The following is a 57671-nucleotide window of genomic DNA, read 5'->3' on the forward strand; positions in this document are numbered from 1 at the left end:
AGGATTCCTACAGCATAAAATTAGGAGACGCTATAGTGGAACAAATTCAGGAAAAATACCCCGACAGTACTATTGAAGAGTTAAACCTGGTAGAGAGCAAATTGCCTCATCTTACCCCGGAGGTGTTAAGTACATTCTTTATCCCTGCAGGGCAAATGACCGAAAAAGACTGGCAATCTATTCATCTTTCCAACCAACTCGTTGAGCAGTTAATGAGAGCTGATATTATCGTAATAGGCGCCCCGCTTATCAATTTTACAATTCACTCCTCACTAAAAGCATGGATTGACCATATCACCCGGGCTGGGGTCACTTTCGGATATGGGGAAGATGGCCGTCCTGTCGGAAAGGTTACAGACAAAAAAGTATATGTAGCCATGGCATCCGGTGGTATTTATTCAGAAGGGCCAGGCAAAGCCAACGATTTTGTTGCCCCTTACCTGAGAGCCTTTCTTGGTTTTCTAGGTATGACCGACCTCACAGTATTCCGGGCCGAAGGGCTGAAAGTACCCGGCGTCAAAGAAACGGCTATGGAAAAAGCGATAGCGGGTATTGTAATTGAATAGTTGTTTTATCTGGCATTGTATGGCAAAATGAACGCCTTTGGGTAACCAAAGGCTTTTGTGCTTTTTTATAAATTCTGATGAAGTGCAGGGAAATAAAAAAACCTGCAAAATCATTGATTTTGCAGGTTTTTTGTAAATTTTAAGCCTTTTTGTGGGGAGAGCAGGATTCGAACCTGCGAAGACATAGTCAGCAGATTTACAGTCTGCCCTCGTTGGCCGCTTGAGTATCTCCCCAAATTTCCATTTGCAATATCACAAAAACTGTATTGTTAATTGCGGTTGCAAATATAGTGTTGTTTTTTTATTAAACAAATATAAATTTCTCTATTTCTGTAAGTATTATATAAACTATTGTAGGTTAAATAAATAAAAAATCTCCATAGGAGATTTTTTATTTATTACTGTATATTAAAAGAGGGGTTATTCGCCCAAAAGCTCTTTTACTTTAGCTTTTAGCTCTTCTCCTCTAAGGTTTTTAGCAACTATTTTTCCTTTGGCATCCAAGATAAAAGTAGCCGGTATCGACTGTACGCCATATTGTTTTGCAATAGGGTCTTCCCAAAACTTTAGGTTAGAGATATGGCTCCAGGTAAGGCTATCTTCGGCAATTGCTTTTTTCCATGCTTCGCCATCTTTATCTAAAGATACTCCTATGATGTTAAGCCCTTTGTCATGCAATTCATTATACATGGCTACAACATTAGGGTTTTCCATTCGGCAAGGTTTGCACCAAGAAGCCCAAAAATCGATAATGGTAACTTTGCCCATAGCATTTTTTAATGATACAGTGTTGCCTTCGGGATTAGGAGCGGAAAAATCGGGAGCTGTACTGCCTATGCTTGTGGTAAACAGATTTCCTATTTCTTTACCTTCTTTTGTGTTTTTTACTTCAGTATCAAGACCGTCATATAATGCTTTAATCTCAGATTCTTCCAACTGTCTTGACCTCATTAATTGGTCAATTATGAAAACATTTATATATGCTTTTGGGTTTTCCTTTACAAACTTAGTGTTAGATGCAACTATGTCCTCCAGGCTTGAGTTTTTCTTCTGATGATCTTTCATCAACTCAGAGTAGTTGTAAAACTGCTCATTATTGAATGTTCCGCCTATTTTTGAACTACGCAGCGTATCTTTATTTATGGCTATGGTAATATTTCCTTTCTCCAGTATAAAAGTTGCTTTTTGTGTAGGTATTCCTTCAATAGAAAGAAATGATAACGATGGCGCAGATACGGTATCTTTAAATACAAACTTTCCGTTTTCTATTTTTACGGTATCCACAGGCATAATACCCATATAGCCTCCTTGTTTTTCAAGGATTATATTTTTGCCGTCCATAGAGGCATCTGCTACAGTACCTGTAATTTCATATTCATTTTCGGCTAACTTATTACAAGATATAAAAGCTGCTGAAAAAGCAAGGAGTAAAAGAATTTTTTTCATAATTATTATTGTGGTTTTAATGCTGCAAAAGTATTTAAAATTCGGTTTGTTACAGCTTTCCCCCGAAAGTTAATTTTAATGCTCACTGTTTATGCAGGCTCTGCAGTATTGAGCGTTGTTTTTACAGCAGTATTTTTAATACCGCCAAACCCTTTTTCTATATTAATCATATTGTGGTAGCCTCTTGCTTTTAATATAGAAGCCATTATTACAGAGCGGTATCCTCCGGCGCAATGCAGGTAAAAATCTTCCTCTTTAGGCACTGCTGCCAGTTGCTCGTTTACAAAGTCCAGAGGTATGTTTACAGCATCCGGTATATGGCCATTGTCATACTCACTTGGTTTGCGCGAATCTACTACTATTTTCTTATGCTGTGCATAAGCTTCGGCAAATGTTTCGGGAGTTACCGAACGGACACTATCTGTTTCATAACCTGCCGATACCCATGCTTTCATACCCCCACTAAGATAGCCAAGCGTGTTATCAAAACCTACCCTTGCCAGTCGGGTAATAGCTTCGGTTTCTTTACCTTCGGGTGTTACCAATAGTAAAGGCTGTTTAACATCGCGTATTAAAGCACCTACCCATGGGGCAAAACCGCCGTTAAGTCCTATAAATATACTGCCCGGTATATGTTGGTCTGCAAAATCAATTTCGTTTCTTACATCAAGTATTATAGCTTCTGATGTTTCTGCTGAGGCTTTAAATTCTTGTGGTGTAAATGCCTTGAGTCCTTTGCTTATTACGGTATCAAGACTGTCATATCCCTGTATATTGAGCATTACATTTTGAGGGAAGTAGGCGGGTGGGGCGCCCAGCCCGTCAAGAAGCTCTTTTATAAACTCCTCTTTAGTCATATCGGCACGCAGTGCGTAATTTGTCTTTTTTTGGTTACCCAGCGTGTCAGTAGTTTCTTTACTCATGTTTTTACCGCACGCGCTTCCTGCACCATGGCTTGGATATACTGTAATATCATCCGGCAGGGGCATGATTTTATTCCGCAATGAGTCATATAAGTGCGATGCCAGCACATCCTGCGTAAGTTCCTCCGTGAGGGCTTGCGCCAAATCAGGACGACCTACATCGCCAATAAAAAGTGTATCGCCTGTTATTATACCCTGCATTTTGTTGTTCTCATCAATAAGCAGGTAGCAAGTACTCTCTAATGTATGACCGGGCGTGTGTATCGCTTTTATAGTATAGTTACCAACTTTAAACTCCTGTCCGTCAATAGCGATAAGCGCTTCAAAATTAGGCTCTGCTGTTGGTCCATATACAATCTGCCCGCCTGTTTTATCAGCCAAATCAATATGCCCTGATACAAAATCAGCATGAAAATGTGTTTCAAATATATATTTTATGGTAGCATTGTCTTTGGCAGCCCTTTCAATATAAGGTTGTACTTCTCTAAGCGGGTCAAATATAGCAGCCTCTCCATTACTCTCTAAGTAATATGCAGCTTGGGCTATACAGCCTGTATAAATTTGTTCGAGTTTCATTTTAACTAAAAAATTGTATAACCACAAATATACCAAAATCTGTTTTGGCAAAAGACTAAATATAGCTATCCTTGCTATATTATGTTATATTTAACTAAAACCAATATTTTGACTCATTATAACCTTATTTATTTACAGTATTGTATATAATGTATTTTCCTGAGGTTTATAATTGTTAAAATTGATGCAATGATAATTTTAACGAGGTGTTTTTAAAAAATTATCAACACAGCCTATTAGGTTATCATAAACTTGCTATATATTTGTATGCTTTTTTAAAAGCTAAAAACTAACAGTATATCAACATAAGGTTGTAACTTAATAATATATGGCAACAGCAGTAAAGCCCAGAGTGGGCATGTATGAGAATGTTAAAAACCAGTTTGAAAAAGCTGCGGAGGTTATGAAACTGGATGAAAGTGTAAAGAAAATCCTATCCATAACCAACAACGAAATAGTTGTACATTTTCCTGTAAAAATGGATAATGGAACAGTAGAAGTATTTACAGGATACCGTGTGCAGCATAACAATGCCTTAGGTCCTTATAAGGGAGGATTGAGGTATCACCCAACGGTAGATATTGATGCTGCAAGGGCACTGGCTACCTGGATGACATGGAAAACATCTTTAGCAGGGCTTCCTTACGGCGGGGGCAAAGGAGGGATACAAATAGACCCAAAACAATATTCGCAAGCCGAACTGGAAAGAATAACCAGAAGGTTTACTTATGCTCTTGGCGATAATATAGGGCCGGAACACGATATACCCGCACCGGATGTTAATACCAACGCACAAATGATGGCTTGGATAGCCGATACTTATATGTCAACCAAATCGCCATCGGAGCGTTCTAAAAACCAACACGTTGTTACGGGTAAACCTGTAGGATCGGGCGGATTGGAAGGTCGAGACAGGGCTACGGGCTTTGGTGTAGTGGTAACATTAGAATCTTGGGCTAAAGTGAAAGGGACAAGTCTTGAAGGTAAAAAATATATAGTACAGGGCTTTGGTAACGTAGGCTATTGGGCTGCTCACTTTATGCACAAAAATGGTGCTATATTAGTTGGAGTACAGGATGCCACCGGAACAATATATAACCCCGAAGGGATAGACCCTGAATCGTTATTCCGTTACCAAACGGAAAATGCTACTATAACCGGATATACCGGTAGTCAGGATTACAAAACAGAAGATTTTTTTGGTATTGAGTGCGATATTATTATTCCTGCTGCATTGGGTAACCAAATAACGGCAGAGAATGCAGCAAGCATTAAAGCACAGGTTGTTGCCGAAGGCGCCAATGGTCCTGTTGATACTGATGGTGAAATAATATTACTTGAAAAAGGAATAGACATGATACCGGATATTCTTTGTAATTCAGGTGGCGTTATCGGTAGTTATTTTGAATGGCTTCAAAACCGTAATGGTGAGATATGGACTATGGATGATGTGATTGTAAAGCTGAGAAAAAAACTCGAAGATGCTTTTAATAAAGTTATCACTACATCAGTACAATATCAAACCGATTGGAGAACGGCAGCTTACATACAGGCTTTAACCCGTATAGAAATGGCATACAAACAAAGAGGTATATTTCCTTAATGTATATTACTTTATAATAAAAAAGGGTATCCGTTTTAGGATACCCTTTTTTATTATACTAATTTGTATATTTCTATTTTCCTCCCATAAAATCGTCACCACCTTCTCCTTGCTGTTCGCCACGTTGCTCACGTTGTTGTTTGTCATTTTTACCGGTGTTAAAGCGATAGGTAAATGACAGGGTTACTTGTCTTTCCCTCCATTGCATTTCGGTATAAGAATCTACCTGGGGAAGGCTGGTACTAAGCTTTCTTTTTCTGGAGTTAAATATATCGCTCACATTAAGGCTCACAGTAGCTCGCTCTTTAAAGATATCTTTACTTATGGCGGTATTTGCTGAAAAGATGCCCTTGTAATCGCTTTGTGCATTTTTACTGGGACCTCTGTAGTCAGCATTAAGTTGCCAGTCTATTTTTAACGGCAGATTTACTTTTGAGTTTATACGGGTAAACCAGCTATAGTTTGTGTTATCAAAGTTTTGAGTTACTATTTCGCCCTGAAAATCGGTATAGGTATAATCGCCATCTATTTCGTTTCTGAAAAAGTTGAAGTTAGTATTTAATCTCCACCATCTGTATGGCGTGTAGTTAATGTTAAATTCAAAACCGAAACGATACTCTTTGGCAAGGTTAATAGGTGTGGTTAATATAACCGGTGTTCTGATATCCGCGCCATCAATAATTTCGACAACCTCATTATTTTCGTCAACAATATCAGCTCCGCCTACTGTTTGAGTTACAAAGTCGCCCGATTCTCTGCGTACAAACTGGAAAGAGTCGTCAGTAACGTTGATATATGCCGAAGTACCAAATGTAATTTTATCCCATTTTTTAAGGAAGCCCAAATCAAATGCATTCGTCATAGATGGATTAAGATCGGGGTTACCCGTAAAGATATTAATGTTACTGGCAAGGCTTGAAAACGGGTTGATGAAACGCCCTCTGGGTCTGTTTATACGACGGCTGTAACTAAGGCTTACGCTTGTACCTTCGGTAAACTCATAGGTAAGAAAAGCACTCGGAAAAAAGTTATTATACTTTTTGTTATTATAATCATCATTACTAAGCAGGTTTACTTCTATATCAGAGTCTTCCCAGCGTAATCCTAATAAGTACGAGAATTTACCAAACTTAGAGCCATACTGCATATATACAGCATTTACATATTCTTTATATTCCAGCAGGCTGGTGTAGTTAGGATCTGTAACCCAAACACCACTTTCCAGCGACTCCGTTTTAGCATTTGTGGTGAAATCAACAAAACTACCGCGATATCCTGCTTCAAACTGGCTTCCTTCGTTAAAAGGCAATACATAGTCGGCTTGTATCAGGCTTCGTTTTTCGTCTTCATCATTAAGGGTTCTTTGGTAGGTATTATCAACATCGGGGGTAGTAGTACCCAGTACCACATCATCTATTTGTGCGGTTTCATAATCTGTATTTTTTGCATATGATCCGTTTATGGTAAGCTCATGTCCGTCCTCATTAAATTTCTTTAAAAGATTGGTAGAAAACTGAATGTTGTCATCTTCTTCATCCTCAAGATTATAACGGTAACGGGTTTTATCATAGGTACCATCAGCAGTATAATAATCATAATAAGTATCAGTTGGGTTATCGCCATCACTGCTTCTTAGGTTAACAGAGTTTGTCCATGTAGTGCTTTTATCAAGAAATAAATCGATACCAAAACTGGCATTATACCCTTTTTGCTTTCTTTCGTTATCTCTTTTTTCATTTACAAAGCTGGTGGTGTTACCCTCCTCATCAAAATATTCAGCATCGGTAAAATAATTTCCGGGGCTGTTTCTGTAATTGTACCCTAAATTGGAGAACAGGTTATAGTTGTCGCTCCTGTAGTTAAGGTTAGCACTGATACCGTGATTATCAGGATAACCGGTATTTGCGACTATAGATCCGTTAAAGCCATTCGCCTTTCCTTTTCGTAATACAATATTTATGATACCACCGCCACCTTCGGCATCATAACGTGCAGAAGGGTTGGTTATAACCTCAACCTTTTCCACAGAGTCCGCAGGAAGCACCCGTAACACTTCAGCAATATTACTACCGGCAAGATTCGACGGTCTTCCGTCTATCAGTATCGTTACACTCTCATTACCTCTCAGGCTTACATTACCCTCTACATCTACTGATACCGAAGGTACATTGTCCAGTACATCACTTACGGTTCCGCCTTTTACAATCATATCCTGACCTACATTATATACCCTTTTATCGAGTTTAATATCAACGGTAGAACGCTCGGCAACAATTTCTATTTCGTTTAGCAGTGTGGCATCAGGCGCCATAGCCGTAGTGCCAAGATTTACATCAGCATTTATAGCTTTATTGTTGATAACAGTTGATTTGAATGAAATAAAATCGAATTTTATATTGTATGTACCGGGCGGAACTTCTATGCTATATCCACCGTTTACATCGGTAAGACCGCCGTTTACGGTTATATTATCTGTTGTTTGTATGGTTACTGTTGCAAATTCGAGTGGTTGTTTATTCTCCTGTTCTATAACTTTCCCTGTTATTTTTACTTTTTGCTGTGCAAATGTAAATGCAGACGACAGTACAAGAAACAGTACAAGTGCAGTATGTAATTTTTTCATGAAGTATATATCTATATAAATGTATAAATTTAGTAGCCTGTAAGACCTCAAAAACTATGACAGGTTTAAAGGTTTAATATTAAAACTTTGTTAAAGTATTGATTTGATATTTTCGGCAGGGCGTGCTATTACTGCTTTATTACCATTTACTACTATGGGGCGTTCTATAAGGTTGGGGTGTTGCACCATTGCCTCAATAACAGCATCATCGGTAAGTTCTTTACCTTTGTATTGCTCTTTCCAAATGGTTTCTTGTTGCCGAACAAGCGCTATGGGGCTGATGCCCAGTTTTTTGATAAGCTCTGTAAGTTCTTGTTTGTTTAATGGCTCGTTCAAGTATTTTATAACAGTAAAAGGTTTATCTTGTAGCCCCAGTAATTGCAGCCCTTCACGCGATTTGCTGCATCTTGGGTTATGGTATATTGTTAGCATAAATTCTTTTTTGCAAAGAAAACTATTAATAATCAAAATAGAAGTATATTAGTCCAATTCTAAGATTTAATTAACGAATGTTTATAAAAAAGGCGTACTCTAAGGATTTTGACTTTGTAAAATACCTGCCCATACCTTTAGTTTTCTTGGGGCTTATTGTATTAAACTATGTAGTTATTGCGGTGCTTAATATAGATGTAGAGCAGCTATTGCGCGAAGAGATTGCTAAAAAAGGAGCGAACAGGGTATTTATAGAAGCTTTGCTACCTATGGCTGTGCTTTTAGGAATACTGTTACTATGGGTAAAGTATGTGCAAAAGCAGCGTATAACGAGTCTTACTACCGCGCGGGAAGATGTGGACTGGAAACGTATTTGGTTTTCCTTTGGGCTGTGGGGCGGAATTACAGTATTGCTTACAGGTATTGCTTATGTAACCGGACCTGAAAATTTTGAATTCAACTTTAAACCCATACCTTTTGCCATACTCGCCGTTACCGCTATACTGATGGTACCCCTCCAGACCAGTTTTGAAGAATATCTTTTCAGGGGATATTTAATGCAGGGCATTGGCATAGCTACCAGAAGCAGATTGATACCGCTTGTGGTTACTTCAGTATGTTTCGGACTTATGCATATAGCCAATCCCGAAGTAGGCAAACTGGGGTATATACTGTTACTCTATTATGTAGGTACGGGTTTTTTCTTAGGGATTATAACACTAATGGACGATGGTATAGAACTTGCCCTCGGTTTTCATGCAGCAAATAATCTTATTTCGGCACTACTGGTAACTTCTGACTGGACTGCTTTTCAAACAGATTCTATACTGAAAGATATGTCCGAACCATCGGCAGGATTTGATATATTCATACCGCTTGTTATATTATATCCAATTCTTTTAGTTATCTTTAGTAGAAAATATGGCTGGAGTAACTGGAAAGAAAAGCTTACAGGACGTATTCAACTAACCCAAGATTAACTAAAGCGATATAACTATGAAAGAGCCGGATTATCATTTTGTACACAACAGTTTTAAACTGAATGGCTTTCATCTTACTGAAGATGATTTGTGCCGAATAGCCTATAGTTTTATTAAAGAAGGAGAACCTTATGAAAGGGCTGTGGGCGATTTTATACTCGACTGGTTTGATAATAAAGACTATATAACCATGCAAACTTCCGGCACAACGGGTTTGCCTAAAATGATAGATGTAGATAAACAGGCAATGGTAAACTCGGCATTGGCTACAGGACGATTTTTTGACCTCGATCCTAAAATACAAGTGTTACATTGTTTGCCCACGCAGTATGTAGCCGGAAAGATGATGCTGGTAAGAGCCTTTATACTGGGGTGGGAGCTTGACCTGGTAGAACCTGTAGCAAACCCTTTAGAGCGCGGCGATACAGTATATCATTTTGCTGCAATGGTACCTTTGCAGGCACAACACTCGTTAAATCAATTACACAGGGTAAAAAAACTGATACTGGGCGGAGCTAAAGTAAGCCAGGCATTATCTGAGCAGTTGAAGGAAGTTTCTACTGAAATATATGAAACTTATGGCATGACCGAAACCATAACGCATATAGCGGCAAAAAGGGTAGGAGAAGAGGCTTTTACGGTATTGCCTAATGTGAGAATAAGTCAGGATGAAAGGCAGTGCCTTGTGATTGACCCTTATATGATATGTGACGAGCCTGTAGTAACCAATGATATAGTTAAGATAGTTAATGACCAACAGTTTATATGGCTGGGCAGGTATGATAACGTTATTAATAGCGGAGGGGTAAAACTTTTCCCCGAACAGATAGAGGAAAAACTTTCCGGACGTATACAAGGGCGTTACTTTGTAAAGGGTGTACCCGATGAAAAACTGGGCGAAAAACTTGTACTGGTTGTAGAAGGCAGTCCGTATGAAATAGATAAAAAAGTATTTTCGAAACTAAACAAGTTCGAAAAGCCGAAAGAGATATTATTTATAGAAAAATTTGCCGAAACTGCTTCGGGTAAAATAATACGCGATAAAAGTATGGCAACTGCCTAAAGCTTTTGCACTTTTATATAAAACTTATTTGCGAGGACCTCTACATCATCGAGGTCTTCAACTTTATCTATAAACTTATCATCCCATGTAGTAGTAGGTTGTAAGCGTATTTCATTATCATTTACAACAATATCTACAGGCATGGCAAAATCCTTTTCATCGGTTTTCCAACGGTAGCACAGTAATCCTTTATGCATTTTAAACTCAAGCACCGGTATAGTTGTATGTTTAAGATATTGGTTAAAAACAGGGGTAAGGTTTATACCGCTTTCGGTATTAAAAAAGTTTATTACCGTTTCGCTATCAATAATTTGTTTACGATACGTGTTGGCATATTTCAACAACATTGCCCACCATTTATCATCGTCATTAACAATATGGCGCAGGGTATTCAGCATCAATGAACCTTTAAAATACATATCGCCCGATCCCTCCTTATTAACCCCAAAAATCCCGATTATGGGTTTGTCATTTTGCACATTCATACGCTGTCCGTTAATGTACTTCATGGCTTTTTCATACCCATAACGGCACTCTACAAATACCGTTTCCGAATAGGTCGTAAAGCTTTCATGTATCCACATATCGGCAATATCGTTACTGGTAATACTGTTGCCAAACCATTCATGTCCGCTTTCATGAATAGTAATATAGTCAAACAGCATCCCCACACCGGAATAGGACATATCCATACCCCGGTAGCCTTTTTTGTAATTATTACCATAGGCAACTGCGCTCTGGTGTTCCATACCCAAGTAGGGCGTTTCTACCAGTTTATAACCATCTTCATAAAAAGGATATTTCCCGAATTTTGATTCAAAACATTCTATCATTGGTTTTACTTCTTCAAAATGCTTACGGGCTTTTTCTTCATTATCTTTTAAAACATAATAATCTAAATCCAGCCCGTTGATGTTGTCATGTATATGAGCATAGTCGGCTATGTTCAGGGTAATTGTATAGTTATTTATAGGGTTTTTTACTTCCCAGTCCCAACGGGTATAGCCATTGCCTAAATCTTCGCTGCCTGTAAATCGCCCGTTACTCACATTCATCAATCCGTTTGGCACAGCCACTTTTATGGTTGCACCGTTGTCAGGCTCATCCGTTTGGTGGTCTTTTACTGGATACCATAGGCTCGCTCCCGTACCCTGCACCGCAACGCCTATCCATGGTTTACCCTGATTGTCTTTACGAAAAACGAAACCGCCGTCCCAAGGCGCATTACGTGCTACTACAGGTTTACCACTATAGTAAAAGCGCAGTTGTTGCTCACTCCCTTTTTTCAGTTCGTTGTAAAAGGTTATGAATACCGCATCGTTATCTCTTTTATAAGCAAGTTTTTTGTTGTTGTAAATAATACTATCAACCTTCATATTTTCAAAAAGGTCGAGTTGAATGCGCTTCGTGTTTTCAACTATTTTAAAAGTAATGTTATTATACCCACTAATATATCGTTCATCAGGATTTACAGTTATATTGAGGTCATAGTGTTGCACATCAAACGAGGTGCGTTCAGGTCGTAAACCACCTTGCAGGCTGTCGCGCCTTGTATAGGTTTGTGCGTTTGCTGTTATAGCAAATGTTATGAACAAGAATAAAATGCAAAATTCCCTCATAATATTATAATTTTTAAACAAAAAACCTGCTGAACAATCAGCAGGTTAAGATATGAAATTTTACTTTATATTTTTTTATTATACCTGTATTACTCCAAGGTTAAATTGTTTTTCGATAGGAGCGTGGTTAGCCGCTTCTATACCCATAGATATCCATTTGCGGGTATCCAGCGGGTCTATAATAGCATCTGTCCACAGGCGTGATGCTGCATAGTAGGGCGATACCTGCGCATCATATCGTGCTTTCATTTTATCAAACAGTTCTTTCTCTTTCTTTTCATCTATTTCTTCGCCTTTAGCTTTTAGTGCCGATGCTTCTATTTGCATTAATACTTTGGCTGCCTGTGTACCGCCCATTACGGCAAGCTCCGCACTTGGCCATGCAAATATCAGTCGTGGGTCGTAGGCTTTGCCGCACATGGCATAGTTACCTGCGCCATAAGAGTTGCCCACTATAACGGTAAACTTAGGTACTACCGAGTTACTAACGGCATTTACCATCTTGGCACCGTCTTTTATAATACCACCGTGTTCTGATTTTGAGCCTACCATAAACCCGGTAACATCCTGAACAAATACTAACGGTATTTTCTTCTGATTGCAATTGGCTATAAAGCGGGTAGCCTTATCGGCACTGTCCGAATAAATAACACCGCCAAACTGCATTTCGCCTTTTTTAGATTTTACTACTTTACGTTGGTTGGCTACTATGCCTACTGCCCAACCGTCTATACGGGCATAGCCTGTAATAATGGTTTGCCCGTAGCCGGCTTTATATTCTTCAAATTCGCTGTTATCGGTTAATCGTTTGATGATTTCCATCATGTCATACTGCTCTGCTCTGGATTTTGGCAGTATGCCGTAAATATCTTTTTCTTCCAGAGCAGGCTTTTCGGCTTTTATGCGGTTAAAGCCTGCCTTGTCATAATCGCCTATTTTGTCAACGATATTTTTTATAGTATCCAGCGCATCTTTATCGTCTTTAGCCTTATAGTCGGTAACCCCCGATATTTCGCAATGCGTAGTAGCCCCGCCTAATGTTTCATTATCAATAGTTTCACCGATAGCTGCTTTTACTAAATAGCTTCCGGCAAGGAATATGCTGCCTGTTTTATCTACTATAAGAGCTTCGTCGCTCATTATAGGCAGGTAAGCACCTCCGGCAACACAACTGCCCATTACGGCTGCTATTTGCGTTATGCCCATACTGCTCATTATGGCATTGTTTCGGAAAATGCGCCCAAAGTGTTCCTTGTCAGGAAATATTTCATCTTGCATGGGCAGGTAAACGCCTGCACTATCAACAAGGTATATGATGGGCAACCTGTTTTCCATTGCTATTTCCTGAGCACGCAGGTTTTTCTTTCCTGTTATGGGAAACCATGCTCCGGCTTTTACAGTGGCATCATTAGCCACTACCATACATTGTTTGCCTTTTATATAGCCAATTTTAACCACAACGCCACCTGACGGGCAACCTCCATGCTCGGCATACATACCGTCGCCAACAAAAGCTCCTATCTCGATACTTTTACTGTCTTTGTCTAAAAGATACTCTATACGTTCGCGAGCCGTCATTTTGCCTTGCTCATGCAATTTGGCTATCCTTTTTTCGCCACCGCCCAGCTTTACCTGTGCCAGCTTACGTTTCATATCAGATAGTAAAAGTTTGTTATGGTCTTCGTTTTTGTTGAAGTTAATATCCATGGTATAATGCTTGGTTTTATTGATACAGTAATTTTGGATTGCTAAAATACGAAATCGTTTGATATTTGATATACTATGGTAACTCTACTTGATAAAAATATATTTTTCAGGCGGGAGTAATAAAAAAGAGCAGCACTTAAATAATGCTACTCTTTTTTATCGTGATATATTGTTGACTTATTGGAATCCTAAGAATACTAAAAGGTCTTCTCGAATGGCTGCATTTACGGTAGAAGCTAATATTAAAGAGATTACAAGACCTATTGTTGCAAATAAAAAATCTTTACCGATGATGCGCATGGCTTTCGTTTTATGTTTTTTACCTTTTTTAAGTCGTGCAAGGTTTATGGCTATTTCCCTGCCTCCTATAAGCCCCAGAAAAACCCAAGTGGTACTCATAGGTACAGTACTGATGAACAGTTTATAGATAAGGATAAGGGCATAGGTAAAATCAATAAGTGTTGCTGCCCTGACATCTGAAATACGTACTTTTTCGCTTACTACTTTTTGGATTTTATCTCCTCTCAGGTAAAATAGTAAACCAAGCCCCATGAATATCACTAAACTGAATATGATAAACTGTCCTGCGTCAAGCCTGCGGGGCAGGAATACTGCTATGTTAGCACCATCCTGCATTACCCATACCGACCATAGCATACCGCTTACCAGCCATTGGGCTACCATCCACATAGGGTGTATTTTTCGACTTTTAAATTTTTTGCGGATATATTTATATCCAAAGTACCATACTATTATAGATACTACAAAGGCTATAAAATAGCCCGATACACTTTTGGTTACCATGGATATGATACCGTCGGATGAAGAGCTGAATACACTAAGCATTAAAAATGTGGTAGATACCGGCATTCTTAAGCGTGTTAATATAAGCAGCACCAAAGGCGCCATGAGCATAAAGAACGAGAAGTTATCAGGATGGGGGTAACTGCTTGTTCCATCAGGTTTTAAAAGGCGTTGGTAGGTAACATCGCCATCAAAAATAACCCAGCTTATGGTTACCGTTATTAAAAATAATGTTCCTACATAAATCCAAAGGATGTACCACTTTTTATCTTGGTTACTTTCTATAAATGTTCCTAAAGATTGTATGCTGTCGTTAGATACTGTTGCATAGGCTGCGGTAAGAAAACCAATCCACATTGCTATTTGTGGCTGCCCGTAGAACAAAGCACTAAGTATAAAGATGACTAATATTAAAATTAAGAAATATTTTTCGTTGGAAAGCCTGCCGAATATGCCGGTAGGAGCAATTGATTTTTTTTTGTGTCTCATTTTTGTAAATGGAGGTTTAAACGCATTGCAAAAGTAGGGCACAATGCTTTTTATATCTTATAAGCCATTTTAAGTAATTGTTAAGCGATTCAGGACTTGTAAAAATTTTATACTTTTTTACCCAGAAGGTTTATAAATAGTTATATGATACAGAAGTATACTGTGTTACTAAACTTTTTATATTTTTAAATATATATTATCAAGACTAATTGAATAACTTTTAATTTTCAATTAATTAACTATATAATAACATTCCATGATTACTTTTGCTGCTTAAAACTATTTAAATGTCTATAAACAACATCTTTCAATTTCTTGTGCCTAAAGACAAGAAATTCTTTCCGCTATTTGAACAAGCAACTCAAAATTTAGTACTACTTGCAGAGAAGATGCACGAGGCGGTAAACACGCCAAAGGAAGAAAGAGAAGTATTTTTGATGGAAATAGAGCGTCTTGAAAATGTAATAGAAGGTATTACTCATCAAACCAATCTGGAACTTAGCCGCAACTTTATAACTCCTTTTGACAGAGAAGATATACATTCCCTAATATCTTCCATAGATAATGTGGCTGACTATTTATATGGCGCTGCCAACAGAATGCGTCTTTATCAGGTAGAAAATATCAGTAAATCTATAAGAAAAATGACTGAGATAAACCTCGAAGCCTGCCAGCTTATACAGGTTGCCGTTGCCGATCTTAAAGATATGAAGAACCTGAAAGGTATAGCTGATATTTGTAAACGAATTTATAAACTGGAAAGCAAATCAGATAATGTATTTGATAAGGCAGTAGCGGATATTTTTGAAAATGAAACAGATGCTATAAATATTATTAAATATAAAGAAGTATTGGCAGCACTCGAAACGGCAACAGATAAATGTAAAAGTGTAGCAAATGTTTTAGAAGCAATAACTGTAAAACATTCATAAAAACCACTTTTCAATCTGTTATTTATGACTTTACTTATTATAATCATAGTCTTAGCTCTTGTTTTTGATTTTATTAATGGTTTTCATGATGCTGCTAACTCTATAGCAACTATAGTGGCTACAAAGGTGCTTACACCGTTTCAGGCAGTATTATGGGCTGCTTTTTTTAACTTTCTGGCCTATTTTATTTCAAAATATTGGATAGGAGAGTTTAAAATTGGTAATACCATTGCAAAAACTGTTAGTGAAGATTTTATAACCCTCGAAGTTATTTTAGCAGGTATTATAGCTGCTATAACATGGAATTTACTTACATGGAAACTGGGTATTCCCTCATCATCATCACATACCCTTATCGGCGGTTTTATGGGGGCAGCACTGGCACATGCTTTTACTGTTGACGGGGCTGACTTGGCTACTGTAGTAAATTATGCTAAAGTAATACCCATAATACTGTTTATATTTATGGCACCATTAATAGGTATGATTGTAGCCTATTTTATCACGGTACTTATATTGAACATTTGCCGTAAGGCAAACCCTTCCAGAGCTGATAAATGGTTTAAAAGGCTGCAATTGGTATCATCAGCATTGTTCAGTCTTGGGCATGGTGCTAACGATGCTCAAAAGGTTATGGGTATTATTGGGGCAGCCGTAATATATTATCATACACAAATAGACCCTATGATAGAGTATCAAACTGCTGCCGACCCGTTTAAGTATTTTGTGCAGCACTGGGGCTGGGTACCGCTTACCAGTTTTGTTATGATTGCGTTGGGTACTATGAGTGGTGGTTGGAAAATTGTAAAAACAATGGGTACTAAAATTACAAAGGTAACATCTTTAGAAGGGGTTGCTGCCGAAACAGCAGGGGCTATAACGCTTTATACTGCCGAACATTTTGGTATTCCGGTATCTACCACACATACTATTACAGGTTCTATTATAGGAGTAGGTATTACCAAAAGGGTATCGGCTGTACGCTGGGGGGTAACTATTAGCTTGCTTTGGGCATGGATATTAACAATACCCGTGTCTGCTGTAATAGCGGCATTATTATACTATATTATCAGTATATTTTAAAATAAACTAAAATACGTATTAATAATTGGACAGAGGTTGTATTACAACCTCTTCTTTGTTATAGCATATAGGTAATGATACAATAAATGATGTTCCTTTATCTTTACCTCCGCTTATTGCTTTTATTGTACCGTTATGCAATTCAATAAACGATTTTGATATTGACAGCCCCAGCCCGCTGGAAGTTTCTTTTCCCGTAGGTTTAGAACTCAGTTTGGCAAACTTGGTAAACAGTTTTTTCATATCTTCATCATTAAGCCCCTGACCTTCGTCATGAACCTCTATTTGTACCATTTCATCAACCTTGCGGGCTATAATGCCAATAGTAGCTCCTCTGTAGGAATATTTTATAGCATTACTGACTAAGTTGTGCATAACGTCGGATATTTTAGCCCTGTCAGCATTAATGCGGGGTAAATCATCATCACAATTTAATTGTATTACCTGATCTTTTCTGCTGGCAAGCAATTCAAAATTGTTCAATATTTTAGTAAATACTTCTCTTAAATCTACCTGTTCTATAGCCAGTATTGTATCGTTATTTTCATCCTCTTCCGATTGTTTTAAAAGCTCGGTAAGTTTAGCTTGTATTCTGGAAACAGACGATTTTATCATAATCGTCATTTTGTCCTTCATACCGCTGTCTTTAGTAAGTATATCGTTGGCAAGGCTTATCGAAGCAAGTGGGTTTTTGATTTCATGCAGCGCAATATTCATCAGGTTTATTTGCGACTTTATCCCTTTACTATAGCGTAGCTTGTTTTCCAGTTTGTCTATAATAATTCTTGATAAAGTTTTTAACATGCTCAGTTGCTCATCCGTAGCTTCTCTCGGTACAGAGTCCACTACACATATTGTTCCCATATTGTACCCTTCGGGCGATTTTAAAGGAGCTCCGGCATAAAATCGTATGCCGTCTTTATCACTTACATAGGGGCTGTCCATCAAGTCCGGATGCTTGTAAGTATCATTAAATACAGTAACTTTATTATGTAATATGGCAAGGCTGCAAAGGCTGTGCTTACGGTCAACTTCGTTAAACGGCAGGCTACTTAAATTCGATTTAAAGAATACCCTGTCCTCATCTACAAAAGATATAAAAGCATTAGGAACACCAAATATTTGAGAAGCCAGTAAGGCAATATTATCAAAAGTGTCTTCGGAATGTGTATCTAATATTTGATACTCATGCAACTTTTCAAGTCGCCGTGATTCGGTTTCCGGAATAAAATTTAATGTGCCTAAAATCATCTTGATTATTAAAAAGATTTTTTTTAAGATTTAACAAGTAATAATCCCGTACCAAAATACAATAAATTTCAAAACCAAATACATTTCGGGAGTCTTATATCCAAAAATGAAAGCAATTCATATATTTTGTAATATATTTCTTTACTATTACTCATTACGGGAAGTAAAATATAAAAGGAACATCCTAAAGCTTTTTTTAAGATGTTCCTTTATTTGTTATTTGGCTTTATGGTAAATACTATTCTTCCTCTCTTTGCCCCATCATCATAAGGTAAGCTTTCAGGAATTCGTCAATATGTCCATTCATAACACCATCTACATCACTGCTTTCGTGTTGTGTACGTACATCTTTAACTAACTTGTATGGGTGCATTACATAGTTCCGAATTTGCGAACCCCACTCAATTTTCATTTTTCCTGCCTCTATTTCATCGCGTACTGCCTGGCGTTTCTTAAGCTCAATTTCATACAATTGCGATTTTAAAAGCTGCATCGCTTTTGTTTTATTATCAAGCTGAGAACGTGTTTCGGAGTTTTCGATAATAATACCGGTAGGGTGGTGGCGCAGCCTTACAGCCGTTTCTACCTTATTTACATTTTGTCCGCCCGCACCACTGGAACGCATGGTTTCCCACGATATATCTGCGGGGCTTATTTCAATCTCAATAGTATCATCGGCAAGCGGATATACATATACTGATGCAAATGAGGTATGGCGTTTGGCATTACTGTCAAAAGGGGAGATGCGCACCAAGCGGTGCACCCCGTTTTCACCCTTCAGGTATCCAAAGGAATAATCGCCCTCAAATTCGAGTGTTACGGTTTTTATACCCGCAACCTCACCCTCTTGGTAGTTAAGTTCTTTTATTTTGTAGCCTTCTTTTTCGCCCCACATCATGTACATACGCATCAGCATGCTCGCCCAATCGCAACTCTCTGTACCACCTGCACCTGCTGTTATTTGTACCACCGCACTCAGGCTGTCGCCTTCGTCCGATAGCATATTTTTAAACTCAAGGTTTTCCAGATGGGTAATAGTATGTTGGTACTGGCTGTCAAGCTCTTCTTCGGTGGCATCGCCCTCGCGGAAAAACTCATACATAACCTGTAGCTCTTCGGCTAAAGCATTGGCTTTCTCATAGTCTTCCACCCATTTTTTCTTAGAACGAAGCTCTCTTACAATACGCTCGGCTTCCTTAGTATTATTCCAAAAATCAGGAGCAAAAGTCTTTTCTTCTTCATTAGTAATTTCTATCAACTTCCTGTCGATGTCAAAGATACCTCCTCAGCGCACCAAGGCGCTCCATAATACCTTTGATTTGTTCGGTATTTGTCATAAATAATGTAGTTTTGTGGTTACAAAAGTAAGCTATCCTTTCGATACTATGGAAATAAATTTAGTAAGTGATACCGTAACCAAACCCGGTCATGAAATGTTGCAACAAATGTTTCGTGCAAAAGTGGGTGATGATGTTTATAAACAGGATGTTACAGTAAATGAGTTGGAGGAAACAGTTGCGGATTTGTTCGGAATGGAGGCTGCTTTATTTTTCCCGTCAGGCACTATGGCAAATCAAACTGCCATTAAGTTACACACCAATCCCGGCGACCAGTTGATATGCGATAAATGGGCGCATGTTTATAATTACGAAGGTGGCGGAGTATCTTTTAACAGCGGGGTATCGTGCTGCCTGCTGGATGGTAACAGGGGTATGATAACTGCGGAGCAGGTAGAAGCGGCAATAAACCCGCCTGACTTTTACCACAGTCCGCTTACCAGCTTGGTATGTGTAGAAAATACTACCAATAAAGGTGGTGGCGCTTGTTATGATATAGAAACGCTTGGAGCGATAAAAATGGTATGCAAAAAGCACAACCTCAGCTATCATTTAGATGGTGCCAGGCTTTGGAACGCAATGGTTGCCAAAAAACAACACCCAAAACAATTTGGCGAACTCTTCGATACCATATCGGTTTGCCTTTCCAAAGGGCTGGGCGCTCCGGTGGGTTCATTACTTATAGGTGATAAAGAAACGATGGACAGGGCATTACGCATCCGCAAAATATTGGGTGGGGGTATGCGTCAGGCAGGTTACCTTGCAGCAGCGGGTTTATATGCCCTGCAACATAATGTGGGCAGGCTGGAAAACGACCACAAGAGAGCCAAGCAGCTTGGCGAGGTATTGCAACAGCAGGTTTGGGTAGAAAAGGTAGAGCCTGTAGAAACCAATATTGTTATTTTTTCGGTACATCCGCAGTATAACGAAGCGGTTATTATAGAAAAACTAAAGCAAAAAAGCATCTTTATAAGTGGTATGGGCAAGGGTAAACTGCGCATTGTTACCCATTTGGATTATAAAGAGGTTATGCATCAGTATGTATTGGAAACGTTGAGTAAACTTAGTTTTTAGGCAATAGGCAATAGGCATAAGCCAATAGCCAATAGTGATAAGGCAATAGTAAAAAACACAACTCTCATTGCGAGGAGGGACGACGAAGCAATCTGATAAAGATTGCCACGCTCCGTTTCACTACGCTCGCAATGACAGTTTCGATAATTGTTACTTATCACGAAAACATATCCATACCCGGTATGTTCGGCATACCTTCTTTAGCCACTGCGCCAAGTTCGGCTTCGTTTACTGCGGTAGCTTTTTCTATTGCTTTGTTCATTACCAGTATCAGGTAATCTTCAAGCTGCTCCTTGTCCTCCAGCAAACTATCGTCAATAGTTATGGTTTTAATCTGTCTGTTAGCTGTCAAGGTTACTTTCAGCAACCCGTCATTACTCTGCTCATCTACCAGTACAGTGTCCAGTCTTTTTTTAGTTTCCTCTATCTTTTGCTGGGTTTCTTTAATTTTACCCATCATTCCCATAATATCTCCAAACATTTTTATGAATTTTATTAATTGTTTATGGTACAAAAATATTAAATTGCATGGTTATACGCTAATTCGTTAAATAGAATGAAGAAACTCTTACTTTTAAGTTGTGTTTGTATTATTTTTGCCTGCAAGCAGGAAAACAAAAATAAATCAATGACTGAAACACACACGCCTCCTACGGCAGCCATTCACCCCAAACAACTTGAAAAGCACGGCGATGTGCGTATCGATAATTATTACTGGCTTAACGAAAGAGAAAATCCTGAAGTAATAGATTACCTGAATAAAGAGAATGAGTATTACCAAAAGATGACTGAACACACCAAGAAGTTCAGGGAAGATCTTTATGAGGAAATGAAGGGCAGGATAAAAGAAGACGATTCATCCGTGCCTTACTTCTACAATGGTTATTACTACATTACCCGTTACGAGAAAGGTAAAGATTACCCAATATATTCCCGCAAAAAAGACAGCCTTGATGCTAAAGAAGAAATAATGTTCGATTGCAATGAAATGGCAAAAGGGCATTCATATTTTAACCTTAACGGGCTAAACGTGAGTGAAGATAACCAATGGGTGGCTTTTGGTGTTGATACCGTATCGCGCAGGCAATATACCCTACAGGTAAAAAATTTATTTACCAACGAAATACAGCCTGTAAAAATAGAAAACACCACAGGAGGCTCTACATGGGCAGGTGATAATAAAACATTGTTTTATACCCGTAAAGACTCTGTTACCCTGCGTTCTGAAAAAATATACAAGCACAAGTTGGGTACACCCGCAACTGAGGATAAAGTAGTATATCATGAAAAAGATGATACTTTCTCTGTATTTGTGTATAAAGAAAAATCTAAAAAATACTTGGTTATAGGCAGCAGCAGTACACTTACTACGGAGTTTAGAACGCTTGATGCGAAAAAGCCTGACGGCGAGTTTAAAATATTCCAGCCCAGAGTACGGGGTATGGAATACAGTATATCCCATTATGGCGATAAGTTTTATATTGTTACCAATAAGGATAAAGCGACTAACTTTAAACTGATGGTTACTCCTGAAACCAATACCGGTATGGAAAACTGGAAAGACCTGATACCGCACCGTAAAGATGTATTGGTAGAGGATATTGATATTTTTAAAGATTATCTGGTAATTTCCGAGCGTTCTAACGGATTGAACAAAATAAGAATACGCCCATGGAAAGGGGAGGAGTATTACCTGCCTTTTGAGAGTGAAACTTATACGGCAGGCACATCGGCAAATCCGGATTTTAATACAGATATACTGCGCTACAGTTACCAGTCATTAGCCACCCCATCTTCGGTTATCGATTTCAATATGAAAACGCAGGAAAAAACCGTTATGAAGGAGCAGGAAGTACTGGGTGGTAAGTTTGATAAAAATAATTATACAGAAGAGCGCGTTTGGGCAACTGCCGAAGATGGTACTAAAGTGCCAATTTCTATGGTATATAGAAAAGGAATTGAGAAAGACGGTAACAACCCACTCCTGCTTTATGCTTACGGCTCATACGGGGCATCTATGGATCCTTATTTTTCATCGGTAAGGCTTAGCCTGCTCGACAGAGGTTTTATTTATGCCATAGCGCATATAAGAGGCGGAGAAGATTTAGGGCGCGAGTGGTATGACAATGGTAAATTGCTTAAAAAGAAAAATACATTTACTGATTTTATTGATTGTTCAAAATTTGTAATTGCTGAGGGGTATACCTCAAAAGAGCATTTGTATGCCGAAGGCGGTTCTGCCGGAGGGCTGCTTATGGGAGCAGTGGTAAATATGGCTCCGCAATTATATAACGGCGTTATAGCCCAAGTACCTTTTGTAGATGTGGTAACTACTATGCTGGATGACAGCATACCGCTTACTACCGGCGAATATGATGAGTGGGGCAACCCTAACGAAAAGGAATACTATGATTATATGAAATCATACTCTCCTTATGATAATGTAAAGGCGCAGGATTACCCAAACATGCTGGTAACAACGGGGCTTCATGACTCTCAGGTGCAATACTGGGAACCTGCCAAATGGGTAGCCCGCTTGAGAGCGCTGAAAACAGACAATAATGTATTATACCTCGATACTAATATGGAAGCAGGGCATGGAGGGGCTTCAGGACGATTTGAAGCCTTAAAAGAAGTTGCTAAAGAATATAGTTTTTTGTTAGATTTAGAAGGAATTAAAAAGTAATTAAATTTTTTTTGTTAGCTTTGCATGGTTTTGAGGTTAATAAAAACTATGTGCACAGTTTACCTTGATTAACTTATTTTTTATGAAAGAAGAAATAAAAGCCTATAATAATGTATTGGAATTAATTGGTAACACACCGCTGATTAAAATCAATAGAATTACAGAAGGATTAGAAGGGAATTTTTTTGCTAAAGTAGAAGCTTTTAATCCGGGCCATTCAACCAAAGACAGAATTGCATTATACATTATTGAGGAAGCCGAAAAAAGAGGCATACTAAAACCGGGAGATACTATTATAGAAACTACCTCGGGCAATACTGGTTTTAGTGTGGCAATGGTAAGCATTATTAAAGGCTATGACTGCGTTTTGGCAGTAAGTTCTAAATCATCCAGAGACAAGATTGATATGCTGCGTGCTATGGGCGCAAAGGTATATGTATGCCCTGCACACGTATCGGCAGACGATCCTCGCTCTTATTACAATGTTGCCAAAAGACTGCATGAAGAAACTAAGGGCTCGGTATATATCAATCAGTACTTTAACGATCTTAATATTGATGCTCATTATAAGACTACCGGACCGGAAATATGGGAGCAAACTAACGGGAAAATTACCCACCTTGTAGCCTGTAGCGGTACGGGAGGTACTATTTCGGGAACAGCACGTTACTTAAAAGAGAAAAACCCCAACATTAAAGTACTTGGTGTAGATGCTTATGGCTCTGTATTGAAAAAGTATCATGAAACCAGAGAGTTTGACAGCGAAGAGATTTATCCGTACAGAATAGAAGGTTTAGGGAAAAACCTTATACCTACGGCTACTGACTTTGATGTTATTGACAAGTTTATAAAGGTATCTGACGAAGACAGTGCCCATGCTGCACGGTATATAGCCAAAACCGAAGGTCTTTTTGTAGGATATACCAGTGGTGCCGTTTTGCAAGCGGTAAGGCAGTATTCGGAAGAAGGAGAATTTGATGCTACCAGTAACGTAGTACTAATATTCCCCGATCATGGTTCGCGTTATATGAGTAAAGTATTTAGCGATGAATGGATGAGCGAACAAGGCTTTTTTGACAGCGTTAACCTTGAAGCTGCTCAAAAAATTGAATTTATAAAATAGAACACACACTTATCAATATACAAAACCATCTTTTTTCGAGGATGGTTTTTTGTTTTTAACAGAATGTACCGGAAGTAAAAAAAAGAGCCATCTGTTAAAGATGGCTCTTAGCGAAGTGAAATATAAAATCAAAACGTTTTAAACTCGCCCGATCCTATTTTTTTAAAATCCTGTTCTGCGGGATCTCCTGTAAAAGTTATCGTTCCGGAACCGCTTATCCGCCCTTTTATAGCTTTGTTACTCTCTGCCTCTATAGTACCGGGTCCGGATATAGTTGCATTTACCGTATATGACCTTAAGTAATGTGCATCAATATTACCTGAACCTACAACTTTACAAGCAAGGCTGTCAGTCCTCCCGTTTAGTTTAATATTGCCCGAACCGAGTACTATAGCTTCTGCCTTTTCGGCTTTTACTTTTACATCTATAGAACCTGCGCCATCTAAGCGTACTATTATATTATTTGTAAAAGTATTTTTTCCTACAATTTCTCCACTCCCCACAAGTGTTATTTGGTTCAGGGTACTATAAGGTACTGTAATTTTTACGCTGTTGTTTTTGTGAGGTTGTAGTTTTATACTGTCTGGCAAGGCAATAGCCAGTATGCCGTCGCTTGTTGTAGTAACTTGTAAAAAAGCTATAATATTTTCAGCACCATCCAGCTTTATATTACCCGCGTTTTTACTCTCTGTAAGTTTTACTTCAAAAGGTCCTCTTACGACTATTTGATTAAAGTCGCCCACTTTTCGAATTTCTTCTGTTGTTTTTTCACTACCTGTTATTACTTGTTGTGCTGTTACAGATAGGGCAAAGAAACCCATGACAATTAGAAAAATTGCTTTTTTCATGATAAATGTTTTTTGATTGATGATTGATTTATCTCCTTTTTAAAGGGAAATTGATGATTGATTTTTTACTTTGTTTATTACTGTTAGTAGGTTATATTTTTAAGACGATAGTAGTTTACTAATGGTTGTATAAGGTTATATTTTAACCCATTTTATATCTCCGTATGTGGATTTGATATAAATTTTATTATTGCTGTTGCCCCCGTATTGACCTATATGGTGCGAGTTAAAATCTTTATCATGTATTGTAGTGTATTTAAAATCTCCTTTGTCGCCACTCGAATTGGAATATTCTGTTAAAAGTTCAAAGTTAAACTTCGAATCATGCATATACAGTAGTGTTACATCTGAATAAGAACTATTAATGCTTACATTCTTAACCGATTTGTCCAGAGCCATTTTTATATCTCCATATTCTATAGCAACATGAAGCAGTTCCTCCACTTTTTCAACTTTAAGATCGGAATAGGTTGACTTGCCTATAATACGTGCAGATTTACCAATTGTTACATCACCATAATCCGAATTATAGTTTAGTTCTGTAATTGTACCTATTTTAATCTCAGAGTATTCACTTTTCACTTCAAAATTTTCAGTTTTTGTCAAAATAAATTCAGAGTGCTGAGCTTTTATTTTTATAAAAAAACCTGCTATTAGCAGGTTTTTTTTGTGTTTACAGAATTTTAGATTAACAATTATCCAAGCATTTATCCCTAACCCATTTAAGCATATGTATATTAGACCTATAATTTGAAAGTAGCTCAGCATAATTTTCAGGCTCCTCGTTACATTGTCTTGTTAAAATCCTAGAAAAGGCATTTACTCTACTTTCGTAAAAATCCCAACAGTCTTTTACGCAATTACTAGCAGGGTTTGTAGGACTTTCTGGCTGCCAAGGTATAAAAATAGTGGTGTCATCGTGATCTATTTGTGCATATTCACTAAAAAAAGTAGTATTGGCAGATACTACTTTCTCAGCAGTACTAACTATAGATCCGTATTCATTTACTGCCTCATTATAATCTACAAAGCTTGTAGTGTGGATATTCGTAGAAATCCATGACATCATTTTACTTTCATTATCAATATCAGCGATGTCTCCATTATAATTCATTTTTTGTGTAAATGATTGTGTTTTGGATTCGAGGTCAATATAATCTTGTGAGGAAATCATAGCATTAAAGAGAGTCTCTAAGTCATGACCTCCTGATTTTAACTGATAATCACTAGTAAGTTCAGTTTGATTAGCTTCTTGTTCTGTACTCTCATTAGAACATGAGATACTTAAAAATAAAACGAAGATTGCAAAAAATGTTTTTTTCATGATAAATTAATTTTTTAATGGATTAATAAGGTCAAATATACTTAAATACAGAAAATGAACATTAACTTATGGTTAAGAATCAATATCTGATAAGAAAAATAATTTTTATTGTGATAAAATAACGTTAATACAACTTTTATGTTTTATTAATACGTTTTTTGTTTTATAAAACATTATAACATCGCTTTATAGTAAGCGTTATATATTTCATATTGGGCATTGGTATTACCTTTTTTGCAAAGGGTAATCAGTTCGTTTATATTGGTAGTGGCAGTTATCAAGCTTTTAAACGTTCTATTTATTACAAAGACAGTACAGATATTAAAATGTTACAGTACGCTGAAATTTTTTTTTAAATCTATGAATTTCTATATCAGCGTAATAAATTTTGCATCAATATATTAATCCATAAAAAAAGCTGCCTGTATTGCAGGCAGCCTTATAATATTTTTATTGTAATAATTGTTACTACTCTTTCATAGTGTGGTAAACATTCATAACATCATCATCTTCCTCTATTTTTTCGAGTAGTTTCTCTACATCGGCTACTTGTTCTTCGGTAAGTTCTTTAGTAACTTGCGGAATTCTCTCGAAGCCCGAAGAAAGTATTTCTAATTCTCTGTTTTCCAATTCTTTTTGTATTGCTCCAAAGCTTTCAAACGGAGCATACATTAAAATCCCGTCTTCGTCAGCAAAAATTTCTTCTACACCAAAGTCAATCATTTCAAGCTCAAGCTCTTCTATATTCTGTCCTTCGGCAGGAATACGGAAGTTGCACGTGTGGTCGAACATAAACTCTACGGAGCCTTGTGTGCCCAACGTACCGTTACATTTATTAAAATAACTGCGTATGTTGGCTACGGTACGGTTGTTATTATCTGTTGCGGTTTCTATAAGTATGGCAATACCATGCGGTGCATAGCCTTCAAAAAGCACTTCTTTATAGCTTGCCGTGTCTTTATCAGATGCTTTTTTAATGGCACGCTCTACATTTTCCTTAGGCATATTGGCAGCCTTTGCATTTTGTATTACTGCCCTTAGTTTTGCGTTACTTTCGGGGTTTGGTCCACCTTCTTTAACTGCAATTACAATATCTTTTCCTATTCGTGTAAACGTTTTGGCCATTGCCGACCAACGTTTCATTTTTCTGGCTTTTCTAAATTCGAACGCTCTTCCCATATTTTTTATGTTTGCAGCACAAAAATAAACTTATTCATCGTTTTTTCAAAAACAATTACAGTCGATTTTTGTAGTATTCCTACTGTATCTTTAGGTTTATAAGATCGTTTATTACATTTACCCCTTCATATACAAAAAGGTTGGTTTTAAGCGAGTTTATTTTATATTCGTTTATACTTTTATAGAAATCATCGGTAGCTAAAATCGCTGTTTTATCAGATGCCGGCGCATTTATACCCAAATCATTTTCTTTATTGGCAAGTAGGTTTATTTCGCTCCATAGCGCGTCCATAGCATGAACATCGTCAAAAACAGCATCGAAGGTTATAGGTAACGGAGTTTTATCTTTTTCATATAAAGCATCGATACGCTTGTTAATAGATTGTATAGAAATAAATGAGGTATCGGCAGCAACTCGTTTTTTACTCATGGCAATAACTTTATTCAGCGCTATATCCGGCATTTGCTTAAATTTCAGTTTTATATCGAGTGTGTCATTTTTCATAGCGGTAGGAAGGGTGCTTTCCCTTGGCAGAAACTTCTCAAAAAAGTCGGGCAGGGGTACATCCGGCACAATACCGCTATATTGGCTGCTTTTGCCTGTAACGCGGTAAAATTTATCTATGGTAACCTTCACAAAATCCGTATTCTTTTTCTCTTCATCCAGTGGTAATATGGTTTGCATACTGGCTTTACCCATAGTAGTATTGCCTACTATTATAGCTCGATTATAATCTTGCATAACGCCTGCAAAAAACTCGCTTGCCGAAGCCGAGAAGCTATTTACAAGCACTACCATAGGGCCGTCATACAGCATACCGCGGTTGTAATCTTTTATAACATTGTTATAACTGTTCCTGCCGGCTATGATGGTAATAGGGCCAAAGTTAATAAACATGCCTGCCATGCTTATTACCTCGTCCATAGAGCCGCCTCCGTTATACTGCAGGTCTATAATAAGACCTTGTATATTTTGTTTCTTCAATTTAAGCACTTCTTTGGCTACATCATCTGCACAGCCTTTAAGGCTGGTATGGTCAAAAGCCGAATAGAAACTGGGTATTTTTATATATCCTATAGGGTTAACATCGCCCAGTATATAGCTATATACACTGTGATCTTCGGACTTCATTACTTTTTTTTCCAGTTTAACCAAATAAACAGTTCCGTCTTTTTTGCGCATTGTAAGCTCTACATCGCGGTAAGTATCCGAAAAAACGATGTCAATTATTGCCTCCATCGAAGCGCATGAAACGGTATGTTCAATATCATTAGCAGCCAGTTTTAAAATTTGGTCGCCTTTATCTATTTTGTAGGTTTTATAAGCAGGACCGCCGGGCACAATTTCCTCCACAATAATTTCTTCCTTTTCATTAAGGCTTACATATAGCCCCAAAGAATAATTTTCGGAAGAGATACCCGAAATAAAGCTGCTTTTTTCGCTATAATTAAAATAGGTAGAGTGAGGGTCGAAATAATTACAAAATACGGAGAAGAATCGGTTATACATGCTGTTGTTAAACCCCTCGGTAGGGTTTAGTAAAGCGTTTATTTTACATAAATAGGACTCTGTTATTTTGCTTTTCGACAGCGCACCCAGTTCGGGCAATAATACTTTTAAAGAGTCTTTATTCTTACCCAGTTTGGCTATATCTTCCAGTATGTCAAAAGTTATTCGCTTACGGATAAAGTTCTTTATTTTATCTGCTTTCTTATTATAAGGAAAAGCTTTTTTGGAATAAAATATAGTATCGGCAGTAGTATAGGGCAGGTTGGTGGCTGTAAGTTCTTCTACTATAATTTTATTGCGGTTAAGCGCAGCTTGATAGATGGTTATAAAATCATCAAAAAACAAACAATCTTTGTTTTTTAAATAATCGTCCAGTTTATATTTATGCAGTGCCAGCTTGTCATAATCTTCCTGTAAAAACAGTATATGGTTATCATCAAGCTGTTCTATTACAGTATTAAAAACATAAACCGATAAACTGTCGTCTATCGGTTTAGGCTCAAAGTGGCGCGATTGCAGAACGTTGTTTATCTTAGAAAAAACATCGCACGCTCTTTCATGATGCTGCGCTTTCGCATTCAGCGAAAACAGTATAGCAAGTGCGATAATTTTTTTCATAGGCGTTATTTTTTATAAAACGGGAGCTTTACCACCTTTGCAGGAATGTCATTCTTCCGAATCCTGATATATATTTCGCTGCCCTCAGCGGCATATTCAGTAGGTACATAGCCCATGCCTATACCTTTATTAAGCGATGGCGACATAGTACCCGATGTTACTATACCTATTACATTACCTTCTTTATCAGTAATTTCATAGTCATGCCTTGGTATTCCCCTTTCAGTCAGTTCAAAAGCTACCAGTTTGCGGGTTACACCTTCTTCTTTTTGCTTTTTAAGCGCTTCGGAGTTGGTAAAGTCTTTTGTAAATTTAGTTATCCAGCCCAGTCCCGCTTCCAGTGGCGATGTGGTATCGTTAATATCGTTACCATACAGGCAAAAGCCCATTTCCAGCCTTAAGGTATCACGCGCGGCAAGCCCTATAGGCTTAATACCGTAAGCCTTTCCGGCTTCAAAAACTTTATTCCATATTTGCTCAATCTCGCTGTTTTTGGCATATATTTCAAAACCACCACTACCGGTATAGCCTGTAGCCGATATAATAACATGCTCTATACCTGCAAAATCGGCTACTTCAAAATGGTAATATTTTATAGCAGCAAGATCTACAGAGGTAAGCGACTGCATGGCCTCCATAGCCATAGGACCTTGTATGGCAAGTAACGAATAATCGTCTGATATATTACGCATTTCTGCGCCCATATCATTTTTACCCGAAATCCAGTTCCAGTCTTTCTCTATATTCGAGGCATTTACTACCAGTAAATACTGTTCCTCTTTAATACGGTATATAATAAGGTCATCTACAATTCCGCCCACTTCATTTGGCATACAGGAGTATTGCGCACGACCTATGGTAAGCGTCGAAGCATCATTACTGCATACTTTTTGTATCAAGGCAAGTGCATTAGGTCCTGAAAGCAGAAATTCGCCCATGTGCGATACATCAAAAACACCAACACCGTTTCTTACGGTTTCGTGTTCAACAGTTACTCCTTCATATTGTACAGGCATATTGTAGCCTGCAAACGGAACCATTTTAGCTCCCAGTGCTTCGTGAATGTGCGTAAGCGCAGTATTTTTCATTGCGTTTGTTTATAATTGTGTTTGATGATGCTAAATTATTGAAAAACTTACTTTAAAAATAATGAATGGTTGATAATATTTAATAGAATGGTATAAAATCAGTTTAAAAACCTTGTAATCCTGATTTTATGTAATAATTTTATACAATCAATTCCACACCACCATGAAAATTTTTGGAGCTGCCGAAGTGAGGAAAGCAGACGAACTTACCTTACATAACCAGCAAATAACCTCAACGGATTTAATGGAGCGTGCTGCTACACAAGCCTATTTATGGTTAAAAATTAAATTTCCTGATAAAGAAACCCTGTTTCATGTTTTTTGCGGTCAGGGTAATAATGGCGGTGACGGTTTAGTAATAGCCCGCTTATTGAAACAAGATAACTATCATGTGGTGCTTGATATCATAGAAAGTGCAGGGAAACCTTCTGCAGATTTTTCCATCAACCTGGATAAGGCTAAAGAGGCAGGGATAACAAATAACCACAAAAAAGAATACCAATATACTAAAGGGGAATTAGTTATTATAGATGCTATATTCGGGATAGGGCTTACTCGTGAGCCTGATGATGCAGTAAAAACAACTATTAATGAAATTAATAACAACAGTTCTGCAACTGTAGTATCAATAGATGTTCCTTCCGGGATGTTTCTGGACAGGAAAACCGAAATAGCGGTACAAGCAGATTATTTACTTACGTTTCAGTTTCCTAAACTCGCATTTTATTTACCCGACAATTATAAATATTGTACCATTATTGAAATATTAGATATCGGGCTGGACAAACAATTTTTAAAAGACACTCCCTCTGATTATTACCTTACCGATAGGGCAGAAGCCATAAAAAGATTTAAACCCTTATTGCCCTATGCCCACAAAGGCACACAGGGGCATGCGCTGATAATAGGAGGTAGCTATGGCAAGATTGGGGCTGCGTGCCTTTCGGCTAAAGCAGCTTTAAAAACAGGTTGTGGACTGGTTACGGCATATATACCCGAATGCGGATATAATATTATGCAAACCTACCTGCCGGAAGCAATGGTACTGACAGAGGGTGAAAAACATTTGCATAATATAAATTTTGACATAAAACCAAATGCTGTAGGCATTGGTATGGGAGTAGGGCAGCACCCTGAAACACAGACTGCCCTGTACAATTTTCTCAAAAATAATACTGCGCCGTTAGTAATAGATGCCGATGCGCTTAATATCCTTTCAGCAAATAAAGAGTGGCTTAAACTCTTGCCCGAAAATACAATACTAACTCCGCACCCTAAAGAACTGGAAAGGCTTATGGGGAGTTGGGAAAATGATTTTGATAAGTTGGAAAAACTCAAGCTTTTTTCTATACAACACAAGGTTATTGTAGTGGCAAAAGATGCCCGTACCCTTGTGGTACAGGGGGATAAGGTTTGCATAAACGCGAGCGGTAATGCAGCTTTGGCAACAGGTGGTAGCGGCGATGTATTGGCAGGCATTATCACATCACTTGTAGCGCAGGGATATGCCCCTGTTGATGCTGCTGTTTTTGGGGTTTATTTGCACGGATTAACAGCCGATATTGCGGTTAAAGAAATTAGCGCCCAGACGTTTACAGCATCAGATATTGTTGAATATCTGAGCAAAGCCTATAATAATATTGCGGCAGAGTACTAATTAAATGAAAAATTCACAAAAAAGTTGTTTTTTAATTAAGGAATAGTGAATTTTGCCCTTTTAAACACTTCTTAAAATGGAAACCACACACTATATAAGCTCCGATATATTATCCCTCGAAATTGTACAGGATATCCTCTCTCAGGATAAAAAACTTGCCCTCTCTGAAGAAGCCAGGATAAACATCCAGAAGTGCCGTACCTACCTTGATGATAAAATGAAAGAACATGATGAGCCTATTTATGGTATAAATACCGGGTTTGGCTCGCTGTGTGATGTAAAAATATCAAATACAGATCTTTCTAAACTGCAAGAAAATTTGGTAAAATCGCACGCTTGTGGTACAGGTGACGAAGTGCCGGAAGCTATTGTAAAAATAATGTTGCTGCTGAAAATACAATCGTTAAGCTACGGTCATTCAGGAGTACAGTTGCAAACCGTAGAACGATTAATCGAGTTTTATAACAATAACATACTGCCTGTAGTTTATACGTTAGGCTCGCTTGGTGCATCGGGCGATCTTGCTCCATTGGCGCATCTGTCGCTACCACTATTAGGCGAAGGAGAAGTTTATGCTGATGGTTTCCGCCAACCGGCTCATAAAGTATTGGAAAAAATGGGATGGGCACCTATAGTGTTACAATCTAAAGAAGGACTTGCCCTGCTGAACGGTACACAGTTTATGGCTGCCTATGGTGTGTATATATTGCTTAAATCTACCAAGTACTGCTATTTAGCCGATTTAATAGGAGCAGTATCTTTAGAAGGGTTTGACGGTCGTATCGAACCGTTTAATGAACTGATACACATGGTACGACCGCACAAAGGACAAATAATTACCGCAAGACGTTTTAATGAACTACTGGAAGACAGCGAAATTATTGCCCAGCCTAAAAAACACGTGCAAGACCCTTATTCTTTCCGTTGCATACCGCAGGTGCATGGTGCTACTAAGGACACTATTGATTATGTGAAAAAAGTATTCCGTACCGAAATTAACTCTGTTACCGATAATCCGAATATATTTATAGAAAGTGACGAAATTATATCGGGAGGTAATTTTCACGGACAGCCTTTGGCATTAACACTTGACTTTTTGGGTATTGCGCTTGCCGAATTGGGAAGTATATCCGAAAGACGTACGTATCAGCTTATTTCAGGATTGCGTGGATTACCACCGTTCCTGATAGCTAACCCCGGATTGAATTCAGGGTTTATGATACCGCAATATACCGCAGCCAGTATTGTGAGCCAAAACAAACAACTTGCCACACCGGCAAGTATAGACAGCATAGTATCGTCTAACGGGCAGGAAGACCACGTGAGCATGGGGGCAAATGCGGCGACTAAAACCCTTAGAATTATTGAAAACTTAGAGCGTATACTTGCCATAGAGCTTATGAATGCCTCGCAGGCGCTGGAGTTTAGGCGACCGCTTAAATCGAGCGAGTTTATAGAGATGTTTGTAAAATCATATCGTGAAGAAGTACCCCTGTTAGAAGAGGATAGAATATTGCATTATGATATAGAAAACACAATAGCTTTTCTTAACAATATAGAAATTGATGATAGCGTATTTGAATAAATAAAAAGGAGTTGTCTCAAAAGTGTCATTCTGAACGCAATGTAATGGAGTGAAGAATCTCAATTGTTTGATAAACAAGAGATTCTTCCTTCGTCAGAATGACAAAAATAGTTGTTTAAGCACTTTTTAGACAGCCTCTTTTTTTATGGAGTATTTATACTCATTCTTCAGCAGGCTGTACATGATGGAATCTTCCATTGTTCCGTCCACATTATAATGCTCCCGTAAACGCCCTTCATAAACAAATCCGTTTTTTTGTAACAGTTTAAGCGAAGGCTCGTTATACTCGGCTATCAATGCTTCAACCCTGTGCAGTTGCATAATTTCAAAACCGTATTTTAAAACAGCGGCAAGAGCCTCGCTCATATATCCTTTTCTTTTATGGCTGTCATCGTTGATGCTGTAACCTATTTCGGCGCGGCTGTGTTTAGGATACCATGTATGGAAACCACACCAGCCTACAGCGGTTCCTGTTGCTTTCTCTGTAAGCACAAAATTGACAAAAGTGCGGTTATAAGTTACTATTCCTTTGCTGTAATTATCTTTTTCTTTAGCAAAGTCTTCATCAGTAGCAGTGCCGAGAAACTGTTTTATATCCTCATCGTTTAAATTTGTGAACAAATAATTATAAATTTCAGGCGTCAGCTTTTTAAGCACCAGTCTTTCGGTTATTATTTCATCAACTTGCATGGCTTTAATGTTATTTGTCTTTGGCAATAAAAACCTCATCCCTGCGCTTAAATTTGGGGCTGTTTGCCACACGTACAAGTTGTACATAAGAACTATCAGTTGCCGGGATTATTTTTACGGTCATAGTGCCCAGCTTGAGTACCTCTTTGTTTTTTTGTACGGTAGTTGCGGTAGGAGTAAGGGTATAGGTACAACTGTCAACCCATTTAATGGCAAAGTGATATTCTTCCTGAGTGTTCTCTATTTTTTCTGTTTGTTCGTTATCTTTACGGGTAATGATGCATACTTTTCCGGACTCTTTATCCGTAAACTTAAAAGTACCGTTTCTAAAATCTGTACAGTTACTTTGGCTGTACCCGTAAAAGCAACTTGTAAGTATGCAGATATATAGAGTAATTTTTAGCTTCATTAACTTACTTATTTAAGAAATCAACTGTATTTCTTTCTCGTACTATTTTAATTATAAATAGTAGTATTGCGAGTGCTTTACCTCCCATACCTATAGTCAGCATAATACTCGCATAGGGCCAGTGCATCAATTTAAATAATGCCCCGATAACGAGTATTGTAAACGAGATAAGGAATACTATAATAATATGCCAGTTTTTCATAACTTCTATTTTTTATAAAATATAAATCGAAAGCAATCCTGCCAAAGCAGGCACTGCCTGTACATACAATATTGTTTTTTGCACGGTAGCCGCGCCATATATTCCTGCTATGGCAACACAGCATAAAAAGAAGGTAGCCACATGGATGCTCCAAGCAGCATCTGTAATACATAACGACCAGATTAGCCCTGCGGCTAAAAAGCCGTTATACAACCCCTGGTTGGCAGCCATAGGTTTGGTAGGTGCAAACAATTCGGGCGGAAATTTCCTGAAAACTTTTTTAGCCCTTGTCATCCAGCCAAACATTTCCAGCCATAGTATATAAATATGTACAACGGCTATAAGGGCAATGATTATTTGAGATAATAGCGTCATGAGCTACAACTATTTTTATCGCACCATTTTAAAATTTTTCTCAATAGCGCGTATCATTTCACTTGCAATATCTTTTTCGGTAGCCCCTTCAATACCTTCCAGTCCGGGCGATGAGTTTACCTCCAGAAGCAAAGGTCCTTTCGCAGAACGTATAATATCTACACCGGCTACTTTAAGGTTCATGGCTTTTGCTGCTTTAACGGCTATTCTTTTTTCCTCTACAGTTGCTTTTACTACCGATGCTGTCCCTCCCAAGTGTATGTTGGCTCTAAACTCGCCCGGTAATGCCTCACGCTGTATAGAGGCTACTACTTTTCCGTCGATTACAAAAAGGCGTATATCCTTGCCATCTGCCTCTTTTATAAATTCCTGCACCAGTATGTTTGCATTTAGGCTTTTAAAGGCATTAATAACACTTTCGGCAGCCTTTTTGGTTTCAGCCAGTACTACGCCTTTGCCCTGTGTGCCTTCCAGCAGCTTTACAATAAGCGGAGAACCGCCCACCATTTTTATAAGGTCGTTAGTATCCAAAGGAGAGTTCGCAAACCCTGTAGTAGGTATATCTATACCGTTATTTAGTAACAACTGTAATGAGTACAGCTTATCTCGCGATTGTGTTATGGCGGTAGCCGAGTTTAGACAATATACTTTTAATGCTTCAAAATGACGTGTAAGGGCGCAACCGTAAAACGTCATGCTGGGGCGTATGCGCGGTATAATGGCATCAAAATCATTAAGCACCCTGCCCCCCCGATAGTGTATCTCCGGAGTATCGGCATCCAGTTTCATGTAGCAATATTTCAGGTTCAAAAAGTGCATTTCGTGTCCCCTCATTTCTCCTGCCTCAATAATACGCCTGTTACTGTACAATTCAGGATTACTGGCAAGTACGCCTATGCGAAGTCCTGTGCGTACCTCTTCGTTTTTTTCGTAATATTCTTTTAGTTTTTCGATAGTAGGTTGCCCTAACAGGTATTTTTGTTCAGGATCTACCAATATACGTCCGCTCATAGCTTCGCGCCCAAGCAGCATCCTGAAACCCATAGAGTCACGATTGGTAAGCGTAAGTTCAATTTGCCATCGCGAGTCGCCCACTTGTATTTCCGATTGTATCACATAACGTTTTTCGCGATAGCCACTGGAGCTTTTTACAATACGTTTATCTACCAACGGAGCTTCGCAGTGTATAATTGTCCTGGTATTATTTTGTATGGGATTGATGTCAAATTTTACCCAATTTTCAGCATTTTTCTGAAAAGGTGAAATATTAATGGCATGCAGGGCAGAAGTTTTAGCTCCCGAATCAACACGCGCCTTAATAGTTGGTATGCCAAGTTCAGGAAAAGTGCACCACTCTTCACTCCCTACAATTACTTTGTCTAACATTTTGTATTAAGATTATTCAAACTAAAGTACTACTTTTTTTTACAGAAAAAAGTAAACGACCGTTTTTTCTGTAAAAATTAGCAATTACTAAACATAAGCAAAAAAATCCCCGCAGTCTATTAGCTACGGGGATTTTTAATATAGGATGTAAAAAAACAAATTATTTATTCAGCAGGCTTTTCTGCTTTTTTAATGGTAACAACAAGTTCTTTTCCATCTTCATCAAGATCCATGAATATCTCATCGCCACCCGATATTTTCGATGTAATAATTTCTTCGGCAAGAGCATCTTCCACATACTTCTGTATGGCTCTTTTCAGCGGTCTGGCGCCATATTGCTTATCAAAACCTTTTTCGGCAATAAAGCTTGTTGCTTTTTCTGACAGCGTTATGGTATATCCAAGCTCTTTTATCCTGTCATACAGTTTTTGAAGTTCTATGGTAATAATAGCATCAATATCTTCTTTTTCAAGCGGATTAAATACTATAATATCGTCTATTCTGTTAATAAATTCAGGAGCAAAGGTTTTTTTCAGGGCAGCCTCTATAACACCTTTGGCATAATCATCAGCTTGTGCCTTTTTGGCAGATGTTCCAAAGCCTACACCTTGCCCAAAGTCTTTTAACTGTCTTGCTCCAACATTCGATGTCATTACAATAATAGTATTTCTGAAATCTATTTTTCTGCCCAAGCTATCGGTAAGGTAACCATCATCAAGTACCTGTAACAGCATGTTAAATACATCCGGGTGAGCCTTTTCTATCTCATCCAGCAATACTACGCAATACGGTTTTCTTCTCACTTTTTCGGTAAGCTGTCCGCCTTCTTCATAGCCTACATATCCCGGAGGTGCACCCACAAGGCGCGATATGGCAAATTTTTCCATATACTCGCTCATGTCGATACGCACCAATGCGTCTTCAGAGTCAAAAAGCTCTTTGGCAAGCACTTTGGCAAGCTGTGTTTTACCTACGCCTGTTTGCCCTAAGAATATGAAAGATCCGATAGGTTTGTTAGGGTCTTTAAGCCCTGCGCGGTTACGCTGTATCGATTTGGCAACTTTACCTACGGCTTCATCCTGCCCAATAACTTTACCTTTTATGAGTTCCGGCAGTTTTGCCAGTTTATTACTTTCGGTTTGTGCTATACGGTTTACAGGTATTCCTGTCATCATGCTCACTACATCGGCAACATTATCTTCGGTAACGGTAACGCGGTTATTTTTAGAGTCTTCTTCCCATTGTTCCTGGGCTATGGCAAGGTCTTTTTCAATGCGTTTTTCGTCGTCGCGAAGTTTAGCCGCTTCTTCATACTTCTGTTTCTTAACGACCGAATTTTTCAGCTCGCGTACTTCTTCAAGTTGTCTTTCAAGATCAAGAATTTGTTTCGGTACATCAATATTAGTAATGTGCACCCTTGATCCTGCCTCGTCAAGCGCATCAATAGCCTTATCCGGCAGGAAACGGTCGCTCATGTACCTGTTGGTCAGCTTTACGCAAGCCTCAATAGCTTCGTCTGTATAAGTAACACTATGGTGGTCTTCATACTTGTTTTTGATGTTGTTAAGTATGGTAATGGTTTCCTCTACTGATGTAGGTTCTACAATCACTTTCTGGAAACGTCTTTCCAACGCACCGTCTTTCTCTATATACTGTCGGTATTCATCCAGTGTGGTAGCACCAATACATTGTATTTCGCCCCTTGCTAATGCCGGCTTAAACATATTGCTGGCATCCAGCGATCCTGTAGCGCCTCCTGCACCTACTATGGTATGTATCTCGTCTATGAAAAGGATAATATCATCATTCTTTTCCAGTTCATTCATTACAGCCTTCATACGTTCTTCAAACTGTCCGCGGTATTTAGTGCCTGCCACAAGACTGGCAAGGTCTAATGTTACCACACGCTTGTTGAAAAGAATACGCGATACTTTCTTTTGAATAATGCGCAGCGCAAGCCCTTCGGCTATTGCCGATTTACCCACACCCGGCTCACCAATAAGTAAAGGGTTATTCTTTTTTCGTCTGCTCAGTATTTGCGACACGCGTTCAATTTCTTTCTCGCGCCCTACAACAGGATCTAATTTTCCTTCTTCTGCCATTTCGGTAAGGTCACGACCAAAATTGTCCAGTACAGGAGTTTTAGATTTTTTGTTTGTTTTTGCGCCGGAAGAAGGATTGTTGAACGAACTTTCGCGCATACTGTCATCCTGTCCTGCATCATCGTTAAATGATTCTGCACGAGGTAGGTTTTCTAGATAATCTTCTTCGTTTGATGTCATATTGATAAATTCTTCTTTAACAGTTTCGTAATCAATTTTAAGTTTATTAAGTAATTTGGTAGTCGGGTCATTTTCATTACGCAATATACATAACAAAAGATGCGCTGTGCTTATAGACGTGCTCTGGAAAACCTTAGCTTCCAGAAAAGTAGTTCGCAGTGCTCTTTCTGCCTGTCGGGTTAAATGAAGGTTTTTCTTTTCATTGCGCTCTGCATTAGGGTTTGCAGGGCTTAATATCTCGACTTTTCTGCGTAAATGATCCAAATCAATCGAAATGCTGTTTAATATGGAGATAGCCTTGCCGTTGCCGTCTCTCAAGATACCCAGCATCAAGTGTTCCGTACCAATAAAGTCATGCCCCAACCGTAAAGCTTCCTCTTTACTGTAGGTAATTACATCCTTGACTCTTGGTGAAAAATTGTCATCCATAATATGCATTTGTATAATGTAAATATAACTATTTACAAAAGATTTTACAAAAACCGTACCTGTATGGAGGTACTGACATGCTAAGTGACAAAAAAAACATCACAAATAAAAACGTTTTTGCATTACTTTATCAACTGTTTTATGTGGTTTCAATGTTAATAAATTGCAAAAAAATATTAATTAAAGCCTTATCAATGCTAATAAAATTGCGTATATTGGCACGTTTTGTAATAATATAAAATTTTAATATAACTACTTATGGCTGAAGGAGAAAAGTTAATCCCAATTAACATTGAAGACGAAATGAAGTCAGCCTACATTGATTATTCAATGTCGGTAATTGTTTCAAGGGCGCTTCCTGATGTTAGAGATGGCTTGAAACCCGTACACAGAAGAGTACTTTACGGAATGAATGAATTAGGAGTATTTTCTAACCGTGCCCACAAAAAATCTGCAAGGATAGTGGGAGAGGTGTTAGGTAAATACCATCCACACGGCGATACCTCTGTATATGATGCAATGGTGCGTATGGCACAGGAGTGGAGTTTACGTTACCTGCTGGTTGACGGACAGGGTAACTTTGGATCTATAGACGGCGACAGCCCTGCCGCAATGCGTTATACAGAGGCAAGAATGCGCAAGATATCAGAGGAAATAATGGCTGATATTGATAAAGAAACTGTAGATTTTCAATTAAACTTTGACGATACATTACATGAGCCTACTGTAATGCCTACCAGAGTACCTACATTGCTTATAAACGGAGCATCGGGTATTGCGGTGGGTATGGCTACCAATATGCCGCCACACAACCTTACTGAGGTGATAGACGGTACGCTGGCTTATATTGATAATAACGATATTGAGATAGATGAACTGATGAACCATATTAAAGCCCCTGATTTTCCTACAGGAGGCGTAATATATGGTTATGACGGTGTTCGTGAAGCCTTTAAAACAGGTCGCGGAAGAGTTGTTATAAGAGCTAAAGTAAATTTTGAAGAAGTAGATGGCAGGGAGTGTATTATAGTTACCGAGATACCCTATCAGGTAAATAAGGCAGAGATGATTAAGAAAACTGCCGATATGGTTAACGAAAAGAAAATAGAAGGTATTGCCAACATCCGTGATGAGTCGGACAGGAAAGGTATGCGTATCGTTTATATCCTGAAACGTGATGCCGTGCCAAATGTAGTACTCAATACATTATACAAATACACGCAACTGCAATCATCCTTTAGCGTAAACAACATTGCTCTGGTAAAAGGCAGACCGCAAATGCTTAACCTGAAAGACCTGATTCACTATTTTGTAGAACACAGGCATGATGTGGTGGTAAGAAGAACAAAGTTTGACCTTCGTAAAGCTGAGGAAAGAGCTCATATACTGGAGGGGCTCATTATAGCTTCGGATAATATTGACGAGGTTATCCGTATCATCCGAGGTTCTAAAGATGGTGAGGAGGCTCGTGCAAACTTAATAGAACGATTTAAACTTTCGGAAATTCAGGCTCGTGCTATCGTAGAGATGCGTTTAAGACAGCTTACAGGACTGGAGCAGGATAAACTAAGAGCAGAGTATGAGGAAATCATGAAATTGATTACTGAGTTGAAAGCTTTGTTAGAAAGCAAAGAGCTTAGAATGAACCTTATTAAAGAAGAACTTGCCGAAATAAGGGATAAATATGGCGATGAACGCCGTTCGCAAATAGAATATGCAGGAGGCGATGTGAGTATAGAAGACCTTATTGCCGATGAAAGTGTGGTAATTACCATATCGCATGCCGGGTATGTAAAGCGTACTCCGCTTAGCGAATACAAAACACAAAACAGGGGAGGAGTAGGACAAAAAGGAGTGACTACCCGCGATCAGGATTTCTTAGAGCACCTGTTTGTAGCTACCAATCACCAGTACATGCTTTTCTTTACTCAAAAAGGAAAATGTTTCTGGATGCGTGTTTACGAAATTCCCGAAGGAACTAAAACCAGTAAAGGACGCGCTATACAAAACCTTATTAATATAGAGAATGACGATAAGGTAAAAGCATTTATTTGCACGCAAGACCTTAAAGACGAAGAATACATCAACAGTCATTACGTAATTATGGCTACTAAAAAGGGTATTGTTAAGAAAACATTGTTAGAACAATATTCCCGACCAAGGCTTAACGGTATTGCAGCTATTACCATACGGGAAGATGATGAACTGCTGGAAGCTAAACTTACTACAGGCGAAAGCCAGGTATTACTTGCCGTGAAGTCAGGCAAACTCGTTCGTTTTGAAGAAGGTAAAACCCGCCCCATGGGTCGTAACGCATCGGGTGTGCGAGGTATTACCCTGCAAGATGATAATGATGAGGTAATAGGCATGGTTTCTGTAAATGATATGAACAGCGAGATACTTGTGGTATCTGAAAAAGGATACGGAAAACGCTCCAGCCTTGAAGATTACAGAATAACCAACCGAGGCGGTAAAGGTGTAAAAACACTTAATATTACCGATAAGACCGGTGCGCTGGTATCCATAAACAGTGTTACAGATACGGATGATTTGATGATTATAAATAAATCAGGTTTAACCATACGCATGCAAGTGGCAGACCTTAGAGTTATGGGGCGCGCTACACAGGGTGTACGCCTTATAAATATAAAAGGAAACGACTCTATTGCTGCGGTTACTAAAGTGATGCGTGAGGAAGAAGCTGTAGATGAAGCTGTTGAAGGAATGGAAGAAGCGCAAGATGCCCAAAACAGCATAACAGGCGATATAGAGCCTGATACAGAAGATACTAACGAAAAACAGGAATAATTATAAAACACACGATTATGAAAAAATACCTAATAGCAGCATCTTTATTGCTTTCTGTAAGTGTTTTTGCTCAAAAAGACGAACTGAAAGCCTTAAAGAAATTAACGAGTAAGGATGAAATGCCTAATATACAAGAGTTTAAAAAACTTCTTGATGCAGCAGAGGCAAAACTTGAAAGTGCTGACGAAGAACAAAAAGCAGATTTTTACTATTACAAAGGTCAGTTTGCGGCGTTACAGATGATGACAAACCCTGCAACAGCTCAAAAAAATTTGGATATAGCTATAGAAAGCCTTAATAAAGTAATAGAAATAGAAAAAGGGCTCAGAAAGCAGCCACGTACCGAAGAGATACGTCAACAAGTATATCCTGAATTAAGGGCGGCACTTGTAAACCAGGCATCGGCACTGGGTAAACAGCAAAAATATAAAGAAGCCTATCCTTTATACGAAAAGGTATATAGAATAAGCCCTAAAGACACGGTATATTTATACAATGCTGCTGCCTATGCGGTAAACAGCCAGCAATATCCGCAAGCTTTGGAGTATTATAAAGAACTGCAACGCATTGGTTTTACAGGAAGTGTACTTAATTATACTGCCAAAAACCTGGCAACAGGCGAGGTAGAATATTTCGGCGATAAAAAAGTAAGAGATCTGTATGTTGCCAATAAAACGCATGCTGAACCTTCCATATATCGTGAAGAGTCTAAAAAAGGAGAGATTATTAAAAATATTGCTTTAATATACATTAATCAGGGAGAGAAAGAAAAAGGAATGGCTGCGATAGCTGAAGCTAAAAAAGCAAATCCTAACGACACTTCGCTGCTAATGGCTGAAGCGCAAATATACCTTGAAGCTAAAGACTATGAAAATTATAAAAAGGCAGTAACTCAAGTATTAAATCAAGGTTCTCAAGACCCTAACTTATATTTTAATCTGGGTGTTACCAGCGCTAAATCAGGGCAGAAAGAAGAGGCAGCTTTATACTATAAGAAAGCAATTGAGCTTGACCCTAAATATATGGCAGCATATCAAAACTTGGGAATATTGCAGCTTGACGGTGAAGATGCCATTGTGAAAGAGATGAATAGTCTTGGTACATCAAGTAAGGAAATGAAGCGTTATGACGAGTTGAAAAAGAAAAGAGATGATATGTACAAGCAAGCTGTTGTATATCTTGAAAAAGCACATGAAATAAAGCCTGATGATGAGAATATAAAAAGCATACTGGGTACTTTATATCAAGGACTTGAAATGATGGATAAATACAAAGCACTGAAAGCAGAGTAATAAAAACCCATAAATAACAAAAATGCCCCGCTATGCGGGGCATTTTTGTTGATATATAACACAGGGAGGATTATCTCAACTGTGCTCCGGCATCCTTTTCAAGATTTAGCCTTATTTTGTTCATTATTTTATCAATTTGCTCATCAGTAAGCGTTTTGTTATTGTCCTGCAATATAAAGCTAACGGCATACGATTTTTTGCCTTCAGGCAAATTATTACCTTCATATACATCAAACAGGTTAATGTCTTTTAATAACGATTTTTCTGTTTGTCTTGCAATAGCATATATACTCTCAAAGGAAGTGTCGCTATCGACTAATAAAGCCAAATCACGGCGTACTTCAGGAAATTTTGATATTTCGGTGTATTTTATTTTCTCAGAAACGAGTTTTATAATTGATCCCCAATTGAAATCGGCAAAGAAAACTTCTTGCTTGATATCAAATTCTTTAAGAACAGATTTTTTGATAGTTCCCGTTTCTACAAGTATGTCCTGCCCAATGGTATAGGCAAAACCTTCCGCAAAAACATCATTAGTCAATGGCTGTGTTTGGGTTTTGGTAATACCAAGCCTTTCCAATACCATAGTAACCATACCTTTAAACATAAAAAAATCAGATGCCTTTTGGGATTGTGTCCATGACTCTGCCACGCGATTTCCTGTTACGGTCAGTGTAAGGTGTTTGTTTTCATCATACCCTGATGGCAGTTTATGATATGTTTTTCCAAACTCAAACAGCTTTAGGTCGGAACGTCTTCTGTTAATGTTAAATGAAACCGCTTCCAGCGCACTGAACAGTAGTGATTGCCTCATAGCCGAAAGATCGTTACTCAGCGGATTCAACATCAACACATTAAACTCTTCTTTAAGGCTTTCTGATAACTTCACATAGTCCGGAGTAGTAAGCGAGTTTGCCATCATCTCGTTAAAGCCTAATGCTACTAATTGATTGGCTACAATATTTTGCAGTTTATAATCTTCGGTACGTGTAGCGTTAGATATAGATGCGTTTAGCTTTTGGGTAAAGTTGATATTATTATATCCATATACCCTTAGTATTTCTTCAATAACATCAATTTCCCTTTCAACATCCACCCGATAAGCCGGTATTACCAGCCCAAGCCCAATTTCGGACATGGTGTTTATTTTAATATCCAGCGATACTAATATTTTCTTTATTGTTTCTATAGGAATTTCTTGTCCTATTGTTCTTTTTACATGTTCAAAGTTCAGGAAAACAGTATGGTCTTCCACTTTTTTAGGATGAAAATCAATAACATCAGATGTTATTTCGCCTCCTGCGGTTTCTTGTATTAACAAAGCAGCTCTTTTAAGGGCATACTGGGTAATATTCTGGTCAATACCTCTTTCAAAACGGAAAGAAGCATCAGTGCTTATACCGTGCCTTTTAGCTGTTTTTCGTACAGATACAGGGTTAAAATAGGCACTTTCTAAAAATATAGAAGATGTATTTTCGTTAACGCCTGAATTTTTACCGCCCAATACACCGGCTATACACATAGGACCGTTTTCGTCGCATATCATAAGGTCTTCTTCATGCAGTGTTCTTTCTACATCATCCAACGTTACAAATTTAGTACCCGCTTTTACCGTTTTTACAATTACCTTGTTACCCCTTATTTTTCCGGCATCAAAAGCATGCAGCGGTTGCCCAAGTTCATGTAAAACATAGTTGGTAGTATCTACTACATTATTTTTGGGTGTAATACCTATTGCTTTTAGCCTGTTTTGCAGCCATGCAGGCGATGGTTTTACTGTAACCCCTGATATGGTAACCCCGCAATATCTTGGCGCAAGTTTACTGTCTTCTACCGCAACATCTATTTTCAGGGTGCGTTTATCTACCCTAAAGTTACTTACAGACGGGGTAATCAATTCGGTATGAATATTCTTTTGGTTCATTCCCGCACGCAGGTCGCGTGCTACGCCCAAATGGCTCATGGCATCGGCACGGTTGGGGGTAAGTCCTATTTCAAAAACCTCATCGGTTTCTACGTTAAATATCTCGGCTGCAGGCGTACCCGGTTTTAAATCTTCGGGCAGTACCATAATACCATCATGGCTTTCGCCAATACCAAGCTCATCTTCGGCACATATCATACCATGACTTTCCTCACCGCGTATTTTTCCTTTTTTTATCTGAAACGGATTTCCTTCTTTGTCATACAGTGTAGTACCTATGGTAGCTACAGGTACTTTTTGCCCTACAGCTACATTGGGCGCTCCGCATACAATTTGTAAAGGAGTACCATCGCCAATATCAACAGTAGTTATGCGTAATCTGTCAGCATTAGGGTGTTGTACACAAGTAAGTACATGACCCACTACTATACCTTTCAGTCCACCTTTCAACGATTCAAAGTTATCTATACCTTCCACTTCAAGTCCAAGGTCGGTAAGCAGGTTGGCAGTTTCCTCAGATGTCGATTCTAATTTTATGAATTGTTTTAACCAGTTATAGGATATACGCATTTTGGTAATTTGTTTTTAGAGCAAGCAAAGATAAGAATTACCCCTTAAATAGTTTTGCTGTAATTGTTATTTAAAGAAAATATATGCTGCATACCGTGTGTTTTTTGTTGTAAAGGTAAAATCCTTACATTTGGTTTTCTAAATACCGCACATGAAAAAACTCTGTACAGCCCTCTTTTTAATTGTAACAGCCTTTACACTTAATGCCCAGGTAAACAGCCCGAGGCAGTTTTTACCTAATTACGGTAAACATGTTACCTATTATGACCAACTGGAAGATTATTTTGAGCAGTTGGTACAGCAGTCTGACTATATAATGCAGCAGCCTTACGGAGAAACTCCGGAAGAAAGGGCTTTGAATGTATATTTTATTTCAACCCCCGAAAATTTAAAAGAACTGCAAAACATAAGGGAGAACCATTTGTACAGTATAGGCATGGCTGATAAAAAGCCGGTAAGTGTTCAGGATAAAGCCATTGTATGGCTCAGCTTTAATGTACACGGCAATGAGCCTGCGGCAGCAGAGAGCGCTATGAGCGTAGCGTATGAACTGGTAAACCCCGAAAATGTGGCAACCAAAGAATGGCTGAAGAATACTATTGTAATACTGGATCCATGCCTTAACCCCGACGGGTTTGCCCATTATACCAACTGGCTACGTTCCGTAACGGGATGGAACACTCACCCCGGTGCTGATGACAGGGAACACATGGAGCCCTGGCCCGGGGGCAGGCAGAACCACTATGCTTACGACCTTAACCGTGACTGGGCATGGCAAACGCAGCCTGAAACCCAACAGCGTATGCTGCTGTATAATGAATGGATGCCTATGGTGCATGTAGATGTGCACGAGATGGGGTATAACGAGCCTTATTTCTTTCCGCCCGCAGCAGAGCCTATACATGATTTTATAGCGCAGTACCAAAAAGATTTTCATAACAGTATAGGTGAGAATACATCAAAAAAGTTTGATGCCAAAGGCTGGAGTTACTATACCCGTGAGCGTTTTGATTTGTTTTATCCGAGTTATGGTGATACCTACCCGTGTTTTAACGGTGCTGTGGGTATGACCTATGAGCAGGGCGGCATAAATGCAGGACGTGCCATAAAATTAAGAAACGGTACTATACTCACGTTGCAGGACAGGATAGATCATCATACTATGGCAGTACTTACAGCTTTAGAAACGGCATCTAAGCAAAAAGATAAGCTGGTTAAAAATTTCAGGAATTTTTTTAAAGAAAGCCGAGAAAACCCGAAAGGTAAGTACAAGTCTTATGTACTGAAAAACAGTGGTAAAACACTGCAAATGACAAAACTGTTGGAGCGAAATAAAATAGCGTATGCTTATGCTGATGAAACCAAAAAAACATCCGGTTACCATTATCAGTCCGATAGTGATAAAGATTTTACCATAGAGCCAAATGACATTATAGTAAGTGTAAACCAGCCTAAAGCAGTACTCACACAAGTGTTGTTTGAACCTTACCAGCATCTTTCGGATAGTTTGTCTTATGATATTACCGCCTGGGCATTACCCCATGCCTATGGTATAGAAAGTTATGCTCTTAAAAATAATCCTTCTGTACAAACAAAGCCACAGGTAAGCCATAAAGGCAAACTGGAATATGATAATGTCTATGCATACTATATTCCTTGGAATGGGCGCGAATCGGTAAAAGTACTGGCTTCACTACATCAAAATAACATACAGGTGCGCATGGCACAAAAAGAATCGTTATATAGAGGGATTAGGATAAAAAAAGGGGACCTCATTGTTTTAACCAGTGATAATAAGATACGGGAATCTTTTATACCTACTATGGATGTACTACTTGCTGATAAACCTGACTATGAGGTTATAGAAAGCGGTTTTTCTGTTGAGGGGGCTGATTTGGGCGGAGAGTACTACGCATTGTTAAAAGCTCCGAAAGTAATGTTACTCTCCGGGAGCGATATTAGTGCTACTGACTTTGGGCAGGTGTGGTTTTATATGGAACAAATAGTTAATTATCCTTTAAGTATTGTTGAACTTCAAAATTTTGACAGGATTAATTTTACAGAATACAACACGTTGATTTTACCTGATGGTAATTACAGTTTTACAGCAACGCAAATAGCGGAAATTAATAGTTTTATTGAGCAAGGCGGAAAAGTCATGGCTATGGGCAAAGCATTGGGTGTTTTTGAAGACGCTACCGGTTACAGCCTTACGAAACGTAGTGCTGAAGATGACAATACTGTTGAAACAGACAGCGAGGAGCTGCAAGATTTTAGTGACCGACTTTTAAATTATGATAATCTGGAACGCGAAGCTATATCTAACGTTGTGCCGGGTGCTATTATTGAAAATATATTGGACAAAAGCCACCCCTTAGCCTACGGGTTGGGAGACAGCTACTATAGCCTGAAGACGGATGCCTCTCGTTATAAACTATTGAAAGGTGCTGAAAATGTAATATATGTACCTGCCAATTATAAAAGCTTTGGCTTTATAGGGCATAATCTGAAAAAGAATCTGGAAAACACAGTTACATTTGCCGTAGAGCGCAAAGGAGCAGGGCAGGTAATTTATATGGTAGATAACCCCCTGTTTCGTGGTTTTTGGGAAAATGGGAATTTGTTATTCAGTAATGCTTTATTCTTAGTCAACTAAAATGTTGTTTATTTTGCGCAGTCCAGCTTATCTATTACCTGCTCCAGCATCTCTTTGGTTAGCGGTTTTGTTTTAAAATCTGCCAAAATTCCCTGTGTATGGGCTATTGCCTGGTCATCTGGGGCATCGGGTGTGCCTATCATAACCACAATCATGCTGGTTTGTAGTTTGCAATCCAGATTTTTATAATGACTTATAAATTCCCAGCCATTCATGCCCGGCATATTGATATCTAAAAAAATAAGTTCGGGCAATACAGATGAACAACAATTCATTAAATAATCAAGTGCTTCCCTGCCGGATTCTTTTGCTATAACATGGCTTGAAGCATTGTTTTTCCGTATTACCCTTTCATGAAAAAAATTATCAATCTTGTTATCGTCTATAAGCATTATACAGTTCAGTTGTCTCATCCTTTAAAATTAAAAATAGTAAATTTAAATACTGTACCTCCTTCAGCGCGGGGTTCTGCCCAAATTTTCCCGCCATGCATTTCAACAATTTTTTTACAGTTGGCAAGACCTATCCCGTGTCCCTCATACTCATCAGTCTTATTAAGACGCTGAAATATAAGGAAAATTTTTTCACAATACTCAGTTTCAATACCTATTCCGTTATCAGTAACCGAAAAGCGGTAGTAACCTGTTTCTTTTTCACATGAAACACTTATTTCAGGTAATTCGTCAATCCTGCAAAACTTTACTGCATTGTTTATAAGGTTTTGAAAAAGTTGTTGCAGTTCCGTTTCATAACCATTCATTACAGGCAGTTGCCCCACTACGGTTACCTGTGCTTTCTTATGGGTTATTAAGGTGCTTAAATCGTTAATAACATTTTTTACTAATTGGTTACAATCTACCAAAGTCATTTTTTTATTACGACCCAATTTTCCGAAATCGAGTAAAGACTTTACAAGTATAGTCATGCGACCTGTTGCTGCATCCATAACTTTCAGGTATTCTTTAATTTCTTCATTAATCTGCTCAGGATAGTCCTCTTCCAGCAATTTTATGTAATTAGAAACAGTGCGCAACGGTTCCTGCAAGTCATGAGAAGCTATAGAATTAAATTGTTCCAGTTCCTGGTTTTTAGATTGTAATTCCGCTACTTGTTGCTTAATGATGTCTTCATATCTTTTTCTGTCAGTGATATCAACAATAGATGTTAAACAAACAACCTCGTTCCGTATTTTTATAGGTATAAACACCATTTCGGCAGGAAACTCACTGTTGTTTTTCCGGATGGCTATTATTTCTTCTTCGTCAGTAACTCCATAATGCACCTTTATCCGTTTTTTAAAGAAATTTACCCTCCATGTATCATAATCGTCATGCATTTTTTTGGGCAGTATCAGTTTAAGAGGTTTACCTACCAACTCATTCTTTTTAAAACCATACAAAAGCTCGGTTTGATTATTAACCATCACAATGCTTCCTTCCTTATCAGATATAACCAATGCATAGGGCGCAGATTGTACAGCCAATTTGAAGTTTTGCTGGGCTGTATTCCTTTCCGCTTCCGCTTTATTCAGTGCTTGCGATGTTTCCCAAATTATAAAAAGCCCTACCATCATTAAAATAATTGTTTGTACGGCACTGCCAAACTCATGGCTAAACCAATGATATCGATGGTCTAACAGATGGAGATAACCTAATATTATTATAGCTATCATAAGCTCTGCAAAAATTCGGCGCGCCATAATATTGCCAATTTTTTTGCCTGTAAAAATTCCTGTTAAACCTAACGTAGGATATACTAAAGCAATTGAGGTGGAAAATAAAAAAAAGCCGAAGGCAGCATATACTGACATGGGCTTAAAGGAAAAAGTATAAAGTTCAGGAACGCCCGTGAGATAACCTATTATAACGACAAATGAAATTAAGGTGACAGTATTAAAAAAATAGGCAGATATTTTTTTTGCAATATAATTGTTAAAAGTTCTGCTGATAAGTCCCAGCGAAATGAGGATAAAGCAAAAGCTTGTTTGCGGTACCATACCAAAACGTATCCAGTTGATGGAGTAATAGTCTAAAGCATCTATCAGTGCCAATACTGAACAGCCTATAATGGTTAAAGACAGTAAGTGTGAACCAAAAACAAGGTGCCTTTTTTTCATTAGCTGAAAAATTGAAGTTATACCTAAAAGTTTAAAGCAGACTGCTGAGTTTAGAGCCATTGGCAAATTTCCTATTTTTTCGGGGGAGGCAATCTTTAATTGTAAGGATATATAAAAAATTATCATATAAGTACCCAATAGTGTTATTAGGACAGAAGAAGCCATTGCCAGTTTTTTAAACCTACGTTTTTGGTATTTCATTTATCGAATAAGGAATTTTAATTTGCTAAAATAATGTTTTTAATTTAAACAAACTTTGTAAGATACAATGCCATCTTGTCATATTCTACTGTCAATTTACAGCTTATTTATTGCTTGGCATAGTCATTGACTACTATGTAACCGAGTAAATACATAAACAAAACAAATTCAGAAATAAAACTTTTAAACAAATGAGTAAAATAATCGGAATTGACTTAGGGACAACCAACTCGTGTGTAGCCGTTATGGAAGGCGGGGAACCGGTGGTAATATCTAATGCTGAAGGAAAAAGAACAACGCCATCAGTAATTGCTTTTGTTGAGGGCGGAGAAATCAAGGTTGGTGACCCTGCTAAAAGACAGGCAGTAACCAATCCTACAAAAACAATATCTTCTATAAAACGTTTTATGGGTAATAAATACTCAGAAAGTACAAAAGAAGTAGGCAATGTACCTTATAAAGTAATAAAAGGAGATAATGACACCCCGCGTGTAGATATCGACGGGCGTTTATATACACCACAGGAGTTGAGCGCAATGACACTCCAAAAAATGAAAAAAACTGCCGAAGATTATCTTGGGCAAACCGTAACCGAAGCAGTTATTACAGTTCCTGCTTACTTTAACGATGCACAACGTCAGGCTACTAAAGAAGCCGGAGAAATTGCAGGACTTAAAGTGAGAAGAATTATAAACGAACCTACTGCGGCAGCACTTGCCTACGGACTTGACAAAGCAGGGAAGGATCAAAAAATTGCAGTATATGACCTTGGAGGAGGTACATTTGATATCTCTATCCTTGAGTTAGGCGATGGTGTATTTGAAGTACTATCTACAAATGGTGATACACACCTTGGCGGTGATGATTTTGACCAGGTAATTATCGACTGGCTTGCCAACGAGTTTAACAGCGAAGAAGGTATAGACTTGCGTAAAGACCCAATGGCATTGCAGCGTTTAAAAGAAGCTGCCGAGAAAGCAAAAATTGAGCTTTCGTCTTCTACTCAAACAGAAATTAACCTGCCGTATGTTACCGCTACAGCATCAGGACCTAAACACTTGGTAAAAACATTAACAAGAGCTAAATTTGAGCAATTGGCAGATGAGCTTGTAAAACGCTCTATGCTGCCATGCGAAAAAGCACTTAAAGATGCAGGATTAAAAACATCAGATATTGATGAGGTAATACTTGTAGGAGGTTCTACACGTATCCCGAGAATACAGGAAGAAGTAGAGAAATTTTTTGGTAAAAAGCCATCAAAAGGCGTTAACCCGGATGAGGTTGTAGCCATAGGTGCTGCTATACAAGGTGGTGTACTTACAGGAGATGTAAAAGATGTGTTACTGCTTGACGTTACTCCGCTTTCACTGGGTATCGAAACTATGGGCGGTGTAATGACTAAGCTGATAGAAGCCAATACTACAATACCTACCAAAAAATCGCAGGTATTCTCTACAGCAGCCGATAATCAGCCATCTGTAGAAATACACGTGTTGCAAGGTGAAAGACCAATGGCTACCGATAACAAAACTATAGGTCGTTTCCACTTAGACGGTATTCCGCCTGCACCAAGAGGTGTACCACAAGTTGAAGTAACGTTTGATATTGATGCCAATGGTATCATCAAAGTATCGGCTACTGATAAAGGAACAGGTAAATCGCACGATATACGTATTGAGGCTTCTTCAGGATTAACGCAGGAAGAAATAGACAGAATGCGTAAAGAGGCAGAAATTAATGCCGAAGCTGATAAAGCAGCTAAAGAAAAAGTTGACAAGCTGAACGAGGCTGACGGAATGATTTTCCAAACGGAAAAACAACTTTCAGAGTTTGGCGATAAACTATCAGATGCCAACAAGCAGCCGATAGAAGCAGCGCTTGAAGAGCTTAAAAAAGCCTACGAAACGAAAGATGTAGCTACTATACAGCCTGCACTTGACAAGATAAACGAGGCTTGGAAAAACGCATCGGAAGAAATGTATAAAGCACAAGCAGAAGGCGGTGCTCAAGGTGGTGCACAACAAGCACAGCCGGAAGGCGCGCAGCAAGCCGGTGGCGATGATGAAGTACAGGATGTTGACTTTGAAGAAGTAAAATAATTCTCATCTAAAGATTTTTAGATAAGAGATTATAGATAATAGAAAAACGCCCCACAATTTTGTGGGGCGTTTTTTTTTATATCTTATACGGAATAAATCCATCTATAAAAATAAACAATTAAAACCAATAGACTATGAATAACTTACCGACATTCTTTAATTATACAGAAGAAGGACCCACTGATAATGGGTATGAAACAATACAAGACTTTTTTTTAAGTTGGACATTAAGGTGTTCAAAAGATAAATACAAAGAGGGGAATGGTTTACTTAATTCTTATGCCAAGAGAGTATTGTATTCTTTATTATATGGCAATAATAGTAAAGATATCGAAGATAATATCTATAAAGTTGATTTTGATAATGGTTTCGAAGATTTTAAAGTTATCGAAGTAAAAACGAAAAGACAATATAAAGGGGTTGACCTACTCGTAGAAGTGGAAGTTTTATTAAACAATAAAAGAGAGAAATATATTTTAAATATTGAAAATAAATGGTATACTAATGTATCAGATTATCAATTGACAAAGAATATTAATTCTATCAGTAACTATAAAAATTTTAATTTAGAAGAAATACAATTAATTAATATTGTTATTTTTTGTGACGGGGCTATTTATGGTAGGAATGTACATATATGCAGGAACAACAATTATAGGTTTACTAATATTGATGAACTTAAAGTATTAGCAGGGATGTATGACTTGGGAAAAACAGGTAACGAACTATTTGATACATATTGGATAGATATTTTTAATCAAAAAGAGAATTAAATTGCTGAAAGTAAATTTTCGATAATAAAAAACGCCCCACAATTTTGTGGGGCGTTTTTTATTTATTTTCAAATTGTCTAACAAATCCAACAATCCAACAATCTAAATGTCCAATTATCTAATTAATCAATTGTGAAGCCCAACCCTTCAATATAACCTTTATTTTGGAAACAGTTTTCATATTTACAATTTTCAAGATATTGATTTAAAGCCTGTTGTGTTTTTCCTCTGTCGGGCATATTTTCGCGGATATTTTTAAAAGAGCTGCGGTCGCTTTCGGCATATTGGGTTATCAAATCATAGTTTTCGGGTTGTTCAAAATTCATGATGCCTTTAGTATTATCCATTTTTTTGTAAGGCCAAAATGCCCAACTGATTTCGTTTTTATCGAGTAGCGTTCTGAAATCCATAACCCATTCATCGGTATTTTCACCTGTTTCGCCAATATAGATAGGTACATTATGCCTATCGCGAAAATCAACATAATTTTGAATAGCCTCTTGGTTTACATCAAACCAGTATTTATGAAATTCATATACAACATTATCATCCGGTAGTTCTTCAAATACGCCAAAGTCGCCCGCCCAAATAGCGCCGTTCAGGAAAATAATATGTTTTTCATCCACCATCCGGATGTCCTTAATCATCCGCTTATACAGTAAAAACAGCCTGTGGTTATAATCAGGAATTTCTTCTTTAAAATAATGGGCAAAAGGCTCATTCACTATATCATAACCTATAATTATCGGGTCATTTTTATAACGTTCGGCTATTTTTACCCATACCGCACTCATTTCATCCTGCGACGACTGGCTGAAAAATAACCAAGGATATCCATAACTGTCATCTATATTATCGCCTGTTTGTCCGCCCGGAGCACAGTGCATATCGAGCAACACATACAGGTTTTCCTGTCGGCACCAGTCCAATATGCGGTCAAAGTAAACAAAGCCAGAGTTACGTTTGCCCATATACAGGTCATTTGTAAATAGTTTATAGTGAAAGGGGAGGCGTATATGGTTACAACCAATGCGTTTAAGATACTTAATATCCTCATGTGTCATGTAGTTGTCCAAGTAGCGATTCCAAAAGGCAGCAAGACTGTCAGGGCCAATCATTTCATGGAGCAGCTCATCAATTTTACTGGGAGAGCTAATTTTTCCTGTTTTAAACATATACCCTTCGGGTACAAGCCAGTTGCCGATGTTAGTGCCTTTTAGTGTGATGGGAGCACCTTTTGCATCAATAATAATACTGCCTTTGGTTTGGAGTATTTTATCGGGTGATGGTTTAGATTTGTATGCTGTTGAGCACGATGTGCAAAGCATTATCAGTGCCAGATACAGGCATAGCGTGATGTAATTTTTGTTCATTTCGGTAAAATGATTTAGAATAGATGCCCTAAAGATAAAAATTAGTAATCATCTTTTCTGAACCAATTACCTATACTGTGAAAAATACGCCCGAAGAAGTTTTTTTAATCTCCCGGAAATCAAAACATCTTTAAATTACTTTTATATTATTTTTTTAATAACCCTTAGTTTATGGGTATGCCTGCGGGTATCAATGTTATAAATGCCCAAATGGTCTAAACGGTCTATACGTACCTTGCCATGCGCATGTATAATGTAGTTATCTTCCATAATAATACCTACGTGTATTATTATGCCCTCGTCGTTATCAAAAAAAGCAAGGTCGCCCGGTTCGCTTTCCTCAATAAAGCTCAGGGCATCACCTTGTGTGGCTTGTTGCGAGGCATCGCGCAGCAGTTTATAACCATTTAGCTTATATACCATTTGCGTAAAGCCGGAGCAATCTATACCAAAAGGCGTTTTACCGCCCCACATATACGGAGCATTAAGGTACATAAAGGCAGTGCGAAGCAGGTTGTGTTTGCCTGTAACCCCTGTCGTTTTTAAGCCCTCAAAGCTATAATTTTCGGTATTGATACCGGAATGATCTAAAAAAGATAGGGAAGACCCAATGGGTATGGGTAATAATTGATTGTTTGGGGCTGTTATATATTCAATAAGGTCGGCATTTAATACAGCCGGCGCTTTGCTGAGATAATTGTAATCAGCTTCGGCTACCGCCCTGAATTGTTTATTGTCTATCCATCCGGTATAATTATCAAAAGCCAGTTCAATGAGTGACCATTTCGGATTTTGCTCTAAAATCCTGAAATGCTCTCCGAACAATACCTGCGATGTCATTTCGCTTCGGTCAGAGGGCTCCAGCCGTAATGGTACAATGGCAAGGTTACAAATACCAAACATCATTATAATTTAATAAATTTTTATTTTCTATCGGTTATAGCCAAAAAATTGGCGTTGCCTCATCCAAAACCACAAATATAGCAGTTAATTCTGAAGCAACGCCAATTACTGTTGTTGTTTTAGCCTAAGTTAATAACCTTTTTACGGCTCACTTAGTATAAAACACTATGTGTCTTTAGGCTACACGCAAAATCTTTTCCATCTTACGTCCTTTTGCCAATTCATCTACCAGTTTGTCAAGATATCTTGCCTTTTGTGTTAAAGGGTTCTCAATCTCTTCTATACGATATCCGCAAATTACACCGGTAATAAGATGTGCATTAGGATGTAAAGATGCCTCCTGAAAGAACTGCTCAAAAGTTACTTTTGCGGCAATAAGTTTCTGCAATTTTTTGGCATCATAACCGGTTAACCACTCAATTACTTGCTGCAATTCTGCTACGGTTCTTCCTTTTTTCTCCACTTTTGTGATATAATGCGGATATACCGAAGCGAATGTCATTTTTGCAATACGCTCATCGTGACTGCTCATAGCCTCTTATGTTTTATTCTTAAAAACAGTAAAATAGATTATGCTCTTTCAATAACAATAGCCGAAGCACCACCGCCACCGTTACAAATAGCTGCTGCACCTGTTTTGGCATTGTTTTGCTGTAATACATTGATAAGTGTAACAATGATTCTTGCGCCCGAACATCCCAGTGGGTGACCTAATGATACCGCCCCGCCGTTTACATTTACTTTGGCAGCATCAAGCCCCAATATTTTAGTATTGGCAATACCTACTACAGAGAAGGCTTCGTTAAACTCGAAAAAGTCAACATCTTCTTTACTGATACCGGCTTTATCCAATGCTTTTGGTAATGCTTTTGATGGCGAGGTAGTAAACCATTTTGGTTCTTGTTCAGCATCTGCATACGACTTAATGTAAGCTAACGGTTTAAGTCCAAGCTCGTTTGCTTTTTCTTCGCTCATAAGTACCAATGCTGCTGCACCGTCATTTATAGTAGAGGCATTAGCGGCTGTTACTGTACCATCTTTTGTAAAAGCAGGGTTA

At 38.2% G+C, this 57671-nt stretch carries 45 protein-coding genes and 1 tRNA gene (2 of these 46 only partly in view); 16 read left to right on the forward strand and 30 right to left on the reverse strand.

Translation table 11 applies throughout. The features are described from left to right. A protein-coding gene (locus tag E0W68_RS05285; protein ID WP_135218374.1) for an FMN-dependent NADH-azoreductase crosses the window boundary here: on the forward strand, positions 1 to 566 show its 3' portion. Its footprint begins 40 nt before the window's first position; only the last 566 of its 606 coding nucleotides appear in the window; its start codon lies off the left edge, out of view; it ends in the stop codon at positions 564 to 566. 152 nt (positions 567 to 718) lie between these two features. Here the strand turns inward: E0W68_RS05285 and E0W68_RS05290 are convergent. The 3 genes from E0W68_RS05290 to E0W68_RS05300 form a co-directional block, all read right to left on the reverse strand. Continuing rightward, positions 719 to 800: transfer RNA gene (locus tag E0W68_RS05290), tRNA-Tyr, on the reverse strand. Between the two features lie 186 nt (positions 801 to 986). Next, positions 987 to 2012 carry a TlpA disulfide reductase family protein gene (locus E0W68_RS05295; RefSeq protein ID WP_135218375.1) on the reverse strand — a complete coding sequence of 342 codons (1026 nt, stop codon included), beginning with the start codon at positions 2010 to 2012 and terminating at the stop codon, positions 987 to 989. 89 nt (positions 2013 to 2101) lie between these two features. Continuing rightward, positions 2102 to 3511: an MBL fold metallo-hydrolase gene (locus E0W68_RS05300; protein WP_135218376.1), complete on the reverse strand. Its 1410-nt coding sequence runs from the start codon at positions 3509 to 3511 to the stop codon at positions 2102 to 2104. A gap of 328 nt (positions 3512 to 3839) precedes the next feature. Here E0W68_RS05300 and E0W68_RS05305 point away from each other — a divergent pair, with 328 nt between their 5' ends. Further along, the gene (locus tag E0W68_RS05305) at positions 3840 to 5114 is read left to right on the forward strand and encodes a Glu/Leu/Phe/Val family dehydrogenase (protein WP_135218377.1); all 1275 of its coding nucleotides are present in this window, start codon (positions 3840 to 3842) and stop codon (positions 5112 to 5114) included. Positions 5115 to 5187: 73 nt separating this feature from the next. Here E0W68_RS05305 and E0W68_RS05310 read toward each other — a convergent pair whose 3' ends face one another. Together E0W68_RS05310 and arsC are read right to left on the reverse strand one after the other, a co-directional pair. Continuing rightward, positions 5188 to 7737: an outer membrane beta-barrel family protein gene (locus E0W68_RS05310; protein ID WP_135218378.1), complete on the reverse strand. Its 2550-nt coding sequence runs from the start codon at positions 7735 to 7737 to the stop codon at positions 5188 to 5190. Positions 7738 to 7827: 90 nt separating this feature from the next. After that, the gene (arsC, locus tag E0W68_RS05315) at positions 7828 to 8169 is read right to left on the reverse strand and encodes an arsenate reductase (glutaredoxin) (protein ID WP_135218379.1); all 342 of its coding nucleotides are present in this window, start codon (positions 8167 to 8169) and stop codon (positions 7828 to 7830) included. A 77-nt stretch (positions 8170 to 8246) separates the two neighbouring features. Between arsC and E0W68_RS05320 the strand changes: the two genes are divergently transcribed. Next, positions 8247 to 9149: a CPBP family intramembrane glutamic endopeptidase gene (locus E0W68_RS05320; RefSeq protein ID WP_135218380.1), complete on the forward strand. Its 903-nt coding sequence runs from the start codon at positions 8247 to 8249 to the stop codon at positions 9147 to 9149. A 16-nt stretch (positions 9150 to 9165) separates the two neighbouring features. Beyond that, positions 9166 to 10212, forward strand: coding sequence for an AMP-binding protein (locus E0W68_RS05325; protein ID WP_135218381.1), 1047 nt, complete (start codon positions 9166 to 9168; stop codon positions 10210 to 10212). On the opposite strand, the gene E0W68_RS05330 is transcribed toward E0W68_RS05325, so the two are convergent. From E0W68_RS05330 to E0W68_RS05340, 3 genes are all read right to left on the reverse strand, one after another. Next, positions 10209 to 11831 carry a M1 family metallopeptidase gene (locus E0W68_RS05330; RefSeq protein WP_135218382.1) on the reverse strand — a complete coding sequence of 541 codons (1623 nt, stop codon included), beginning with the start codon at positions 11829 to 11831 and terminating at the stop codon, positions 10209 to 10211. The genes E0W68_RS05325 and E0W68_RS05330 overlap by 4 nt on opposite strands. Positions 11832 to 11909: 78 nt before the next feature. Then, on the reverse strand, positions 11910 to 13538 hold the full coding sequence (locus tag E0W68_RS05335; RefSeq protein ID WP_135218383.1) for an acyl-CoA carboxylase subunit beta: 1629 nt from the start codon (positions 13536 to 13538) through the stop codon (positions 11910 to 11912). A gap of 177 nt (positions 13539 to 13715) precedes the next feature. Next, positions 13716 to 14831 (reverse strand): hypothetical protein, encoded by a 1116-nt coding sequence (locus E0W68_RS05340; RefSeq protein WP_135218384.1) that lies wholly within the window; start codon positions 14829 to 14831, stop codon positions 13716 to 13718. A 287-nt stretch (positions 14832 to 15118) separates the two neighbouring features. On the opposite strand from E0W68_RS05340, the gene E0W68_RS05345 reads away from it, so the two are divergent. Continuing rightward, positions 15119 to 15763, forward strand: a complete 645-nt coding sequence (locus E0W68_RS05345) for a DUF47 domain-containing protein (RefSeq protein ID WP_135218385.1) — start codon at positions 15119 to 15121, stop codon at positions 15761 to 15763. 24 nt (positions 15764 to 15787) lie between these two features. Then, the gene (locus E0W68_RS05350; protein ID WP_135218386.1) at positions 15788 to 16846 is read left to right on the forward strand and encodes an inorganic phosphate transporter; all 1059 of its coding nucleotides are present in this window, start codon (positions 15788 to 15790) and stop codon (positions 16844 to 16846) included. Positions 16847 to 16864: 18 nt separating this feature from the next. Here the strand turns inward: E0W68_RS05350 and E0W68_RS05355 are convergent, their stop codons facing one another. Next, positions 16865 to 18097 carry a GAF domain-containing sensor histidine kinase gene (locus E0W68_RS05355; protein ID WP_135218387.1) on the reverse strand — a complete coding sequence of 411 codons (1233 nt, stop codon included), beginning with the start codon at positions 18095 to 18097 and terminating at the stop codon, positions 16865 to 16867. A gap of 238 nt (positions 18098 to 18335) precedes the next feature. Next, positions 18336 to 19434 (reverse strand): peptide chain release factor 2 gene (prfB, locus tag E0W68_RS05360; RefSeq protein ID WP_135218388.1). Its coding sequence is split into 2 segments (ribosomal slippage): positions 18336 to 19370 and positions 19372 to 19434, totalling 1098 coding nucleotides; the frame shifts between segments, so codons are not numbered across the junction. A gap of 48 nt (positions 19435 to 19482) precedes the next feature. Here prfB and E0W68_RS05365 point away from each other — a divergent pair. After that, positions 19483 to 20508, forward strand: coding sequence for a threonine aldolase family protein (locus E0W68_RS05365; RefSeq protein WP_135218389.1), 1026 nt, complete (start codon positions 19483 to 19485; stop codon positions 20506 to 20508). Positions 20509 to 20665: 157 nt separating this feature from the next. Here E0W68_RS05365 and E0W68_RS05370 read toward each other — a convergent pair whose 3' ends face one another. Then, positions 20666 to 20989 (reverse strand): YbaB/EbfC family nucleoid-associated protein, encoded by a 324-nt coding sequence (locus E0W68_RS05370; protein ID WP_135218390.1) that lies wholly within the window; start codon positions 20987 to 20989, stop codon positions 20666 to 20668. Positions 20990 to 21064: 75 nt separating this feature from the next. Between E0W68_RS05370 and E0W68_RS05375 the strand changes: the two genes are divergently transcribed. Further along, a complete protein-coding gene (locus E0W68_RS05375) occupies positions 21065 to 23194 on the forward strand; it encodes a S9 family peptidase (RefSeq protein WP_135218391.1) in 2130 nt (709 codons plus the stop codon). A gap of 82 nt (positions 23195 to 23276) precedes the next feature. Further along, on the forward strand, positions 23277 to 24317 hold the full coding sequence (locus E0W68_RS05380) for a PLP-dependent cysteine synthase family protein (RefSeq protein WP_135218392.1): 1041 nt from the start codon (positions 23277 to 23279) through the stop codon (positions 24315 to 24317). 128 nt (positions 24318 to 24445) lie between these two features. Here the strand turns inward: E0W68_RS05380 and E0W68_RS05385 are convergent, their stop codons facing one another. The 6 genes from E0W68_RS05385 to gcvT form a co-directional block, all read right to left on the reverse strand. Then, on the reverse strand, positions 24446 to 25165 hold the full coding sequence (locus E0W68_RS05385; protein ID WP_135218393.1) for a head GIN domain-containing protein: 720 nt from the start codon (positions 25163 to 25165) through the stop codon (positions 24446 to 24448). Between the two features lie 135 nt (positions 25166 to 25300). Beyond that, positions 25301 to 25933, reverse strand: a complete 633-nt coding sequence (locus E0W68_RS05390; protein WP_135218394.1) for a DUF4097 family beta strand repeat-containing protein — start codon at positions 25931 to 25933, stop codon at positions 25301 to 25303. Beyond that, positions 25854 to 26489 carry a hypothetical protein gene (locus E0W68_RS05395; RefSeq protein WP_135218395.1) on the reverse strand — a complete coding sequence of 212 codons (636 nt, stop codon included), beginning with the start codon at positions 26487 to 26489 and terminating at the stop codon, positions 25854 to 25856. Before E0W68_RS05395 ends, E0W68_RS05390 begins: the two co-directional genes overlap by 80 nt. Positions 26490 to 26957: 468 nt before the next feature. After that, the gene (locus E0W68_RS05400; RefSeq protein ID WP_135218396.1) at positions 26958 to 27668 is read right to left on the reverse strand and encodes a YebC/PmpR family DNA-binding transcriptional regulator; all 711 of its coding nucleotides are present in this window, start codon (positions 27666 to 27668) and stop codon (positions 26958 to 26960) included. A gap of 79 nt (positions 27669 to 27747) precedes the next feature. Then, positions 27748 to 29796: a S41 family peptidase gene (locus E0W68_RS05405; RefSeq protein WP_135218397.1), complete on the reverse strand. Its 2049-nt coding sequence runs from the start codon at positions 29794 to 29796 to the stop codon at positions 27748 to 27750. A gap of 5 nt (positions 29797 to 29801) precedes the next feature. Continuing rightward, positions 29802 to 30884, reverse strand: coding sequence for a glycine cleavage system aminomethyltransferase GcvT (gene gcvT, locus E0W68_RS05410; protein ID WP_135218398.1), 1083 nt, complete (start codon positions 30882 to 30884; stop codon positions 29802 to 29804). Between the two features lie 163 nt (positions 30885 to 31047). Between gcvT and E0W68_RS05415 the strand changes: the two genes are divergently transcribed. Both E0W68_RS05415 and hutH read left to right on the forward strand, forming a co-directional pair. After that, the gene (locus tag E0W68_RS05415) at positions 31048 to 32541 is read left to right on the forward strand and encodes an NAD(P)H-hydrate dehydratase (protein ID WP_135218399.1); all 1494 of its coding nucleotides are present in this window, start codon (positions 31048 to 31050) and stop codon (positions 32539 to 32541) included. A 76-nt stretch (positions 32542 to 32617) separates the two neighbouring features. Continuing rightward, entirely contained in the window at positions 32618 to 34126 is a 1509-nt protein-coding gene (gene hutH, locus E0W68_RS05420; RefSeq protein WP_135218400.1) for a histidine ammonia-lyase, read from the forward strand. A 126-nt stretch (positions 34127 to 34252) separates the two neighbouring features. Here the strand turns inward: hutH and E0W68_RS05425 are convergent, their stop codons facing one another. The 6 genes from E0W68_RS05425 to E0W68_RS05450 form a co-directional block, all read right to left on the reverse strand. Further along, positions 34253 to 34816 carry a GNAT family N-acetyltransferase gene (locus E0W68_RS05425; RefSeq protein ID WP_135218401.1) on the reverse strand — a complete coding sequence of 188 codons (564 nt, stop codon included), beginning with the start codon at positions 34814 to 34816 and terminating at the stop codon, positions 34253 to 34255. Between the two features lie 10 nt (positions 34817 to 34826). Continuing rightward, a complete protein-coding gene (locus E0W68_RS05430) occupies positions 34827 to 35225 on the reverse strand; it encodes a hypothetical protein (RefSeq protein ID WP_135218402.1) in 399 nt (132 codons plus the stop codon). 4 nt (positions 35226 to 35229) lie between these two features. Next, the gene (locus E0W68_RS05435; protein ID WP_135218403.1) at positions 35230 to 35427 is read right to left on the reverse strand and encodes a GldL-related protein; all 198 of its coding nucleotides are present in this window, start codon (positions 35425 to 35427) and stop codon (positions 35230 to 35232) included. A 12-nt stretch (positions 35428 to 35439) separates the two neighbouring features. Continuing rightward, entirely contained in the window at positions 35440 to 35802 is a 363-nt protein-coding gene (locus E0W68_RS05440) for a DUF1304 domain-containing protein (protein ID WP_135218404.1), read from the reverse strand. Positions 35803 to 35817: 15 nt separating this feature from the next. Then, entirely contained in the window at positions 35818 to 37188 is a 1371-nt protein-coding gene (gene rimK, locus E0W68_RS05445) for a 30S ribosomal protein S6--L-glutamate ligase (RefSeq protein WP_135218405.1), read from the reverse strand. A 164-nt stretch (positions 37189 to 37352) separates the two neighbouring features. Then, the gene (locus E0W68_RS05450) at positions 37353 to 39899 is read right to left on the reverse strand and encodes an ATP-dependent Clp protease ATP-binding subunit (RefSeq protein ID WP_135218406.1); all 2547 of its coding nucleotides are present in this window, start codon (positions 39897 to 39899) and stop codon (positions 37353 to 37355) included. Between the two features lie 258 nt (positions 39900 to 40157). On the opposite strand from E0W68_RS05450, the gene gyrA reads away from it, so the two are divergent. Together gyrA and E0W68_RS05460 are read left to right on the forward strand one after the other, a co-directional pair. Next, on the forward strand, positions 40158 to 42707 hold the full coding sequence (gyrA, locus tag E0W68_RS05455; RefSeq protein WP_135218407.1) for a DNA gyrase subunit A: 2550 nt from the start codon (positions 40158 to 40160) through the stop codon (positions 42705 to 42707). Positions 42708 to 42724: 17 nt separating this feature from the next. Further along, complete coding sequence (locus E0W68_RS05460; RefSeq protein WP_135218408.1) at positions 42725 to 43999, forward strand: tetratricopeptide repeat protein; 1275 nt, start codon at positions 42725 to 42727, stop codon at positions 43997 to 43999. Between the two features lie 70 nt (positions 44000 to 44069). Here E0W68_RS05460 and pheT read toward each other — a convergent pair whose 3' ends face one another. Next, the gene (gene pheT, locus E0W68_RS05465) at positions 44070 to 46493 is read right to left on the reverse strand and encodes a phenylalanine--tRNA ligase subunit beta (protein WP_135218409.1); all 2424 of its coding nucleotides are present in this window, start codon (positions 46491 to 46493) and stop codon (positions 44070 to 44072) included. 151 nt (positions 46494 to 46644) lie between these two features. Between pheT and E0W68_RS05470 the strand changes: the two genes are divergently transcribed. Next, complete coding sequence (locus tag E0W68_RS05470; protein ID WP_135218410.1) at positions 46645 to 49149, forward strand: M14 family zinc carboxypeptidase; 2505 nt, start codon at positions 46645 to 46647, stop codon at positions 49147 to 49149. Positions 49150 to 49157: 8 nt separating this feature from the next. On the opposite strand, the gene E0W68_RS05475 is transcribed toward E0W68_RS05470, so the two are convergent. Both E0W68_RS05475 and E0W68_RS05480 read right to left on the reverse strand, forming a co-directional pair. Continuing rightward, the gene (locus tag E0W68_RS05475) at positions 49158 to 49562 is read right to left on the reverse strand and encodes a response regulator (protein WP_135218411.1); all 405 of its coding nucleotides are present in this window, start codon (positions 49560 to 49562) and stop codon (positions 49158 to 49160) included. Then, a complete protein-coding gene (locus E0W68_RS05480) occupies positions 49559 to 51265 on the reverse strand; it encodes a sensor histidine kinase (RefSeq protein ID WP_162845804.1) in 1707 nt (568 codons plus the stop codon). The genes E0W68_RS05475 and E0W68_RS05480 overlap by 4 nt, the downstream gene beginning before the upstream one ends. A 392-nt stretch (positions 51266 to 51657) precedes the next feature. On the opposite strand from E0W68_RS05480, the gene dnaK reads away from it, so the two are divergent. Beyond that, complete coding sequence (dnaK, locus tag E0W68_RS05485) at positions 51658 to 53565, forward strand: molecular chaperone DnaK (protein ID WP_135218413.1); 1908 nt, start codon at positions 51658 to 51660, stop codon at positions 53563 to 53565. 134 nt (positions 53566 to 53699) lie between these two features. After that, entirely contained in the window at positions 53700 to 54338 is a 639-nt protein-coding gene (locus E0W68_RS05490) for a hypothetical protein (protein WP_135218414.1), read from the forward strand. 122 nt (positions 54339 to 54460) lie between these two features. Here the strand turns inward: E0W68_RS05490 and E0W68_RS05495 are convergent, their stop codons facing one another. From E0W68_RS05495 to E0W68_RS05510, 4 genes are all read right to left on the reverse strand, one after another. After that, positions 54461 to 55711 (reverse strand): glycoside hydrolase family 5 protein, encoded by a 1251-nt coding sequence (locus tag E0W68_RS05495; protein ID WP_135218415.1) that lies wholly within the window; start codon positions 55709 to 55711, stop codon positions 54461 to 54463. Positions 55712 to 55852: 141 nt separating this feature from the next. Further along, positions 55853 to 56614, reverse strand: a complete 762-nt coding sequence (locus E0W68_RS05500) for a C40 family peptidase (RefSeq protein WP_135218517.1) — start codon at positions 56612 to 56614, stop codon at positions 55853 to 55855. Positions 56615 to 56789: 175 nt separating this feature from the next. Next, positions 56790 to 57146, reverse strand: a complete 357-nt coding sequence (locus E0W68_RS05505) for a DUF2200 domain-containing protein (RefSeq protein WP_135218416.1) — start codon at positions 57144 to 57146, stop codon at positions 56790 to 56792. A gap of 38 nt (positions 57147 to 57184) precedes the next feature. Beyond that, positions 57185 to 57671 carry the end of an acetyl-CoA C-acyltransferase gene (locus E0W68_RS05510; RefSeq protein ID WP_135218417.1) on the reverse strand. It continues 695 nt past the right edge of the window, so only the last 487 of its 1182 coding nucleotides appear in the window; its start codon lies beyond the right edge, outside the window — the gene reads right to left on this strand; it ends in the stop codon at positions 57185 to 57187.

Source organism: Flavobacterium salilacus subsp. salilacus (assembly GCF_004634195.1).
Classification (GTDB): domain Bacteria; phylum Bacteroidota; class Bacteroidia; order Flavobacteriales; family Flavobacteriaceae; genus Flavobacterium; species Flavobacterium salilacus.

Bases quoted from the DNA above. Each gene is read 5' to 3' on its own strand.
- E0W68_RS05295 (WP_135218375.1), bottom strand. From the start codon at position 2,012: ATGAAAAAAATTCTTTTACTCCTTGCTTTTTCAGCAGCTTTTATATCT.
- E0W68_RS05300 (WP_135218376.1), bottom strand. From the start codon at position 3,511: ATGAAACTCGAACAAATTTATACAGGCTGTATAGCCCAAGCTGCATAT.
- E0W68_RS05305 (WP_135218377.1), top strand. From the start codon at position 3,840: ATGGCAACAGCAGTAAAGCCCAGAGTGGGCATGTATGAGAATGTTAAA.
- E0W68_RS05310 (WP_135218378.1), bottom strand. From the start codon at position 7,737: ATGAAAAAATTACATACTGCACTTGTACTGTTTCTTGTACTGTCGTCT.
- arsC (WP_135218379.1), bottom strand. From the start codon at position 8,169: ATGCTAACAATATACCATAACCCAAGATGCAGCAAATCGCGTGAAGGG.
- E0W68_RS05320 (WP_135218380.1), top strand. From the start codon at position 8,247: ATGTTTATAAAAAAGGCGTACTCTAAGGATTTTGACTTTGTAAAATAC.
- E0W68_RS05325 (WP_135218381.1), top strand. From the start codon at position 9,166: ATGAAAGAGCCGGATTATCATTTTGTACACAACAGTTTTAAACTGAAT.
- E0W68_RS05330 (WP_135218382.1), bottom strand. From the start codon at position 11,831: ATGAGGGAATTTTGCATTTTATTCTTGTTCATAACATTTGCTATAACA.
- E0W68_RS05335 (WP_135218383.1), bottom strand. From the start codon at position 13,538: ATGGATATTAACTTCAACAAAAACGAAGACCATAACAAACTTTTACTA.
- E0W68_RS05340 (WP_135218384.1), bottom strand. From the start codon at position 14,831: ATGAGACACAAAAAAAAATCAATTGCTCCTACCGGCATATTCGGCAGG.
- E0W68_RS05345 (WP_135218385.1), top strand. From the start codon at position 15,119: ATGTCTATAAACAACATCTTTCAATTTCTTGTGCCTAAAGACAAGAAA.
- E0W68_RS05350 (WP_135218386.1), top strand. From the start codon at position 15,788: ATGACTTTACTTATTATAATCATAGTCTTAGCTCTTGTTTTTGATTTT.
- E0W68_RS05355 (WP_135218387.1), bottom strand. From the start codon at position 18,097: ATGATTTTAGGCACATTAAATTTTATTCCGGAAACCGAATCACGGCGA.
- E0W68_RS05365 (WP_135218389.1), top strand. From the start codon at position 19,483: ATGGAAATAAATTTAGTAAGTGATACCGTAACCAAACCCGGTCATGAA.
- E0W68_RS05370 (WP_135218390.1), bottom strand. From the start codon at position 20,989: ATGTTTGGAGATATTATGGGAATGATGGGTAAAATTAAAGAAACCCAG.
- E0W68_RS05375 (WP_135218391.1), top strand. From the start codon at position 21,065: ATGAAGAAACTCTTACTTTTAAGTTGTGTTTGTATTATTTTTGCCTGC.
- E0W68_RS05380 (WP_135218392.1), top strand. From the start codon at position 23,277: ATGAAAGAAGAAATAAAAGCCTATAATAATGTATTGGAATTAATTGGT.
- E0W68_RS05385 (WP_135218393.1), bottom strand. From the start codon at position 25,165: ATGAAAAAAGCAATTTTTCTAATTGTCATGGGTTTCTTTGCCCTATCT.
- E0W68_RS05390 (WP_135218394.1), bottom strand. From the start codon at position 25,933: ATGCTGAGCTACTTTCAAATTATAGGTCTAATATACATATGCTTAAAT.
- E0W68_RS05395 (WP_135218395.1), bottom strand. From the start codon at position 26,489: ATGAAAAAAACATTTTTTGCAATCTTCGTTTTATTTTTAAGTATCTCA.
- E0W68_RS05400 (WP_135218396.1), bottom strand. From the start codon at position 27,668: ATGGGAAGAGCGTTCGAATTTAGAAAAGCCAGAAAAATGAAACGTTGG.
- E0W68_RS05405 (WP_135218397.1), bottom strand. From the start codon at position 29,796: ATGAAAAAAATTATCGCACTTGCTATACTGTTTTCGCTGAATGCGAAA.
- gcvT (WP_135218398.1), bottom strand. From the start codon at position 30,884: ATGAAAAATACTGCGCTTACGCACATTCACGAAGCACTGGGAGCTAAA.
- E0W68_RS05415 (WP_135218399.1), top strand. From the start codon at position 31,048: ATGAAAATTTTTGGAGCTGCCGAAGTGAGGAAAGCAGACGAACTTACC.
- hutH (WP_135218400.1), top strand. From the start codon at position 32,618: ATGGAAACCACACACTATATAAGCTCCGATATATTATCCCTCGAAATT.
- E0W68_RS05425 (WP_135218401.1), bottom strand. From the start codon at position 34,816: ATGCAAGTTGATGAAATAATAACCGAAAGACTGGTGCTTAAAAAGCTG.
- E0W68_RS05430 (WP_135218402.1), bottom strand. From the start codon at position 35,225: ATGAAGCTAAAAATTACTCTATATATCTGCATACTTACAAGTTGCTTT.
- E0W68_RS05435 (WP_135218403.1), bottom strand. From the start codon at position 35,427: ATGAAAAACTGGCATATTATTATAGTATTCCTTATCTCGTTTACAATA.
- E0W68_RS05440 (WP_135218404.1), bottom strand. From the start codon at position 35,802: ATGACGCTATTATCTCAAATAATCATTGCCCTTATAGCCGTTGTACAT.
- rimK (WP_135218405.1), bottom strand. From the start codon at position 37,188: ATGTTAGACAAAGTAATTGTAGGGAGTGAAGAGTGGTGCACTTTTCCT.
- E0W68_RS05450 (WP_135218406.1), bottom strand. From the start codon at position 39,899: ATGGATGACAATTTTTCACCAAGAGTCAAGGATGTAATTACCTACAGT.
- gyrA (WP_135218407.1), top strand. From the start codon at position 40,158: ATGGCTGAAGGAGAAAAGTTAATCCCAATTAACATTGAAGACGAAATG.
- E0W68_RS05460 (WP_135218408.1), top strand. From the start codon at position 42,725: ATGAAAAAATACCTAATAGCAGCATCTTTATTGCTTTCTGTAAGTGTT.
- pheT (WP_135218409.1), bottom strand. From the start codon at position 46,493: ATGCGTATATCCTATAACTGGTTAAAACAATTCATAAAATTAGAATCG.
- E0W68_RS05470 (WP_135218410.1), top strand. From the start codon at position 46,645: ATGAAAAAACTCTGTACAGCCCTCTTTTTAATTGTAACAGCCTTTACA.
- E0W68_RS05475 (WP_135218411.1), bottom strand. From the start codon at position 49,562: ATGAGACAACTGAACTGTATAATGCTTATAGACGATAACAAGATTGAT.
- E0W68_RS05480 (WP_162845804.1), bottom strand. From the start codon at position 51,265: ATGAAAAAAAGGCACCTTGTTTTTGGTTCACACTTACTGTCTTTAACC.
- dnaK (WP_135218413.1), top strand. From the start codon at position 51,658: ATGAGTAAAATAATCGGAATTGACTTAGGGACAACCAACTCGTGTGTA.
- E0W68_RS05490 (WP_135218414.1), top strand. From the start codon at position 53,700: ATGAATAACTTACCGACATTCTTTAATTATACAGAAGAAGGACCCACT.
- E0W68_RS05495 (WP_135218415.1), bottom strand. From the start codon at position 55,711: ATGAACAAAAATTACATCACGCTATGCCTGTATCTGGCACTGATAATG.
- E0W68_RS05500 (WP_135218517.1), bottom strand. From the start codon at position 56,614: ATGTTTGGTATTTGTAACCTTGCCATTGTACCATTACGGCTGGAGCCC.
- E0W68_RS05505 (WP_135218416.1), bottom strand. From the start codon at position 57,146: ATGAGCAGTCACGATGAGCGTATTGCAAAAATGACATTCGCTTCGGTA.